Genomic DNA, 57,505 nt, shown 5'->3' with positions numbered 1-57,505 from the left:
CGTTACCCAGCGACTTGGGGCATCCTGATTGTGACAGCCTTGGTTTTTGTGGGAATGTTTCTTATTTTTCAAGGTCAGATGACAACCAGTTGGGCAGTTTATCTGTCAGGTGGCATGTTGGGTGAAGCGGTTAAGCTTGATCCCACTCAACTTTGGCGACTGGTGTCACCGATTTTTGTCCACATTGGCTTTGAACATATCCTGATGAATGGAATCAGTATTTATTTTGCGGGACGAATGGCAGAGCAGATCTTTGGATGGCGTCGGTTTCTTGTCTTGTATCTCTTGGCAGGTGTATTCGGGAATGCTTTGACCTTATTCTTCACGCCAGATGTGGTCTCGGCAGGGGCCTCAACTTCCATTTTTGGGCTCTTTGCAGCCATTGCCATTCTTGGTTACTTCGGTCATAACCGTTATCTGCAGGAGGCAGGGCGGACCTTTACAGTTCTGATTGTGCTCAATCTGATGACCAATATTTTTTCTCCAAATGTCAGTCTTGTTGGGCATCTAGGTGGTGCCCTGGGTGGTGCCATTTTAGCCCTGGCCATCCCAAGTCGGGTAGAACCCAATCTTTTTACCAAACAAAAACGGGGCTTGGCTTGGTTGGCCTACCTCGCAGTCATTGTTGTTATGGTTGGGGTGCCAATTTGGTTAACTTAAAGTTTCCTCGATTTTTTGTCAAGTCGCTTATTGTTTAAGTTTTATCTCAAATGCTAGTATAGACATTTAAATTAATCTTGATGCATCGTTATTTTCGACTTGCCCTACCCAAGTACTGTCTGTTTCTCAAAGCTCTTCATATTGTCTATAGTATTCCTAAAGAGGAAATGGTAGGCAACTTGTGGAGAAAGGGCTAAGATTTCAAGATTGATACCCACTCAAAATCTCAATAGCTAAGGCAGGTTGACGGAGACATAAGAGATTTAGGCAAGGAAACCTAACGACGTCTAGTTTTGATTATGGAAGAGTAGGAATTGTTGAAAATTGTAACTGACTCTATGATGACAAAAAGGAACCCATCTGGATTCCTTTTTGTGTTGATATTTAGTTTTGGCCCCATTCATTTTCTGATTTGAAGGCGTTGGACATCATGCCGAGGATGCTTTCCTTGATGTCAGCTCCTTCGTAGATGACCTTATAGATAGCGGTGGTAATCGGCATGTAGACACCGAGCTCTTGGGCGATTTCATAGGCAACCTTAGTAGTTGAGATACCTTCGATGACCATGCCCATGTTGGCCTCGATATCTTCGAGTTTCTCCCCGCGTCCCAGAGCATCTCCAGCCCGCCAGTTACGGGAGTGGACAGAAGTTCCGGTAACGATGAGGTCGCCGACACCAGATAGACCGCTGTAGGTCAAGGGATTAGCACCCAGTTTAACACCGAGGCGGGTAATTTCAGCCAGGCCACGTGTAATGACAGCAGCTTTAGCGTTGTCGCCGTAGCCAAGTCCGTGGAGGGCTCCAGCACCGACAGCGATGATGTTTTTAAGCGCTCCAGCTGTTTCGACACCGATAACATCTGTGTTGGTGTAGAGGCGGAAGTAGTGGTTGCTGAAGAGGCTTTGAACATAGCTGGCAGCTTCAAGGTCTTTTGAGGCAGCGGTGATCAAGGTGATATCACGTACAATTGTCTCCTCCGCATGACTCGGTCCAGAGACAACAACGATCTCGCTCCGCCATTGTTCCGGAATCTCTTCCTCAAGAATAGTGGACAGGCGTTCATGGGTGCCAGGCTCAAGCCCCTTAGAAGCGTGCATAATAGTGACCTTATGGTCCAATAGCTCAGCGACCTGTTTCGCAACGAGGCGAGTCACCTTGGTTGGGACAACAAAGAGGACGGCCTCAGCATCCTGCAGAGCTTCTGCCAAATCTAGAGTAGCCGTAATTTTTTCGTCAAGGACAATATCCTTGAAATAATGGGTATTGGTGTGATGGGTGTTGAGTTCTTCAATTTGTGCGGGAATATTTCCCCAAAGGACAACCTGATGGCCGTTGTCATTGAGGACCTGGGCAAGAGCAGTTCCCCAAGAACCAGGACCGAGGATGGCAATTTTTTTCTGTGTCATTGATTTCTCCAATTCTGTGTGATAATCCGATAAGAAAAGGGTTTCTTTTCCACCATTATATCATATTTTAAAGAGAGACCTAGTGAAGAACCTTGTGGGTGTCCAAGAAAGTACCTCATTTTACGAATATATAGTATAATGGTTAAAACTAATGAAGAGGATAATAAGATGAGACTACGTGGATTTGAATTGGTATCAACCTATGATAACCAAGAACTCTTGCCAAAACGGGAAACAGCCCATGCGGCTGGCTATGACCTCAAGGCCTGCGAGCGGACAGAAATTGCACCAGGAGAAATCAAGCTGGTTCCGACAGGGGTCAAGGCCTACATGCAATCCAACGAGGTGCTTTACCTCTACGATCGCTCGTCCAATCCCCGTAAAAAGGGCCTGGTTCTCATTAACTCGGTGGGTGTCATCGACGGGGACTACTATGGTAATCCAGGAAATGAAGGACACATTTTTGCTCAGATGAAAAACATCACAGATGAAACGGTTGTTGTAGAGGTTGGGGAGCGGATTGTTCAGGCTGTATTTGCCCCATTCTTACTGGCTGACGGCGATGTGGCGACAGGTCAGCGAACAGGTGGCTTTGGAAGCACAGGAGACTAGTGATGCAAATGATGCCCTTTCAACCTCAGGCTTGTCAAGGCTATCATACAATCTTTCAAAGAGGTATCGGTGGCTTCCTATACTTGGGATTTTTGCCCGATGGCGACAGACTTCTCTGCATTTCCAGTCAGTACCTCTCACTCATTAACTTGCTAACGGGCGAGGTTCGAGAGATTGATGGCGACTATGATGAGGAGTCTCTCTTGGCTTACGGTGAGGGAATGGCACAGACTATTGACATTGTAGGACAGACTAGCGGAGCCTTGCCTTTGACCAATCAAGCAGAGGTAACTGTTTCTGCCTCTATTGACAGAACAGGACCTTATCCGATTTGTTCGATTTTTTGGCAAAAAGCAGAGCAGCCGCCTTACTTGATATTTGAATCTTATCTCCCCTATGTTTATGGCTTTAGCCCGGATGGGAGGTATTATGTTCATGCTGATGACGGTGGCTTAACCGTTTTACGAAAAAAGGAGGAGTCGAGTGGCTAAGAAAAAATCAAACTTCGTCTGCCAGGAGTGTGGCTACAATTCGCCCAAGTACCTGGGACGCTGCCCTAACTGCTCATCCTGGTCTTCCTTTGTTGAGGAAGTTGAAGTGGCGGAGGTCAAAAATGCGCGTGTCAGCCTGACAGGTGAGAAGACCAAGCCCGTCAAACTTAAGGAAGTCACCTCTAGTACGGTGGCTCGTAATAAGACGGACATGGAGGAATTCAACCGTGTTCTCGGTGGCGGTGTCGTGCCTGGGAGCCTGGTCCTTATCGGTGGGGACCCTGGGATTGGGAAGTCAACTCTTCTTTTGCAAGTATCGACCCAGCTTGCTGATAAGGGGACTGTTCTTTACGTCTCGGGGGAAGAATCAGCGGAGCAGATTAAACTGCGCAGTGAGCGCCTTGGCGATATCGATAATGAATTTTATCTCTATGCGGAGACCAATATGCAGAGCATTCGAGCTGAGATTGAAAAGCTCCAGCCGGACTTTCTGATTATTGACTCCATCCAGACCATCATGAGCCCTGAGATTACTAGTGTTCAGGGGTCTGTTTCTCAGGTGCGCGAAGTCACAGCAGAACTCATGCAGATTGCTAAAACCAACAATATTGCAACTTTTATCGTTGGCCACGTGACCAAGGAAGGTCAACTGGCAGGGCCGCGAATGCTGGAACACATGGTGGATACGGTCCTTTATTTTGAAGGGGAGCGCCAGCATACCTTCCGTATCTTACGGGCTGTGAAAAATCGCTTTGGCTCAACCAATGAAATTGGAATTTTTGAGATGCAGTCGGAGGGTCTAGTTGAGGTCCTCAATCCCAGCCAAGTCTTTCTAGAAGAGCGCTTGGATGGGGCAACGGGCTCTGCTATTGTTGTGACCATGGAGGGAACTCGGCCCATCCTTGCTGAAGTGCAGGCCTTGGTAACGCCAACTGTTTTTGGTAATGCCAAACGGACCACAACGGGTCTGGACTTCAATCGGGTCAGCCTCATCATGGCGGTGTTGGAAAAACGTTGCAATCTTCTGTTGCAAAACCAGGATGCCTACCTCAAATCGGCTGGTGGGGTCAGACTGGATGAGCCTGCCATCGATCTTGCGGTTGCGGTGGCTATCACCTCCAGCTACAAGGAAAAACCAACCAATCCCCAGGAATGTTATATCGGGGAGATTGGTCTGACTGGAGAAATTCGTCGAGTCAATCGTATCGAACAACGCATTAACGAAGCTAGCAAGCTCGGCTTCACACGAATCTATGCTCCAAAAAATTCATTGGTGGGACTCAAGTTGCCTCAGACCATTGAGGTTATCGGAGTAACCACCGTAGGTGAAGTTCTTAAAAAAGTATTTGGATAGTAAAAAAAGACGGTCACCGACGACCGCCTTTTTCAATGGATTAGCTTTCTTCAGTTTCCGTAGTTGCTTCGGTCTCCGAAGAGGTTTCTGGATGTTTATCAAAGAAATGTTCCACAGTATCCTTGACCTCTTGAACTTTTTCCTCTACGTTTTCGCCAGCGATGCCACCGTAGACTTCGACAGTATCCTTAGCATCCTGGATTTTTTCTTCCACCGTTTCAGCGGCGATACCACCGTAGACTTCTACGGCATCCTTGGCATCCTGGATTTTTTCTTCCACAGTTTCCGCAGCGATACCCCCATAGACTTCAACGGTGTCTTTAGCATCCTGAAGAGTTTCACCTAGTGTATCTGTAAATTGCTTAGTTTTCTTCTGGATTGAATTGTTCAAGTCGTTGAGCTTATCTGCCCCTGTCTTGATCAGTTTTTTTCGCTCTTCCTCAGAAAGGCTAAGAAAAGCCAGTGTTGCGGCAGTGGTGACTGAAGCTAAACTGATGAGGATAGGTGTGATAACGGGTTTATGTTGCTTAGCCATAGTGGGCCTCCTTTTAAAACGGTTAGGATTAGCTTTTTGATTTGTGACAACTTTTAATATATTCTATATTGCTATCTTAAAACTTTATTTTGTTTTTCTCAACTAAAAAGTTTGAAAACGCATTATTTTTGATGAATAGGGGGATTCTTCTAATAGATTTAAGTTTTTGCTTGCTTTTTAAGCAGATGAGGTTTAAAATAATTGTATCAAAACAATAAAACAAAAAGGAGCTTTGCTATGTCTGATAATCGTATGAAGTACACAATCGACGCCAATATGCAGTTTCCACTGGTGGAAATCGCTCTTGAAGCTGGGGAATCAGCATATATTCAGCCGGGTTCGATGGTCTACCATACACCGAGTGTGACGCTCAATACCAAACTCAACGGTCGCGGGGCTGGTCTGGGCAAATTACTGGGTGCTGTTGGACGGTCTATGGTGTCAGGCGAGTCTATGTTTCTGACCCGAGCAGTATCTAATGCTGATGGTGGGGTGCTGGCCTTGGCACCTTCAGCACCGGGTCAAGTCATTGCACTGGAACTTGGGGACAAGCAGTATCGTCTCAATGATGGTGCCTTTTTGGCTCTGGATGGCTCAGCTCAGTATCGGATGGAACGTCAGTCAGTCGGACGGGCCTTCTTTGGCGGCCAAGGTGGACTCTTTGTTATGACGACGGAAGGTCAGGGAACTCTGCTTGCTAATGCCTTTGGTTCTATTAAGAAAATTGAGCTTAACAATCAAGAAATGACCATTGATAATGCCCACGTGGTCGCTTGGAGCAAGGAATTAAACTACGACATCCATCTGGAAAATGGGTTCTTCCAATCCATTGGAACAGGCGAAGGAGTGGTTAATACCTTCCGTGGCACTGGGGTGGTCTATGTTCAAAGCCTCAATTTACAGACCTTTGCTAGTCAACTGCAAGGCTATATCGTGACTAGCTCTAACTAGGAGAATGATATGAAAAAAACCAACCTCGCTTTATTGGCTGTGGCGCTTTGCCAGCTCTGCCTATTTATTTCGAACAAGTCTCCTGTTTTCGGTGGTTGCGCCCTAATATTTTTAGTTGCGGCCTTTCTTGGTGAAAAATAGCAAAAGAGCACAAGTTAGTGCTCTTTTTATATATCCTACTTAGATTGCTTATAGGTTTCGGGGAGGCTGATGACTGCCAGAATGTAGAAGCAACACATGACACTCCAAAAGATGTGAGCTGCAGCTAGACCAAAGTTGGCAAGGATCATACTCCATAAGAAGGTCAGGATGGTATAAAATCCATAACAAAGCGCCCAGATGATTCCAAACATAAGAGTTGCTTTTTGTGGATACATATCAGGGAGTTCGTGGGGGAGATTGAGAAAGACAGGGTATTGTAAGAAGACAAGGAAGCCTGATAAGAAGAACAATCCATATGACAGAGCTGATGAAATAGGTGCCAGGAATAAGCCTGCAGTCGTGACGATAATTGCTAAGATTCCCATTAGGATTAAGTAAGGGCGGCGTGGACGGTTGATGTTTAATTTGGTCATCAAAAGAGTCGCTATCATGCCTCCACCTGATACGGCAAGTAGCATGTAACCAGAGTTGAAGTCCTTATGGGCTCCAGCCAAGGTTGCTGGTAGGCTAGTCAAGGTCATAACATAGAGGAAGAGAAGAGCCGCAAAACCAGCTGAGAATCGCCAAATAAATGAATCTTTAATAGCCATAGCATAGGAATAATCCTGGTTGGTATTGGCATTGCTTGTTTCAAAATCCTCAGCCTTTAGCATCCAAATCAAGAACATAGCTGCAGAAACAAGTCCGATAAGAGAGAGTGTGATGCGCCAGTCAGCCCGCATCAAATCGGCGAAAAAGAGAAAGGCAACAGCCATGATGAAAGCCCCGATATTATAGGTGGCTGTAATTAGAGAAGATACCAGCAATTTGTGTTTGGGCGCAATAAAGCGTACCACCAAGGGGTTCATGTAAACCATAATCATCGATCCCCCAAGGGCCATAATCATGCGCGCCCCAGTATAGAGCCAAAAATTGGGCATCCAAACGGCAACGAGGGAAAAGAGTAGGAGGGCAAAGGCTAGACTAGATGCTTTTTTAGCACCTAATTTTATGAGGAAGTAGGCGGCTAAAAAGTTGGCAAGAGCTCTAGCAATGGTAATTGTATAGTTGACAACCTGGCTGATTACAGGCGAAACTGGTCCATCAAAGTAGGTGCTGGTAATCTCGGGCCCCAAGTTTGATCCGCCGACCCAACTGGCAGCAAAGGTAATATAGGCTACCACCAAGGTAAAGAACATGAGTAGCCCGGTTTTGGTTGAGATTTCTTTGTTTTTCAAGTGAAAAACCTCCCTTTTAAAAATAGGTCTGATTCTATGAAGTAAGTAGCCAGGACAGGAAGAGGTAGTAATCATCTGCCACAGGCTACCGTTCAAGGGTGACGAGGAAAGTCTGAGTGAAGTTCTAAACTAGATTGAGCGTATCAGGATCAAACGGGAAAGAAGAGTCATACTTGTTGTCGCGTAGTTTGGTCTTCTTAATGTCTGCGATGGTTTGGGTACCAGCCAGTTGCATGACCATCTTGAGTTCGTTGTTGAGGTGCTCAAAGACTTGGCGCACACCATGGCTACCACCGAGGGCAAGGCCGTAAATGGCTGGACGACCGAGCGCTACCAGATCTGCTCCTGAAGCCAGGGCTTTAAAGATGTGTTGGCCGCGACGAACACCAGAGTCAAAGACGATTGGCACACGGCCAGCGACTGCTTCAGCCACTTCCTGGAGGGAGTCAAAGGCAGCAGGTCCACCGTCTAATTGACGGCCGCCGTGGTTGGTTACCCAGATACCAGTAGCACCGGCCTCCATGGAAATTAAGGCGTCTTCTGCAGATTGCGGGCCTTTGACGTAGACTGGGAGGCCAGAGTATTGGGCGATGTACTCGATGTCTTTTGGTGTCAGGGCTTGTTTGGCTGACTTGTAGACGTAGTCCATGGTCTTACCGACCCCTTCAGGCAGGTATTCTTGGACGATTGGCATGTTGACAGGGAAGACAAAGCCGTTACGCTTGTCCACTTCACGGTTGCCGCCAACGGTCGCATCAGCTGTTAGGACGATGGCCTTGTAGCCTTCTGCCTTGACACGGTCCATGATGTTGCGGTTGATGCCATCGTCTTTACTGTAGTAAAATTGGAACCAATGTGGTGTGCCATTGAGGGCTTGGGAAATCTCAGGCAGGTCTGTAGTCGCGTAAGAGCTAGTGGTGTAGATGGTGCCAAACTCACTGACACCCTTTGCAGAAGCGACTTCCGCTTGTTCATTGGCCAATTTGTGGGCGGCCACAGGTGCCATAATGATCGGCGATGTCAGAGTATCGCCGTCAAAGACGACATCCGTCGTCGGATTTTCAACTCCGCGCAAGACCTGCGGAATGATCAGTTTGTGGTTGAAAGAGCGAATGTTTTCACGCAGGGTAAAGGTATCTCCCGCACCGCTAGCAATGTAGCCAAAAGCTCCTTTGGGAATGACAGACTGAGCCATTTTTTCTAAGTCCAGGACATTGACGAAATCGATAGGCCCTTCGGCCGTACTTGTTCTATAAGTCATCTATGTTTCTCCTTTTTTCGCAATGTTGCGTTTTTAATTTTGACGGTTTTATTCTAACATAGATTTCTCGAGTGGGGAGTACTGGAGCTTGTTTTTTGTTTTGCGAAGCCAAGCGTCTGTTTGCCTCCCTATCCAAGTTCCAACAACTTCGTAGGAGATTTCTTTTTGCATAGAAAGAAGGCCTTAATGGTGATAACTTTAGGGGTTGTGAGGTACCACTTACAGCTCCTCAGTGACCACTTACTGAAAATACCTTGTGCTTTCTTGAGGCCTTGGTATAATAGGGGTATCAAAAAGAGAGGTGAAAGGAGGATGCTGATGAAGGTTCGGATCGAGTTGGATGACAATTTTGATGACGTAGAAGTCGTCATTCGAGCTAAGCAGGTTACGGATGAAGTAGCGCAGATTCAACAGGCCCTGTCCCAGTTAAGTCGGCCACAGCTGATTTTTTACAAGGGGACCAGTGAGTACTTCCTGGACCTAGCGGACATTCTCTTTTTTGAAACGGATGGGACCAAGATTTTTGCCCATAGTCGGACCGATGCCTACGAGGTTCGACTCAAACTTTACGAGCTAGAGGACAGCCTGCCACGATATTTCTGCCGTGTCGCCAAGTCGACAATTATCAATGCCAAGAGTATTTATTCTATTGATAAGTCCTTTTCTGGGACTAGCACGGCCTCCTTTTATGAGACCCACAAGCAGGTCCATGTGTCACGACATTACTATCAACTTTTGAAAGAAAAACTACGGGAAACGAGGTAAGAAATATGAAAAAAACATTGATAGGATTGGGATTAATCGCCCTTGCAGGTTATCTGCTCTTTGGTGGTTCGTTTAACTTACCCCACTTAGGTATCTCCCTCTGGTTACTGATTTTCGTGGTTGGATTTGGTCTTGCGACTCTGCAAAACCTCCTACGGAAAGACTGGACCAGCAGCTATGTTTGTGGTGTGATTACCTTTATTCTGCTGAACCATCATTTTGACTGGTTAAAAGTGAGCACTGGTGTCTTCATCTTTGCTGCAGTTTTGGCTGGTGTCGGTCTACAAATTCTTTTTCGCCCCTTAAATTCCACGATAACTATCAAGGGAAAAGGAATTCATGAGTACATTGGCAGTGAGAAGAAATCTTCTGCGAAAAAAGCCAGTGGCGCAGACACTGTCTTTGGGTCCAATACCCGTTACGTTAATGGAGATGTGACGGAGGTTGGTGGTGATGTAGTTTTTGGTAGTTCTATTCTCTACTTTGACAACGCCCATCTGCCCTTGGGGCATGCTACCTTCTCAGGGGATGCTGTCTTTTCCAGTGTCAAACTCTATGTGCCTCGCGATTGGACTGTTGAGTTTACCGGTGATCGGGTCTTTAGTTCGGTCAAATTGGATCCCAGCTATACAGCAGCCACAAACAAGCTCTACGTAACAGGCGACCTGGTCTTTAGCAGCCTAGTGGTTGAATATATTTAAATTTTTTAGAGCAGGAGACTGCTCTAAAAAATTTAAATACATGTGTCTGAAAATTCTGTAAATTAAACAAGGAGAAACCATGAAAAATTTACTTAAGAACAAACTCTTTTTAATCCTTTTTGCCAACGACCTCTTGTCCAACTTTGGGGATGTCCTTTATTATCTGGCTCTCATGTCCTATGTTCTGCAGCTCCCAGATGCGAAAGTAGCCATTGCCCTGGTCAGTGTATCGGAGAGTCTGCCGATTTTGACAGGATTTGTCATGGGCCATGTGGCGGATCGCACACTAGATAAGCTGGGCAAGATTTTTCATACGCTGCTGTTTCGGGTGGGGCTCTATAGCTTGGTCGGCATCGTTATGGGCTTTCAACCCGCCCTTTGGGTAGTCATGGTGGCTGCGGCGATCAACTTTTTCTCTGACTTGGCTGGTCAGTATGAGAACGGACTCTACATTCCTTTAAGTCTGCGGATTGTAGCGGATGAGGATAGGGAGGCTTCGTATTCCTTTAAGCAAGCGGTTGGCTTTGTGACAGCCATCGGCTTTCAGTCTCTTGGTGCGGTCTTCGTATCGGTGATGAGCTACCAGGCGCTAGCTTTTGTCAATGCAGGAACTTTCTTGCTTAGTGCAGGTATTCTTTTTCTGATTAAGTCTCCTATACAAGCGCTGCTATCCGCTAAACCAATCCTCGTTCAAGACAAGCAAGAGGGTGAAAACCTAGCCCGTAACCTCTGGCGGAGCATGAAGGAGGCGGTAGAGGCCTGTTTATCTATTCCTGAATTGCGTCAATCTATTGTCCTTACACCACTTTTAAACGGCTTATTTAACATTTTGTCCATCCTGATTGCGGTAATCATCAGCCAGGATAAGCAGTTTGTCCTTATCAATCCTGCAACGACCTTGGCAGCTATTAGTGTTGCTCAACTTTTAGGCGGCATCCTGGGCAGTGTTTTAGGGATGAATGCTCTAAAATCGGTTTCTATTGGAGCTATCCTTCGCTCAGCAACTCTTTTGGTGCCATTCTTGTTCCTCTGCCTGTATCAACACTGGCTGTATGGCTTGTTCTTCTTGGTCTTTTTAGCCTTGGTTTTAGCTGCTGCGGTCAACCCGAAGATGAATGCCCTCATTCTCAATAGCCTACCGGAAGAAAAGCTGGCGCTGATTTCAGGTGGGATTGGGACCTATTTTCAACTGGGCAGCCTAGTTCTACGTTTGATTGTATCCGGCCTCATCCTTTTCTTGCCTGTTGAAGGCGTTAGTCTGGTCTTCGGACTGGTGGGGGTTTGCATGATAATCTATGCCTATAAAGGGCGTAAGTCAAGCTAGACCCTAGGGGCAAATCGTGCTATAATAGAAACGATTGAAACCAAACAGGAGAAAAGCATGTCTAACGAAATTCGTGTGCGTTACGCACCAAGTCCAACGGGTCTGCTCCACATCGGAAATGCCCGTACAGCCCTCTTTAATTACCTCTATGCCCGTCACCACGGCGGGACTTTCCTCATTCGTATCGAGGATACTGACCGCAAGCGCCACGTCGAAGATGGCGAGCGTAGCCAGTTGGAAAACCTGCGCTGGTTGGGGATTGACTGGGACGAGAGTCCAGAGACCCACGAAAACTACCGCCAGTCTGAGCGTTTGGAACTCTACCAAACCTACATCGACCAACTCTTGGCAGAAGGCAAGGCCTACAAGTCCTACGTGACCGAGGAAGAATTGGCAGCGGAGCGTGAGCGCCAAGAAGCAGCAGGCGAAACCCCGCGCTACATCAACGAGTACTTGGGCATGTCCGAGGATGAAAAAGCAGCCTATATCGCTGAGCGTGAAGCGGCTGGCATCATCCCGACTGTTCGTTTGGCTGTCAATGAAGCTGGCATCTACAAGTGGACCGATATGGTCAAGGGTGACATCGAGTTTGAAGGTGGCAACATCGGTGGTGACTGGGTCATCCAGAAAAAAGATGGCTACCCAACCTACAATTTTGCCGTCGTTATCGATGACCATGACATGCGGATTTCCCACGTCATTCGTGGGGACGACCACATCGCCAACACACCAAAACAGCTCATGGTTTATGAAGCCCTCGGTTGGGAAGCGCCAGCCTTTGGTCACATGACCTTAATCATCAACTCTGAAACCGGGAAAAAACTGTCCAAACGCGACACCAACACCCTGCAATTTATCGAAGACTACCGCAAGAAAGGCTACCTGCCAGAAGCGGTCTTTAACTTTATCGCCCTTTTGGGTTGGAACCCTGGCGGTGAAGAGGAAATCTTCTCTCGTGAGCAGTTGATTGAACTCTTTGATGAAAACCGCCTCAGCAAGTCGCCAGCTGCCTTTGACCAGAAAAAACTGGACTGGATGAGCAACGACTACCTCAAACGTGCGGACCTAGAAACTGTTTTTGCTCTCTGCAAACCCTTCTTGGAAGAAGCAGGTCGGTTGACAGACAAGGCTGAAAAGTTGGTCGAACTCTACAAGCCACAGCTCAAGTCGGCAGACGAAATCGTACCGCTGACCGACCTCTTCTTTGCGGACTTCCCTGAATTGACGGAAGCTGAAAAAGAAGTCATGGCTGGCGAAACCGTTCCAACCGTTCTAGAAGCCTTCAAGGCGAAGTTGGAAGCCCTCTCGGATGATGAGTTTGTCGTGGATAACATCTTCCCACAGATCAAGGCTGTCCAAAAAGAAACTGGCATCAAGGGCAAAAACCTCTTCATGCCAATCCGTATTGCTGTTTCTGGTGAAATGCATGGCCCAGAGTTGCCAGACACAATTTTCCTCCTCGGACGGGAAAAGTCAATCCAACACCTTGAAAATATGTTGGCAAGATTAAATTAATTGACATCAAGAAGACCTCCTTTGGGGGTCTTTTTTTGAATAATTTTGTAAAATCATAAGAAAAATGTAAAAATATACTTGACAAAGGAATAAAAATACAATAAAATGAGTTCATAACTTGTTTTTATACAAAGATAATCAGAAAGAAAAGAGAAAAAAACAATGTCAAAAGAAAAGGTTATTTTAGCATATTCTGGTGGTTTGGACACCTCTGTCGCCATTACCTGGTTGAAAAAGGATTACGATGTTGTGGCCGTTTGTATGGACGTCGGCGAAGGCAAGAATCTGGATTTTATTCATGATAAGGCCTTGACGGTCGGTGCAATCGAATCTTACGTTTTAGATGTTAAGGATGAATTTGCGGAAGAGTTTGTTCTTCCTGCCCTTCAGGCCAATGCCTTCTACGAGCAAAAATACCCACTCGTATCAGCTCTCAGCCGTCCGATTATTTCTAAGAAATTGGTAGAAATCGCCCATAAGGAAGGGGCGACCACCATTGCTCACGGTTGTACAGGGAAAGGGAACGACCAGGTGCGGTTTGAGGTAGCGATTGCAGCACTAGATCCAAGTCTCAAGGTCGTGGCTCCTGTTCGTGAGTGGAAGTGGTCTCGTGAGGAAGAGATCGAATACGCTAAGGCTAATGGTGTTCCTGTGCCTGCTGACCTGGACAATCCTTACTCTGTGGACCAAAACCTCTGGGGGCGTGCCAATGAATGCGGCGTCTTAGAAAATCCATGGAATGAAGCGCCAGAAGAAGCTTTTGGGATTACTTCATCTGTTGAAAATGCACCGGACCAAGCTGAGTATGTAGACATTACCTTTGAGGCTGGGAAACCAATAGCTCTCAATGGCAAAGCTATGAAACTAGCTGACCTCATCCAAGAACTCAACGTCATCGCTGGCAAGCACGGTGTTGGTCGGATTGACCACGTTGAGAACCGTTTGGTGGGAATCAAGTCACGTGAGATTTATGAGTGTCCAGGAGCAATTACCCTCCTAGCAGCCCACAAGGATATCGAGGACTTGACCTTGGTACGTGAGGTATCCCACTTCAAACCAATCCTGGAAAATGAACTGTCAAACCTCATCTACAACGCCATGTGGTTTAACCCAGCAACCCAGGCTATCATCGCCTACATCAAGGAAACACAAAAGGTGGTCAATGGTACAGCCAAGGTCAAACTCTTTAAGGGGTCAGCCAAGGTTGTGGCACGTCAATCACCAAATTCCCTCTATGATGAAAATCTAGCGACCTACACTGCCGCAGATAGCTTTGACCAGGATGCAGCTATCGGTTTCATTAAATTGTGGGGACTGCCAACTCAGGTTAATAGCCAAGTGAACAATAAGTGAACAATAAGTAAGGAACTTTTCAGTCTTGGATTGTGAACTTCAGATAATGGTGGTCAGAGAGCCCCGTCTGAACAGCATGTAGACGTATTTTGTTGGAAAGCCTCCAACAGGATTTTCCAGAGTGGGATTCAGAGAGGTCCTTCGGAACCAAATAAGTTTACCCTGTGAGGTAATTTTGGAAATAGATGCCCAGAGAGGCAAGCTAGGAGAGGTTGGAAATCCGATTTTCAGCCTCTACTTTTTTATCAATGCTCTTTTGAAAATTCAGTATAGATTGTTAGGCTCTCCTATGCTTGTGACAACCTAATCTGACGAACGAGATTTTGATTACCGATAGAAAACAAATGATAAAAGGAACCATTCATAGAAGGAGTGCGGGATGACACAAACGGAAAATCATAAATTATGGGGCGGCCGCTTTGAGGCCAGTCTTGAAGCGTGGGTAGAAGAGTTTGGGGCCTCCATCTCCTTCGACCAAAAGATGGCAGAGTTTGATATCACGGGTTCTTTGGCTCATGTGACCATGTTGGGAGAGACGGGTATTATCAGCTCGGACGAAGCAGACCAGATTAAACAGGGGCTGAAAGAGCTCCTAGTGGACTTCCATGCAGGTAAGTTGGTCTTTGATGTGACCAATGAAGACATTCACATGAACATCGAGAGCCTGCTCACAGCTAAAATCGGTCCAGTTGCTGGTAAGCTCCACACCGCACGCTCCCGGAATGACCAGGTGGCGACTGACATGCACCTCTATCTTAAGGCCAAGTTGAGTGAGGTTCTGGAGAAATTGACGGCCTTGCGGACCTGTCTGGTGACCTTGGCCGATGAGCATGTGGAGACCATCATGCCAGGATACACTCACCTGCAGCATGCCCAGCCCATTTCCTTTGGGCACCACCTTATGGCCTACTACCAAATGTTTACCAGAGACAGCGAACGCTTCGCCTTTAATATCCAGCATACGGATTTGTCGCCACTTGGTGCAGTGGCCCTGGCTGGGACGACCTTTCCTATTGATCGTCAGCTAACATCAGATTTGATGGGCTTTGCGGCACCCTATGTCAATTCGCTGGATGCGGTGTCGGACAGGGATTTCATTTTGGAATTTCTAGCTAATAGTTCCATCCTCATGATGCATATGAGCCGGCTCTGCGAGGAACTGATCAACTGGTGTTCGCATGAGTACCAGTTTGTCTCCCTGTCGGATGCTTACTCAACGGGATCCTCTATTATGCCTCAAAAGAAGAATCCGGACATGGCAGAGCTGATTAGAGGCAAGAGTGGTCGGGTCTACGGCAACTTGGTCGGGTTCTTGACGGTCATGAAATCCCTGCCCTTGGCCTATAACAAGGACCTGCAAGAGGATAAGGAAGGGATGTTTGACACAGTTGAGACCATCCTACCTGCATTAGCGATTCTGACAGGTATGTTGGAAACCATGACGGTGAATACGGCCACCATGGCCCAGTCGACAGAGAAAGACTTCTCTAATGCGACGGAGTTGGCCGATTATTTAGCGGCCAAGGGTCTGCCCTTCCGTGAGGCCCATGAGATTGTTGGCAAGTTGGTTCTAGACTGCACCAAGGTAGGGCATTACCTCCAAGATGTCCCTTTGGAAGTTTACCAGTCCATTTCTCCTCTCATAGAGGCAGATATCTACCAAACCCTCCAGTCCAAGACAGCTGTGGAGCGTCGCAACTCTCTAGGAGGAACCGGATTTGAACAGGTGAAAGTTCAAGTGCAGCAAGCCAAACAAGTCCTGGCATCGGAATGAAACTAAAAGCCAATCTCAATAACATGAGATTTTTGGCTTTTTTTGATTTTATGGTATAATAGATTTAATTTAGAAAGATGGAGTCCAAATGTGAAAAAAAGCTACCGCGTCAAACGAAACACGGACTTTCAGGCGATTTTTGAACAGGGAAAGAGTAAGGCTAATCGTAAATTTGTGGTCTACTACCTTGAGAAAGACCAGCCACACTTTCGAGCAGGGCTCTCTGTTAGTAAGAAATTGGGTAATGCTGTGGTGCGAAATCGAACCAAGCGTAAAATTAGGCATTGTCTACAAGAATTTTCAGCCCATCTCGCTCAGAATGTGGATATGGTCATCATCGCTCGTAAGGGAGTTGAGGACTTGGATTATCAAGATGTACAGAACAATCTCCGCCATGTACTTAAACTCGCAAACATATATCAGGAAGGTTTCACCAGTGAACAAAAAGATTAAACTTACAGGACTTGCAGGGGCTGCCCTCTTGCTTTTATCTGCCTGTGGTCGCAGTGACATTACAAGTCAATCGTCAGGCTTGTGGGAGCAGATTGTCTATTTCTTTGCCCAAATGATTAAAGCGCTCTCCTTTGGGGGGCTCGTAGGCGTTGGGATTGTCCTCTTTACCATCTTGATTCGCTTGGTTATGTTGCCTCTTTACAATCAACAAATCAAGTCCAGTCGGGAGATGCAGGAAATTCAACCAAAATTAAGGGAAATCCAGCTCAAGTATCCTGGCAAGGATACAGAGAGTAGGATGCTGATGGCAGAGGAGCAACAGGCTCTCTATAAGGAACATAACATCAATCCTTATGCTTCGCTTTGGCCGCTTTTCATCCAGATGCCAATCCTGATGGCCCTTTATCAGGCTTTGACTCGTGTTGAGTTCTTGCGTGTTGGGAAGTTTCTTTGGATGGACTTGGGAAGCCCTGACCCCTACTATATCTTGCCGATTTTAGCAGCAGTCTTTACCTTCCTCTCGTCTTGGTTGACCAATAAATCTGCCAAGGAATCAAATACCATGCTGACGACTATGACCTTTGTTATGCCAGCTATGATTCTGTTGATTGCGCTTAACATGGCTAGCGGGGTCGCCCTTTACTGGACAGTCTCTAATGCCTTTCAGGTTGCTCAAATTATGATTTTTAACAATCCTTTTAAATTGATAGAAGAGCGTCAACGCATCGTTCAAGAAGAGAAAGAAAAAGCTGCCCGTAAACGTCGTGCCATGAAGAAAGCACAACGTAAAAAATAGTATAATCGTTTTATCGTTAATCTGATTTTGAAAAGAAAATAAGAGTTACTAAACTCGTAAATTAAGGAGTACAATCATGGTTTTATTCGCAGGAAAAACTGTTGAAGAGGCTATTGAAAAAGGATTAAAGGAGCTCAACATTCCACGGATGAAGGCACACATTAAGGTAGTGTCTCGCGAGAAAAAAGGCTTCCTTGGTTTTGGAAAAAAACCAGCCCAAGTGGATATTGAAGCGATAAATGATGCAACAGTCCACAAGGCCGATCAAAAGGCTGTTAAGGGTGTTCCCGATTATGTTAATAAGCAAAATGACCCTGTAACAACTCGGAGCCAGGACACTGTCGAACTTGGAAAGGTGACAAGCCTGATCAAGAAGATGGAAGAACGTGGTGAGACAGTTGAGCCTGAGGTCAAGGAACAGATTCTTGAAAACAAAAAGACTCCGCGCTCTATTTTAGAAGAGACTGGTATTCTTTCCATTTTTGATGAACTTAAAGCCATTGAGGAAGATGACAAGGCTGATGACATTTTAGCTGAGGCTGAAACCAGTCAGTCTCCGGTTAAGAATGAGAAAATCTTAGCTTTCCCAGGAGCTAAACGTCAGGCTGAAGTACCTGCCTCTTCAACTGAGGAAGAAGAGGCAGAAACAGCTGAAGAAACTCTTGTTGAAGTAGCCGAAGAAGACGCTCTCAAAGTTACTGAGGAAATCCAAGAAGAGCCTGAAACTCAGGTTTCTACTTCTGATGAGCAATCAGCCCAAGATGATTCATTTGAGGCCTTTATCGCGAATGAATTCCCACACACCCAAGAAGAAGTTGAGTTTAGCAAGGACATCGAAAAGGCTGCCCAGGATGTTGCAGACTACGTCGATAAGATTATCTATGAGATGGACCTTGAGGCCCAGATTCATGTCAGTCATAACCGTCGTCAAATCAACCTGCAGATTGAAACTCAGGAGCCAGGGCGCGTGATTGGCTACCATGGTAAGGTTCTCAAATCCTTGCAGTTGCTGGCTCAGAACTACTTACATGATCAATACACCCGAAATTTTTCTGTCTCCCTTAACGTTCATGATTACATGGAACATCGGACAGAAATTTTGGAAGAATTTGCCCACAAGATTGCTAACCGCGTGCTAGAGTCTGGTCGAGACTACCTCATGGATCCAATGAGCAATGCAGAGCGTAAAATCATCCATAAAACCATCTCTAAAATCTCAGGCGTTGAAAGCTACTCCGAGGGAGATGACCCTAACCGCTACGTTGTCGTTGTAGCTCGTAAGGATTATTAAGACTCTTCCAAAATCGAAACTATAGGGCGTTAGCTTTCCTGACTAACTCTTTTATGTCAGCGTCAACCTGCCTTGTCTCATTCTGATTTTGATTGAGTATATAAGAAATGAAGAGGCTGGGCTCAAGTCCAGCCTTGCTTTCTAGAGTTCGTTTTAACATTCTAACGCAGTGGTTGAATGGCTATTCGTTTGCGTTTTACGCTCCGAATTAAGCCTATTCAACTGGCGGGGGTGGGAAGACGAACTCTTTTTTTACCTTTAGGAGTTTTTCCCACTCCCTTTTCTATTTTATCAACCGCTTAGCAGGCAAATCTAGCCTCTTAGCGAAAATCGTGTTACAAGCTCTGTTGTTTTTGTTATGATAAAAGCAAGCTAAGACGTCTAGCGAAAACTATTGCAAAGAAAGGAATTTTTATGAAATGGGTATTTAAGGAAGTTGACAATCTAGAGAATTTGGAAATCGAACTCCGCAAGTCTGTCTATGATAAGGAAGTGGCAGATTTGGTGGCTTATTTGGAGAATTTTCAGCGTTTGACACCTGAGGTGCTCCCTGTCAAATCAGGAGACCAGATTCAGTTGATAAAGGTCGCAGATTTGGCCCTAATCGATGTGGCGGAAAACTACCTTGTTCTGACGGGGGCCTTCGGGCAGGTTCGGACTAGGTTACGTCTCTATCAGCTTATGGACAAGCTGGCCAATCCGGATTTTGTCCAAGTGTCTAAGCAGACTGTGGTCAATATCAATCATTTGGACTACCTAGAAGCCAGCTTTTCTGGCAACATGACCGCCTTTTTAAAGGGCAAACACAAGACGACCGTCAGTCGTCGCTACCTTAAACAGTTAGAAGCCCGTCTAGGGTTATAGGAGACAATCATGAAAAAGTATGTAGATTATTGGATGTATGGAGTAGGCATTGGGATGGTTTGGTATCTCTTTAGCCTCTTGGTTTGGAACATAGCAGGGCAGTCCTCGCAACAAATTCTGGTGACCGTCATCGTGTCTGGTTTTATGGGGCTATCAGCTCGTATTTATGAGAGTGATGGAAGACCACCTTTATATAAATCTATCGTTCACTTTATAGCGATTTTAATTCTAGTCGTTATCATGACCAGCCTAAATGGTTGGATTGCATGGACAAATCTGTCAGTCCTAGGGATATTTCTTGTCCAGTTTTTGGTGATTTACTTAGTGATTTGGACTAGTATTTATCTGATTGAAAAACATAAAATCAAACGCATCAATGAAAATTTGAGAAAAACAAGAAGATAACCTTGACAGGCTCTGCCATTTAAGATAGAATAGTCTAGTATGTTTAGTAATTGATATCACATTAGCCGGCTAAACGAATACAAAATCTATGAGGAGGTATTCACTGTGAAACGTACTTATCAACCAAGTAAAATTCGTCGTCAACGCAAACACGGATTCCGTCACCGCATGTCTACTAAAAATGGACGTCGCGTGTTGGCTGCCCGTCGTCGTAAAGGACGCAAAGTCTTGTCTGCTTAATGACACCAAACCTCTGACAGAAACTCGAGTCTGTCGGAGGTTTTTGTTTGTCTCGGTTTGTGGTAAAATAAAAACATGAAATTAGAAATCTTTGACACTCATACCCACCTTAACGTGCCCGCTTTTGATGGACGTGTGGCAGACGAATTAGTATTGGCAAAAGAGCTGGGCGTAACCACCCACAACGTGGTCGGTTTTGACCAGTCGACCATCGAACGAGCCATTGAGCTGGCGGATACTCACCCTGAGATTTACCTGACACTGGGCTGGCACCCGACAGAGGCTGGTTCTTACGATGCGGAGACGGAAAGCTACCTGCGTGAGGTCCTCAAGCACCCCAAGGTCATCGCTCTGGGCGAGATTGGCCTGGATTATTACTGGATGGAGGATCCCAAGGACGTTCAAGAGGAGGTCTTCCGCCGTCAGATTCAGCTCTCTAAGGAGTTGGACCTGCCCTTTGCCGTCCATACCCGTGATGCGCTGGAAGATACGCTGGCCATCATCGAAAGCGAAGGTGTTGGACCACGTGGTGGCATCATGCACTCTTTTTCAGGGCCTTTGGACATGGCAGAGCGGTTCATCGAGCTGGGGATGATGATTTCTTTATCAGGAGTGGTCACCTTTAAGAAGTCTATCGAGCTGCACGAAGTCGCAAAAAAAATCCCTCTTGATAAGTTGCTTGTCGAAACAGACGCCCCCTACCTAGCCCCAGTGCCTAAACGTGGCAAAGAAAACAAGACGGCCTATACCAGATACGTTGTGGACTATATCGCAGAGCTCAGAGGGCTGACTAGCGAAGAGGTCGCACGCATCACGACAGAAAATGCGAAGAGGTTTTTCAAACTTGACTGATAAAATCACAATCCAAGAAGTCCTTGTTGTTGAAGGAAAGGACGACACGGCAAACCTTCGCCGTTTTTACGAGGTTGATACTTACGAGACCAGAGGCTCTGCCATTTCAGAAGAGGATTTGGAGCGCATTGAGACGCTCCATGAATTACGGGGGGTGATTGTCTTTACAGACCCAGACTACAATGGCGAGCGCATTCGCAAAATCATCAGTTCTGCTATTCCCACCGTCAAACACGCCTTTCTCAACCGTGACGAGGCAGCCCCACGCTCAAAAACCCAGGGACGGTCTTTGGGGGTTGAGCACGCCAGTTTTGAGGACTTGGAAAAGGCGCTGGCTGGGGTACGTGGGTGCTATGATGAGGAGGACCATTTTGACATCACGCAGGCAGACCTGATTCGGCTGGGGCTCCTGATGGGAACCGATAGCCGACAGCGCAGGGAGTACCTCGGTCAGAGCTTACGCATCGGTTACACCAATGGCAAACAGCTCCTCAAACGCCTGAGATTGTTTGGTGTGACCTTGAAAGAGGTGGAGGAGTGTATGGCAATCTATCGCTAATAGGATTTGTACAAGATTTTGACGACTTTTTTTCTTTATCTATAATGAATCAAACAGGAGAAATTAGTATGGAAGCTGTTGCTTATTCTCATTTTCGTAATCATCTCAGGAATTACATGAAAAAGGTCAATGATGAGTTTGAGCCTCTCATTGTGGTCAATAAAAACCCTAATGAGACCGTTTATGTCTTGTCGGTCAAAGATCGTTAGTTGTAGAGTGCCCTTGAAAGGGTGGAGGAGTTTGTTAAAAAATTCGAATAAGAATAATGAAGATATAAATTATCGGAGATAGAGTAATGGACTATAAATCTAAAAAAGATTTGGGAATTATTGATAATGATACTGTTGCAATCAGTAAAATAAAAGGAATTTCAATACATAATTTTCGGAATATAAAAAATCAAGAATTTAAATTATCTGATAATATTACACTTGTATCTGGTCGAAATGGGACAATGAAGTCGACAGTTATGGGATTGGTGGCGCATCCATATAATACATTGTCTACTGATGTTTTTGGTAAGAATCTAAAAACTCAGTTAAGCCAAGTGTTTAAGCTGTCGGAAAACACCGATATAGAAAAATATAAATATAATCTTAATTTAGAAATTATTCATGATGATAATAAACAACTACTTAGCGAACCTGTTAAAGTATATCCTGGTAAAAAATCTGGAAAATATGATAGGCATCGTGTGGTTGTTAGTGGTAGTCAGAGAGGTGATGGGAATTTTACACTTCCTTCAACTTATATTAATTTAAAAAGATTATTCCCATTAGTAGAAACAGATGTATCAAATAATAACTCAGTCAGTTACTCAAAAGATGAAAAGAATTTTATCTCTCGGTTTTTTGAGAAGGTACTGCTAAAAGAATCATTTTCAGAGTTTGAAACGTTCGATGCCAGTACAACGGGTACAGTTCTAAAACAATCAATAGGACCGAAAAATGCTAATTATGATATCGATTCTATTTCGTCAGGGGAAGATAATCTTGGGACAATAGTAAATATTTTGGTTTCTTATATGCGTTTATATGACGAGAAAATTAACCGTGGACAGAACAAAAGATTGACTGGTTTGATATCAATTGATGAGTTTGAAGCAAGCTTGCATCCGATTTCTCAGTTAAATTTGTTTAATTTCTTACTTGAATGGTCTCAGAAGTACAATGTACAGCTGATAATAAATACTCATTCATTATTTTTGATTGATGAAGTGCTGAAAATGACTCCAGAGATTAAAAAAAATAAGATAGCTGTTAATTTTATTACGTCAGCTTTTAGTGAAAATTTAGAGATCTGGCATAATCCATCGTATAAAATGGCTAAGAGAGAGCTGACATTAGCAGATGATGAGGAAAAAATTAGTTTTACACAAGTAAAAATACTTTGCGAAGATGACGTAGCGGTAGCTTTGATTAAATCAATTATAGGTCAAAAATTAGCTAAGAGATGTAAATTTCAAGCGAATTTATCTCCCTCAAAAGACGGTAATAGTTGGCCTTTTTTGGAAAAGTTAGCAACAGAGGCAACAGCTTTATTACAAGACTCTATGTCTATGATTATCTTTGACGGAGATGTCAATGAACAAAAATTAAAAAATAAAAATTTCGATAAAATATTGAAAATTCCTACAATCAATGACTCAAATTTTGCATTTGAAAAAGAATTGGCCAATTACATTTTAAAGAAAAAAACAGATGATAATTTTTTTCAATTAGTAGGAAAAACTAAAGAGCAATTCAAACAATCGTTTGTAAGAAATGGGATTAGTTTGGCTGAACCAGAGAAAAGTGATATGAAGTGTTATAAAAAATGGTATGACTCATTGGATGGTCATGCTATTAGGAAATATAGAACTCAGTTAATAAAAGAAAATAAAGCAATATTTGATGACTTTAAATTGGAGTTTTTGAAAAAAATGAATATGATATTCAAAGAGAATGGTTTTCCAATGATTGAAGAGATTTGAGGTGAAACATGAAAACCCTTACGCCGTTGAGGTACCCTGGAGGAAAAACACAGATTTATGAATATATTAAAGAATTAGTGGAAGTGAATCAATGTAGAACCTATATAGAACCGTATATGGGAGGAGCAGGGGTTGCTCTGAAATTACTTATTAATGGTGATGTTGATAAGATCATGGTTAATGATTTCGATAAATCTATATATGCATTTTGGTATTCTGTAATAAACTATACAGACGAATTAATAGATATGATTGAGCAGACTCCTATTACGATAATTGAATGGGAAAAACAGAGAGAAATTCAAAATCAAAGAGAAGCAATAGATGATTTATTGAAATTAGGATTCTCCACTCTATTTTTAAATAGGACTAACCGTTCAGGTATTTTAAAAGCTGGTGTTATAGGTGGTAAAAAGCAATCAGGATTTTATAAATTGGATTGTAGATTTAATAAAATATCATTGATAGAAAAAATAAAAGTAATTTCCAGTTATAAATCACAAATTAAATTATATAATATGGATGCAGTGGAATTTATTAAATCATCGATTTCTAGAACAAAGGCTTCTCTAACATTTTTTGATCCACCTTATTATGTAAAAGGTTCAGCTCTATATACTAATTTTTATTCTCATCAAAATCATGTAGAGTTGAAAGATACCATAAAATTACATATGGAAAATAAAAAATGGATTCTTACTTATGATTTGTGTCCAGAGATAGCAGAATTATACTCGGATTTTGATAGTATAGAGTATGCTCTTAATTATTCGGTTGCCAACAAATCAAAAGGGACGGAATATATGTTTTTCTCGAAAAATGTTAATAAAGGAACAGTGAGAGAGCTATTGAACATGCAAGATTTGATAGAAAGAGATAAAGTCTATGCGTATCGCAGATAAAAACGTTACCCGCGCTATTTTGGAGCGTCACGGATTTACCTTTAAGAAGTCTTTCGGTCAGAACTTTTTGACCGACACCAATATTTTGAGCAAGATTGTGGCCACGGCTGAGATTGACAAAACTGTCAATGTCATCGAAATTGGACCAGGTATCGGGGCATTGACCGAGTTTTTAGCAGAGCGTGCCGCCGAGGTCATGGCCTTTGAGATCGATGACCGCTTGATTCCCATTTTGGCGGACACGCTTAGTCCGTTCGACAACGTTCAGGTGGTCAACCAGGACATCCTGACCGTCGACTTGGCCAGCTACATCGGCCGCTTCAAGAACCCTGACCTGCCCATCAAGGTGGTGGCCAACCTGCCTTATTACATCACCACGCCCATCCTCATGCACCTTTTGGAGAGCAAGATTCCCTTCGCTGAGTTCGTCGTCATGATGCAAAAGGAGGTCGCTGACCGCATTTCAGCCGATCCCAACACCAAGGCTTACGGTAGCCTCTCCATCGCAGTCCAGTATTACATGACCGCAAAGGTCGCTTTCATCGTGCCTCGGACTGTCTTTGTCCCTGCGCCAAACGTGGACAGCGCCATTCTCAAAATGGTTCGCCGCGAGGAGCCTTTGGTGAGCGTTCGTGACGAGGATTTCTTCTTCCGTATCGCCAAGGCCTGCTTTGTCCACCGTAGAAAGACTTTGTGGAACAACCTGACCAACCATTTTGGCAAGTCCGAGATGGTCAAGGACCAGCTGACGCAGGCCTTGGAAATGGCAGAGCTGGCACCAAATGTCCGTGGCGAAGCCCTGACCCTAGCGGACTTTGCTAGATTAGCGGATAGCCTGCAAGAAGCAGGATTATAGATTTGACCAACTGTCCTTTTTAAGGGCAGTTTTTTGCTCTGCTATTGTCCTGAAAAAGAAAAAAACAGACCCAAAGGTCTGTTAGTATGCGGAGGAAGGGATTTGAACCCTCACACCCGTACGGGCACATGCGCCTGAAGCATGCGTGTCTGCCGTTCCACCACCTCCGCAGAACTATTACCTATTTTACTATATTTTTTTGGAAAGTCAAGAATCTCTTTTTCAATTATGATAAAATAGGGGGTAAAGAATTGTTTGGAATGGGGATTCGCATGCTAAAGATTTTTGTCTTGGAAGATGACTATATTCAGCAAGGTCGGCTAGAGCAACACCTTCAGGCTATTTTTAGGGAACGCCATCTGCCGAGTCATTCTATTGAAGTCTTTGCACAACCCGACCGTTTGCTGGCGTCAAGGACAGAGAAGGGGAGCCATGTCCTCTATTTTCTAGATATTGAGATTAAGGATGAGCCTGAGCGTGGTTTTGAAGTGGCGATGGAGATTCGCGACCAGGATCCGCATGCCCATATTGTCTTTGTGACGACCCACTCAGAGTTTATGCCGATTACCTTTCGCTATAAAATCGCAGCGCTGGACTTCATCGACAAGGGCTTGGATGAAGGAAAATTCGGCCAGAGCCTTGCTACCTGTGTGGATTATGTCCTCGGCCATCAAAAGAATAATCGGACGACGGAAACCTTTCTGCTTGAGACTGGGCAGGCTCAAGTTCAGGTGGATTTTGCGGACATCCTATACTTTGAGACGGCACCTATCAGCCACAAAATTGTCCTCCATACCAAATACGACCGTCTAGAATTTTACGGAAAACTGAGCGATGTGATTAAGGCTGACTCCCGTCTCTTTCAATGCCATCGATCTTTTGTCGTCAATCCAGCTGCCATCCGGCGAATCGATAAGTCAGAGCATCTGATTTACTTTGAAAATGGTGATGTCTGTGACATCTCACGGCGGTTTTATCGTTCTCTCATGGATAAAATGAGGTCCTCTCAGACAGACGAGGGAGACTTATCATGAGTGGATTAGGTTTCTCCTTTAATAACATGGTTGGTCTTTTGGTGTCCAGTCTGGTTATTCTGTGGATTTATCGACGCGTGACAGGTGTCAAAATTTCTTGGAAGCAAGGTCTTGTTTTTCCAGTACTGCTCATGAGCTACCAGTTGTTGGTGGCCGGTAGTGGTTTTCTGGGCCATAGGCACCCGCTCTATTTGTTTCTTTTGAGTTTAACCCCCATAATTGCGCCAATCTGTTTAATCGGTTTGTCTTGGCGTTGGGATGGTCAGATCAGTAAGACCTTGCATATTTTTTATGGTTTTTACCCTGTGGTCATTGTCAGTCTGGTCTTTCGTTTTTTCTTTTCCTATATTTTTCCTTTTGTAGAATTGCGGAGCGATTGGGCAAGCGGGCAGTTTTACCTGGTTGCCTTGGTTTATCTCTTGATTCTACCCCTGCATGAGGTATTGGTTAGGTCTGTCCTCCTAGATTTTGTTAACCTGCGAAAAATTTTGGGTTATGAAGCCCTGCGTCGCTGGCTCATCTTTATCAATGTGACCATGATGCTCTATTGTATAACCTTGACGCCAGCAGTGGACTGGATTAGTCCCTTTACAGGTGGAGAGCACCGTCGGATTTTAATCCCTATTTATCTGATGGTCTTTGTTCTGCTCTTAATCTACATCAACCGAGAGCTGAATCGGTCCTTGGAACAGGCCTTGGATGCCCAAAAGGAGCAGCAGTTGCAGGACATGGCTGCCTACAGTGACCATATCGAGTCCCTCTATCAGGAGATTAGTTCCTTCCGCCATGATTATGCTAACATCCTCATCAGCCTAAAACTGGCCATTGAGGAAGGTGATATGGAGACGGTTCGTCAGGTCTACGATGGCGTTTTGGCTAAGACCGAACAAAAGTTCCAGCAAGGTCACTACGATCTCAGTCGCCTGATTAACCTTGAGGATGATGCCATTAAGTCTATCCTGTCTGCTAAACTTTTGGAGGCCCAGAATGCTGGCCTAACAGTTGATTTGGAAATCGGTGAAAAAATTGGGCGCCCCAACATGGATTTGTTGGACTTCATTACCGTTTTGTCGATTTTTCTAGACAATGCCATCCAAGAAGCCAGCCAGACCGAGAATGGCCGCTTGACGGTTGCCTATTTTCAAAGTCAGAAGAGCAAGGTCCTCATTGTGGAAAATTCGACGCGACAAGCCTCTGTCAATATTCGTCAGATTTTCCAGCCAGGTTTTTCAACCAAGGGAACCAATCGTGGGATTGGCCTGCCCAATGTTCGGGCTATCGTCGATGCCGATCGTCGTGTGACGCTGCAGACCAGTAGCCGCTACCACAAGCTCCGCCATGTCTTGGAAGTAAGGGAGTGAGAAGGCCTAGAAAATGGCATATTTTAGCTCTGAAAGAGAAAAAGGAGAGGGCCGTGACTTTTGTCCGCCCTCTTTTTCTGCTATAATAAGGGTATTATCAGCTTCAAAGGAGTTCTTTTGCAAGGAAAAATTATCAAATCACTGGCGGGCTTTTACTACGTGGAGAGTGACGGCCAGATTTATCAGACCCGTGCTCGGGGAAATTTTCGTAAAAAAGGCCAGACACCCTATGTGGGGGACTGGGTTGAGTTTTCGGCAGAGGAAAATTCAGAAGGTTATATCCTTTCCATAGCAGAGCGGAAAAATAGCCTCGTGCGTCCACCGATCGTTAACATTGACCAGGCTGTGGTCATCATGTCAGCCAAGGAACCTGATTTCAACCCCAACCTCTTAGATCGCTTCTTAGTGCTCTTGGAGCACAAGGGCATCAAGCCCATCATTTATATTTCCAAGATGGATTTGTTGGACAATCCAGAGGAGATGGCAGAGATTTTTAAACGGTATGACGAGATTGGCTACTGGATTGTTGAGACACCGGATCAACTCTTGCCTCTATTGACAGGTAAAATCACCGTCTTCATGGGCCAAACAGGTGTTGGTAAGTCAACCCTGCTCAATAAAATTGCACCCGAATTAGCCTTGGAGACAGGAGAAATCTCTGATAGTCTCGGTCGCGGCCGCCATACGACGCGGGCGGTAACGCTCTTTGATGTTAACGGAGGTTGGATTGCGGATACGCCAGGTTTTTCATCTCTGGATTATGAGGTGACGACTGCCGAGGACCTTAATGTGGCCTTCATCGACCTTTATTATGTCAGTCGCTCCTGCAAGTTTCGCTCCTGTACCCATACTCATGAGCCAGGTTGTGCGGTTAAGCCGGCAGTTGAGTCCGGTGAAATTTGGCAAAGTCGTTACGATAATTACCTTCAGTTACTCAGCGAAATTGAGAACCGTCGTGAAACCTATAAGAAAACTGCCAAGAAAAACGGCTAGTCCGTTTTGTATTGTTTAACACGCTTAATAGCTCTGCTATTTTCAGCCCCTATAAACACAAAAGTAGAAAGAAGAACCATCATGACCAACTATAAGATTGCCCCATCGATTCTAGCTGCGGATTATGCTAACTTTGCTAGTGAGCTCAAGCGCATTGAAGAAACCGACGCAGAGTATGTTCATATTGATATCATGGACGGTCAATTCGTGCCCAATATCAGCTTTGGTGCTGATGTCGTAGCCAGCATGCGCAAGCACAGCAAACTTGTTTTTGATGTTCACCTTATGGTGGTTAATCCTGAACGCTACGTTGAGGCCTATGCCCAAGCCGGTGCGGACATCATGACCATCCACACAGAGAGCACCCTTCACATCCACGGAGCTCTTCAAAAGATCAAGGCCGCTGGCATGAAGGCTGGTGTCGTGATCAATCCTGGCACACCTGTTGAAGCTCTTTTCCCAGTTCTTGACCTGGTGGACCAAGTCTTGATTATGACGGTTAATCCAGGTTTCGGGGGACAAGCATTCATCCCAGAAACCATGACAAAGGTTGCGCGCGTTGCCCAAGAACGTCAAGAGCGTGGTCTCAGCTTTGATATTGAGGTTGATGGCGGTATCGATAACACGACCATCGGTCAGGCCAAGGTAGCAGGTGCCAACGTCTTCGTGGCGGGTTCCTACGTCTTCAAGGGCGACCTGGTTGAGCGCGTGGCAACCCTTCGTGAGGCCCTTAATGACTAAGATTGCTATGGTGGCGGGCGCTGCCGTCAGAGCCTTGCCCAAGACCTACGATAGCTATATTGGGGTTGATCGTGGCTGCCTCTATCTCATCAAGCAGGGGCTCCCCCTTGATTTGGCGGTTGGCGATTTTGACTCAGTTTCAGCTTCGGAGTTGGCGCTGATTAGGGACCATAGCAGAGCAGTCGTGCAGGCCAAGCCAGAAAAGGATGATACGGATTTAGAGTTGGCGCTTAAGGCAGTCTTTGCCCAGAATCCACAAGCAAGCGTCCATGTTTATGGAGCCTTGGGTGGTCGTCTTGATCATGAAATGTCCTCAATCTTTCTGCCTAGTCATCCAGACCTGACTGCCCACATGCAGCAAATTAGCCTGCTTAATGTCCAAAATCAGCTCAGCTATTTTCCTGCCGGGGAGCATCGGGTTGAGCCATTTCCAGGCATGACTTACCTCTCTTTTATGGTAGAGGGATCAGGTCGGTTACGAATTTCTGGTGCTAAATACGAATTAACAGATAGCAACTATTTTCAACGAAAAATCTATTCCAGCAATGAATTTCTGGACCAACCTGTGATATTCAGTTTGGACCAGGGTTATGTCATTGTCATTCAATCAAAGGATTAACCATGACCTTATTTTTACTTGTGCTGGTCATCCTTAGTCTAGCGGTGTCAATCCTCCTTTATCTCAAATTGGACCGGCTCAAGGAAGACTTGGCCCAGGACCAGGAAGACTATGCGGATAATTTATCTGAGCAGCTTACCTATCAACTCGATGCTGTCAATAAGGATCAGCAACTGAGACTGGCTCAGGAACTCAATCGACTCCAGCAGGACATGATGATTCAGCTAACGGATGTTCGGGAGGTCCTTCACCAGACTCTGTCGGATAATCGAGAAACCAGTGACCAACGCTTGGCTCACATGCAAAGCCAGCTCAGCCATTCCCTAGAAAAAATCCAAGAATCCAATGAAAAACGCATGGAAGACATGCGTCTGACCGTCGAGGAAAAACTGGACCAGACCCTCCATACCCGCCTGCAAACCTCCTTTGAGACGGTGTCCAAGCAGCTGGAGTCGGTCAATCAAGGTCTGGGCGAAATGCGCCATGTGGCCAAGGATGTCGGGACTCTCAACAAGGTTCTTTCTAACACCAAGACACGTGGAATTTTAGGCGAACTACAACTCGGCCAAATTATCGAGGATATCATGACGCCTCAGCAGTATGAGCGTGAATTTGCGACCGTGCCGGGCTCAAGTGAACGGGTTGAGTATGCCATTAAATTACCTGGTGCCAGTCAAGAAGAAGCGGTTTACCTCCCAATCGACTCCAAGTTTCCCTTGGAAGATTATTACCGCTTGGAAGATGCCTATGAAGCTGGTGATAAGGAACTTATAGATGCCTATCGTAAGGCTTTGCTGGCTAGTATCAAGCGCTTTGCGAAAGATATTCAGAAGAAGTACCTTAAACCACCTGCAACGACCAATTTTGGGATTTTATTCTTACCGACGGAAGGTCTCTACTCAGAAGTCGTCCGTCAGGCTGCCTTCTTTGACAGTTTACGGCGGGAGGAAAATATTGTGGTTGCTGGACCAACGACTCTGTCAGCCCTGCTTAATTCATTGTCTGTCGGCTTTAAGACCCTCAATATTCAGCAGAACGCAGATGACATCAGCAAGGTCCTAGGAAATGTCAAGACAGAATTTGAGAAATACCAAGGTCTCTTGCTCAAAGCTCAAAAACAACTGAATACAGCTAATTCTACATTGGATAGCCTGGTCAATACAAGAACCAAGGCTATTATCAGGGCTTTGGACAAGGCTGAAAATTATCAGGGGAATGAGAAGCTGCTAGAGTTGACCTTTGACGAAGACCTAGATGGTTCCTAATACTGAGGTTGAAACAAGACGTCAAAAGGCTACTACCTAACACTTTGATGTCTACTTCGACTGGTCTCGTCTATTGAGAACTTAAGTTAATAAATATAGGAAAAAAGGAAAAGGAGACCAATTGTGAAAATCAATCAGATGAAGAAGGACGAGCTCTTTGAGGGATTTTACCTTATCAAGGCAGCAGAAGTCAGAAAAACCAGGGCTGGCAAGGATTTTATTGCTATGACCTTCCAAGATGATACGGGTGAAATTCAAGGGAACCTTTGGGATGCTCAAGCCCATAATATTGAAACCTTTGTGGCAGGTAAGGTTGTTCACATGAAGGGGCGTCGTGAGGTCTATAACGGAACTCCACAGGTTAACCAGATAGTCCTTCGTCTGCCAAATGACAGCGAGTCCAAGGACCCTAAAGATTTCCGTCCCAAATCACCTGTTGATGCGGATGAAAACCGTGAGTATCTGGAACAAATGATGTTCAAGATTGAAAATGCGACTTGGCAGCGAATCGTTCGCAATCTCTATGGAAAATTTGGCAAGGAATTTTATTCTTACCCGGCCGCTAAGACCAACCACCATGCCTTTGAAGCGGGGCTTTCCTATCATACAGCTACCATGGTTCGATTGGCGGATGCAATCGGTAGTGTTTATCCTGAGCTCGACAAGAGTTTGCTTTATGCAGGAATTATGCTCCATGACCTGGCCAAGGTTCTGGAATTGACAGGGTATGAAAATACTGAGTACACCGTACGTGGCAATCTCATTGGTCACATTGCTCTCATCAACGAAGAGATTACTAAGGCTATTTTAGAATTGGGAATCGCAGATGACCGTGAAGACGTGACGGTGCTCCGCCATGTTATCCTTAGTCATCATGGACAGCTGGAGTACGGAAGTCCGGTTCGACCTCGTATCATGGAAGCAGAAATTCTTCATATGATTGACAATATTGACGCAGAAATGATGATGATGATGACGGCTCTAAGTCGTGTTAGTCCCGGGGAGATGACCAATCGAATCTTCGCCATGGATAATCGGGCCTTCTATAAACCGAACTATAACAAATAAAAGAAAAACGAGCATTTTTCGAGTAAAAATGTTCGTTTTTTATGCATCGTATGCTATAATGAATACAATATACTTAGCATTTGATGAAAAAATGGGCACATAAGGCTCCTTAGTTTAGGTTTCATCGAATGACAAAAGAGAAAATGGTGAAACACATGAAACTAAGACGTAGCGAGCGTATGGTAGTCATTTCAAACTACCTTCTTAATAATCCCTATACCTTGACCGGTTTGAATACTTTTGCTGAGAAGTATGAAGCAGCAAAATCTTCTATTTCTGAAGACATTGCCATCATTAAAAAGGCCTTTGAAGAGAGCTCTATCGGTCATATTGAAACTGTTACTGGTGCCAGCGGTGGGGTTATTTTTACACCGACGATTTCTAAGGACGAAGCACGGACGATTGCAGAGGAACTTTGTGACCGTCTGTCTGAAAGTGACCGTATCTTGCCAGGAGGTTATATCTACCTCTCAGACCTCTTGAGTACGCCATCTATTTTGAATAATGTTGGTCGCATTATTGCCAATGTTTTCCAAGGTGAAAAGATTGATGCCGTAATGACGGTAGCGACTAAGGGGGTGCCACTTGCCAATGCGGTGGCCAACGTTCTCAACGTTCCTTTTGTCATTGTTCGTCGTGACCTGAAGATTACGGAAGGGTCTACGGTCTCTGTCAACTATGCGTCAGGTTCTAGCGACCGTATTGAGAAGATGTTTCTTTCTAAGCGCAGCCTCAAGCCAAACAGTCGCGTGCTGATTGTCGATGACTTCCTTAAAGGTGGAGGGACTATCAATGGTATGGCCAGTCTTCTAACTGAATTCGATTCAACCTTGGTGGGTGTTGCTGTCTTCGCGGATAATACCCAGGCAGAACGTGATGATAAATTCGCCTACAAATCCCTCCTCAACGTCTCTGAAATTGATGTTAAAAACAATAAAGTTACCGTTGAAGTGGGTAATATTTTCCAGGATTAAGGAGGATTGGAGCGCTACCTAGACTAGCGCTCTTTTTCTGTAGAAATAAGAAATAAAATCCTCAGCAAACTATTTGACACTCTATCCTATCCATGATACTATAGTAGACGGTACTTTTTACTTTTGGTCTCTCAAAAGTGTACAGAGACGTGCTGACAAATGTTGCAAAAGTACACCCGGATAAAGGCTGTCACCAAGCGCTTTATCAACCAAAAATAAAAAAACACAGGAGTATGTAGATGCCTACAATTAACCAATTGGTACGTAAACCACGCCAATCTAAAGTAGAAAAATCTAAGTCACCAGCCCTCAACGTTGGTTACAACAGCCGTAAAAAAGTTCAAACAAACGTTTCTTCTCCACAAAAACGTGGTGTTGCAACGCGTGTTGGAACAATGACGCCTAAAAAACCTAACTCAGCCCTTCGTAAATTCGCTCGTGTACGTTTGAGTAACCTTATCGAAGTTACTGCCTACATCCCAGGTATCGGCCACAACTTGCAAGAACACAGTGTTGTGCTTATCCGTGGTGGACGTGTAAAAGACCTTCCAGGGGTACGTTACCATATCGTCCGTGGTGCACTTGATACTGCAGGTGTAGCTGATCGTAAACAAGGCCGTTCTAAATACGGTGCTAAACGTCCTAAAGGATAAGAAGGGAGATAGGATAAATGAGTCGTAAAAATCAAGCGCCTAAGCGCGAAGTATTACCAGATCCATTGTACAACTCTAAGCTTGTAACACGTCTTATCAACCGTGTTATGCTTGATGGTAAACGTGGTACTGCAGCATCTATCGTCTACGGAGCTTTTGAGCAAATCAAAGAAGCTACTGGCAACGATGCAAATGAAGTATTTGAATCAGCAATGGAAAACATCATGCCTGTACTTGAAGTACGTGCACGTCGTGTCGGTGGTTCTAACTACCAAGTTCCAGTTGAAGTTCGTCCAGAGCGTCGTACAACACTTGGTCTCCGTTGGTTGGTAAACGCATCACGTGCGCGTGGTGAACACACAATGGTTGACCGTTTGGCTAAAGAAATCATGGATGCAGCAAACAACACAGGTGCATCTGTTAAGAAACGTGAAGACACACACAAAATGGCTGAGGCCAACCGTGCCTTCGCACACTTCCGTTGGTAGGGAGAAAGGCAGAAATGCTTTGCATTTCCTTGTCTTTCCTCCGTACAGTTGCTTAGATGGGTGGCGAATTGCTTAGCAACGATGTCAGCTATCACCCGACTACTGCGCCTCTCTAGGCTTGCAGAGCGGATACATCTAAATGTATAAAAACCTTCAGGGCCAGGGATACCTCCCTAGCCCTGAAAGGCTATTAAAAAACAAAAAATTATAGGAGAAACAGACCTCATGGCACGCGAATTTTCACTGGAAAAAACTCGTAACATCGGTATCATGGCTCACGTCGATGCCGGTAAAACAACAACAACTGAGCGTATCCTTTACTACACTGGTAAAATTCACAAAATCGGTGAGACTCACGAAGGTGCGTCACAAATGGACTGGATGGAGCAAGAACAAGAACGTGGTATCACGATCACATCTGCTGCGACAACAGCTCAATGGAAAGACACTCGTGTTAACATCATCGATACCCCAGGACACGTGGACTTCACAATCGAAGTACAACGTTCACTCCGCGTACTTGACGGTGCGGTAACTGTATTGGACTCACAATCAGGTGTTGAACCACAGACAGAAACTGTTTGGCGTCAAGCAACTGAATACGGTGTTCCACGTATCGTATTCTCAAACAAAATGGACAAAATCGGTGCGGACTTCCTTTACTCAGTAAGCACCCTTCATGACCGTCTTCAAGCTAACGCTCACCCAATCCAATTGCCAATCGGTTCAGAAGATGACTTCCGTGGTATCATTGACTTGGTTAAGATGAAAGCTGAAATCTACACCAACGACCTTGGTACAGATATCTTGGAAGAAGATATTCCAGCTGACCTCCTTGATATGGCTCAAGAATGGCGTGAAAAATTGGTTGAAGCAGTAGCTGAAACTGATGAAGAGCTCATGATGAAATACCTCGAAGGTGAAGAAATCACTGAAGAAGAGCTTAAAGCTGGTATCCGTAAAGCGACTATCAACGTTGAATTCTTCCCAGTTCTTTGTGGTTCTGCCTTCAAGAACAAGGGTGTTCAGTTGATGCTTGATGCGGTTCTTGACTACTTGCCAAGCCCACTTGATATCCCTGCAATCAAAGGTATCAACCCAGAAACAGATGCTGAAGAAACTCGTCCTGCTTCTGATGAAGAGCCATTTGCGGCCCTTGCCTTCAAGATCATGACTGACCCATTCGTAGGTCGTTTGACATTCTTCCGTGTGTACTCTGGTGTCTTGAACTCAGGTTCTTACGTTATGAACACGTCTAAAGGTAAACGTGAGCGTATCGGACGTATCCTTCAAATGCACGCGAACAGCCGTAACGAAATCGAAACTGTTTACTCAGGTGATATCGCTGCTGCCGTTGGTTTGAAAGATACAACAACTGGTGACTCATTGACAGACGAAAAAGCGAAAATCATCCTTGAGTCTATCAACGTACCAGAACCAGTTATCCAATTGATGGTTGAGCCTAAGTCTAAAGCTGACCAAGATAAGATGGGTATTGCCCTTCAAAAATTGGCAGAAGAAGATCCAACCTTCCGTGTTGAAACTAACCCTGAAACTGGTGAAACAGTTATCGCTGGTATGGGTGAGCTCCACTTGGATGTCCTTGTTGACCGTATGCGTCGTGAATTCAAGGTTGAAGCCAACGTAGGTGCTCCTCAAGTATCTTACCGTGAAACATTCCGTGCTTCTACACAAGCTCGTGGATTCTTCAAACGCCAATCTGGTGGTAAAGGGCAATTCGGTGACGTTTGGATTGAATTTACACCAAACGAAGAAGGTAAAGGATTCGAGTTCGAGAACGCTATCGTCGGTGGTGTGGTTCCTCGTGAATTTATCCCAGCCGTTGAAAAAGGTCTTCAAGAATCTATGGCTAACGGTGTCCTTGCAGGCTACCCAATGGTTGACATTAAAGCTAAGCTTTACGATGGTTCATACCATGATGTCGACTCATCTGAAACTGCCTTCAAGGTTGCAGCATCTCTTGCCCTTAAAGAAGCTGCTAAATCAGCACAACCTGCTATCCTTGAGCCAATGATGCTCGTTACAATCACTGTTCCTGAAGAAAACCTCGGGGACGTTATGGGTCACGTAACAGCTCGTCGTGGACGTGTTGACGGTATGGAAGCTCACGGTAACAGCCAAATCGTTCGTGCTTATGTACCACTTGCTGAAATGTTCGGTTATGCAACAACACTTCGTTCTGCATCACAAGGACGTGGTACCTTCATGATGGTATTTGACCACTACGAAGATGTGCCTAAATCAGTTCAAGAAGAAATCATCAAGAAAAACCGTGGTGAATAATAGATAAAAAGGTTAGGGATATTCCCTGACCTTTTTATAATTTTTATTGAGTGTAATGAGATTTAAAGAAAAAAGAACAGGTGTTCTAAATGAGTAGCAACTGAGAAAAAAATAAAAATCCTTAATATTAAAAGATCTCTAAAGTGTTTTACAGTTTTTGAAAACGCTGGGATTTTTTCACAGGAAGCGAGCAAAACTAATAAAATCATTTGCAATTTTTGGTGATATATTATATAATAAAAATGTTGAAAGATGTCTTGTATCATAACAAGTTAATCTTTTCACATTAGTCTAAAGGCATAGCCTTTAAATAAAAAACACGATTTTCATAAGGAGGAAATCACTAATGGTAGTTAAAGTTGGTATTAACGGTTTCGGTCGTATCGGACGTCTTGCATTCCGTCGTATCCAAAACGTAGAAGGTGTTGAAGTTACTCGTATCAATGACCTTACAGATCCTAACATGCTTGCTCACTTGTTGAAATACGACTCAACTCAAGGTCGTTTCGACGGTACTGTTGAAGTAAAAGAAGGTGGATTCGAAGTTAACGGTAAATTCGTTAAAGTTTCTGCTGAAAGCAACCCAGCTAACATCGATTGGGCAACTGACGGTGTTGATATCGTTCTTGAAGCTACTGGTTTCTTCGCTTCTAAAGAAAAAGCTGAGCAACACATCCATGCAAATGGTGCTAAAAAAGTTGTTATCACAGCTCCTGGTGGAAATGACGTGAAAACTGTTGTATTCAACACAAACCACGACATCCTTGATGGTACTGAAACAGTTATCTCAGGTGCTTCATGTACAACTAACTGTTTGGCTCCTATGGCTAAAGCTCTTCAAGACAACTTCGGTGTTGTTGAAGGTTTGATGACAACTATCCACGCTTACACTGGTGACCAAATGATCCTTGACGGACCACACCGTGGTGGTGACCTTCGTCGTGCACGCGCTGGTGCTGCAAACATCGTTCCTAACTCAACTGGTGCTGCTAAAGCTATCGGTCTTGTTATCCCTGAATTGAACGGTAAACTTGACGGTGCTGCACAACGTGTTCCAGTTCCAACTGGATCAGTAACTGAATTGGTTACAGTTCTTGAAAAATCAGTAACTGCTGAAGAAGTAAACGCTGCAATGAAAGCTGCTGCAAACGATTCATTTGGTTACACAGAAGACCAAATCGTTTCTTCTGATATCGTAGGTATCTCTTACGGTTCATTGTTTGACGGAACTCAAACAAAAGTTCTTGACGTTGACGGAAAACAATTGGTTAAAACTGTTGCATGGTATGACAACGAAATGTCATACACTGCTCAATTGGTTCGTACACTTGAGTACTTTGCAAAAATTGCAAAATAATTGTAATTGAGGTCTAGACCTCGTAAACGACTAGAGTAATCTAGTCTTTTTTTGCCGTTTTTATTGACTAACTCTCCCTTATTTAGTATCATTCTAAATAAAGGAGGTTGCTATGACATCTCAATTCTCGGAACGATTAAATATTTTACGGGCGGGCGTTCTCGGGGCTAATGATGGTATTGTCTCAGTTGCTGGTGTTGTGATTGGGGTAGCTTCAGCGACGAATGATACCTGGGTTATTTTCCTGTCAGGGATATCGGCTATATTAGCGGGTGCTTTTTCCATGGCTGGTGGAGAATATGTTTCGGTATCAACACAGAAGGATACGGAAATTGCTGCAACGGAGAGAGAACGTCGACTATATGAGACAGATCCGAAGGTAGCCAAACAGTCTCTTTATGACCATTATCTTGCTAAGGGAGAGTGTTCAACTGCTGCTGAGGTCATGACAAATCGAGCTTTTGCCAAAAATCCTGTGAAATTTTTAGTAGAAGAAAAATATAATTTGGAATATGAGTCATTTACCAATCCTTGGAAGGCAGCAATTTCAAGTTTCTTGGCTTTTTCTATTGGTGCTTTATTTCCAATGCTGGCTGTCATGGTTGCTCCAGAAAATCTTCGGATTCCTCTGACAATGTTCCTGGTTGTGGTCTCACTATTTCTAACAGGCTATAGCAGTGCTAAACTTGGGAATGCCCCTACTTGGCCAGCTATTCGGCGTAATATTGGAATGGGGCTTTTGACCATGCTAGCAACTTTTGTGATAGGCCATGTTTTAGGGGCAGGATATATTGGTGGTTAGTAGTGGGAAATAGCAGAGCAAGTCACTTCTAAATAGGGTTATGAATCGATACCAGTATGAGAAAATACGAAAAGTTATTTCGGGTGTTCAAATCATGTGATAAAGCTTTGCTATGATTTAAAAATTCCTGAAAATCTATAGGCTTTTTAGGAAAACGAAAGAAAATGTGATATAATTATCTTGTATTAAAAATTTTAAGGAGACCAGAAATGGCTAAATTAACTGTTAAAGACGTTGATGTTAAAGGCAAAAAAGTTCTCGTTCGTGTGGACTTCAACGTGCCTTTGAAAGACGGCGTTATCACAAACGACAACCGTATCACAGCGGCTCTTCCAACCATCAAGTATATCCTTGAAAACGGCGGCCGTGCCATCCTCTTCTCTCACCTTGGTCGTGTCAAAGAAGAAGCTGACAAAGACGGCAAATCATTGGCACCAGTAGCGAAAGCTCTCGGTGAAAAATTGGGTCAAGACGTTATCTTCCCTGGCAGCACTCGCGGTGAAGAACTGGAAGCAGCTATCAATGCTTTAGAAGATGGTCAAGTCCTCTTGGTCGAAAACACTCGTTTTGAAGATGTTGAAGGCAAGAAAGAATCTAAAAACGATGCAGAACTCGGTGCTTACTGGGCATCACTTGGTGACGGCATCTTCGTTAACGATGCCTTCGGTACAGCTCACCGTGCTCACGCTTCAAACGTTGGCATCTCAGCAAACGTTGACAAGGCTGTAGCTGGTTTCCTTTTGGAAAACGAAATTGCCTATATCCAAGAAGCAGTTGAAACACCTGAACGTCCATTCGTAGCGATTCTTGGTGGTTCAAAAGTATCTGACAAGATCGGTGTGATTGAAAACTTGCTCGAAAAAGCAGACAAAGTCCTCATCGGTGGTGGTATGACCTACACCTTCTACAAGGCACAAGGTATCGAAATCGGTAACTCTCTTGTGGAAGAAGACAAACTTGATGTGGCAAAAGCCCTTCTTGAAAAAGCTAACGGCAAATTGATCTTGCCAGTAGACTCAAAAGAAGCTAACGCTTTTGCAGGTTACGATGTGGTTCGTGACACAGAAGGTGAAGCTGTTTCTGAAGGTTTCCTTGGTCTTGACATCGGTCCAAAATCAATCGCTAAATTCGAAGCAGAACTTGAAGGTGCGAAAACCGTTGTTTGGAACGGTCCTATGGGTGTCTTTGAAAACCCTGACTTCCAGGCTGGAACAATCGGTGTGATGGATGCTATCGTTAAACAACCAGGCGTGAAATCAATCATCGGTGGTGGTGACTCAGCAGCAGCTGCCATCAACCTTGGCCGTGCAGATAAATTCTCATGGATCTCTACAGGTGGTGGAGCATCAATGGAACTTCTCGAAGGTAAAGTTCTTCCAGGCTTGTCAGCATTGACAGAAAAGTAATTGCTAAGATAGTAGCGACGAAAAGAGTTGGGTAACCAACTCTTTTTATGTTGTTGTCAGAGACAATTTTTTTCTTTCATGTTACAATGGAGTTATGTTTAAAAAATATCGCTTTGATCCAAAAAAATTTAAATTGGGCATGCGGACACTCAAATCAGGGATTGCTGTCTTTTTAGTCATTCTCTTGTTTAGCCTATTGGGCTGGCAAGGAACCAATATTGCAGCCCTGACAGCAGTTTTCAGTTTGAGGGAAGACTTTGATAAAAGTGTTCATTTTGGAGCGTCACGCATCTTGGGGAACTCGATTGGTGGACTCTATGCCATTGCCTATTTCTTTTTATATGATTTATTTGGCCGTAGTCTGTGGATTACCTTGCTAGTTGTACCGATTTGCGCTATGTTGACAATCATGACTAATGTGGCGGTTAATAATCAGGCTGGTATTATCGGGGCTGTGTCAGCCATGCTCATTATTTCCCTATCTATTCCTTATGGGGATTCTATTGAATATGCGGTTGCGCGTGTCTTTGAGACCTTTATTGGTGTTTTTATTGCTATCATTGTCAATAGTGATATGAATTTTTTGCTCCGCTATTTTAAAAACAAAGAAAAAAATCAAAAAGATGTGTAAGAATTTATGACATTATTTCTTGACACGCTTTTTTTTTTAGGTTACAATGTAATGGTATGGAAGGAGGTTTGTCATGCAAGGAAAAGAATTTAGACGCTCAATGGCGGTTTTCCCAATTGGGTCGGTTATGAAATTGACGGATTTAACGGCACGGCAGATTCGTTACTATGAAGATCAGGGGTTAATTAAGCCTGATCGTAATGAAGGTAACCGTCGCATGTATTCGTTAAATGACATGGATCGCCTGTTGGAAATCCGAGATTATCTGGATGCTGGTCTCAATATGGCAGCCATCCGTAAACAGTATTCTAGTCAGAAACTTCTTAAGCCTATTACGGATGCAGATTTAGCACCCTTTAAGAAGGCTGACCTGGATGATCCAGACGACTTTGCTAATCCATTGCCATATAATATGGGAATACCACGTTTTTAAATCGAAATTTAACACTACCCTCTAGGGCTACAATCTTAAGGAGAACCAATTATGCCTATTACAGCAGCTGATATTCGTCGCGAAGTGAAAGAAAAGAATGTCACATTCTTGCGTTTGATGTTTAGCGATATCATGGGAACCATGAAAAACGTTGAAATTCCAGCTACTGATGAACAACTGGATAAGGTCTTGTCTAACAAGGTCATGTTTGATGGATCCTCTATCGAAGGATTTGTACGGATCAATGAGTCTGATATGTATCTCTATCCAGACCTAGATACATGGATTATTTTCCCATGGGGAGACGAAAATGGTGCTGTGGCTGGTTTGATTTGTGATATTTACACAGCCAAGGGTGAACCATTTGCGGGAGACCCTCGTGGTAATCTGAAAAAAGCCCTCAAGCACATGGAAGAAGTAGGCTATACTTCCTTCAACCTTGGTCCAGAACCAGAATTCTTCCTTTTTAAGATGGATGAAAATGGGGAACCAACACTTGAAGTGAATGATAAGGGTGGTTATTTTGACCTTGCGCCAACTGACTTGGCGGACAATACTCGCCGTGAGATTGTTAACGTCTTGACTCAAATGGGCTTTGAAGTGGAAGCGTCTCACCATGAGTGTGCCGTTGGACAACATGAAATTGACTTCAAGTATTCTGACGTTCTTAAGGCTTGTGACAATATCCAACTCTTCAAGTTAGTTGTTAAAACTATTGCACGTAAACACAACATGTATGCAACCTTTATGGCGAAACCTAAGTATGGTATCGCTGGCTCAGGGATGCACTGTAACATGTCACTCTTCAATCAGAACGGGAATGCCTTCTATGATCCAGAGGATCCACGTGGTATGGAACTCTCTCAAGATGCCTACTATTTCCTTGGTGGTTTGATGAAGCATGCTTATAGCTATACAGCTATTACCAATCCAACCGTTAACTCTTACAAGCGTTTGGTTCCAGGTTATGAAGCGCCTGTCTACATTGCTTGGGCTGGACAAAACCGTTCTCCATTGATTCGCGTACCTGCAAGCCGTGGTATGGGAACTCGTTTGGAATTGCGTTCAGTAGACCCAATGGCTAACCCTTACTTGACTATGGCAGTATTGCTTGAAGCAGGTCTTGATGGTATTGTGAATAAGATTGACGCTCCAGCGCCAGTTGAAGCTAACATCTATTCGATGTCATCTGAGCAACGCCGTAAAGCAGGGATCATCGATTTGCCATCTACTCTTCATAACGCCCTCAAAGCCTTGAAAGAGTCAGAAGTGGTGCGTGAAGCACTCGGTGAGCATATCTACACGAACTTCTACCGTGCGAAGCGTATTGAATGGCAGAGCTATGCGTCCTTTGTTTCTCAATGGGAATTGGATAACTATCTCCACTTGTATTAATCATCAGTTGATAATGGACCTCTACCTGGGGTCCATTTTTTGTTCAAAGGAGCAAGAAGCCTAAAATCAGGCTTAAACGAACCCTTCCCGCAAAGACATTCTAAAGCCTCTGTCATATTTTTAAAGGCCTTAACATTGATCTGACATATTTCTCCAGTAGAATAAGAGGGTCTTTAAAAGAAAGGAAGAAAAAATGAAATTCAATAAAACAATGCTTATGACCACTAGTATGGCAGGATTAACAGGACTTGCCCTTCTTTCAACTCAATCTGCCAGTGCAGATGAGTGGGGTTACGCTCCAGACTTTAATGCTTATGGCTTTGAACAATCAACGCCGTTCTACTATGGTCAAGATTATAGTGCCAACTATAATTACAGCTATGGAGATACGAAGACTGAGACAGCGTCAACTTCGACCTCAACGACAACTACTAGCTCAAATGTAACAGTATCCTCTGATTCTACCAACCTCTATCCTGTAGGGCAGTGTACATGGGGTGTTAAATCACTGGCAACATGGGCCTCTAATTACTGGGGAAATGCCAATGATTGGGCAGCTAATGCAGCAGCAGATGGCTTTACGGTTGGAACAACACCTGCAGTTGGTGCCATTATTGTCTGGTCTGATGGAGGCTACGGTCATGTCGGTTATGTCACGGATGTAGCCAGCGATGGAACAATTCAGATTCTAGAGTCTAATTATAATGGTAATATGTCTATTGCTAACTACCGTGGTTACTTTGATCCAAATAATTCTTGGACACCTGGGGTTGTATCCTATATCTATGCACCCGCCTCTTGATGAGAGACTAGAATGACATTAAGTTTATCCGATTGGAATGGAAAATTGCCAATCTAAAATTTCCTCAAAATCATAATAAATCAGTCAGGTTGACGTAGGTATAAGAGAGTTAGGCAAAAAAACTGAATGATGTATGGTTTAAATTTTAACTCAGTATAACTTTGATTTGAGGAGAATATGAATGCTTGCTACGGCCTAAGACAACCGTGGCAAGACGCAAAAACACCAGCTTTCAAGAGAAGGCTGGTGTTTTTGGTTTAGTCGTTATCTGGCGTGAGTACCATTGGAATGATGATTGGTTCACGCTCTGTTTTTTCGTATAGGAAGGGTCTCAGGGCATTGACAATAGCTCCGTTAAGAGTTTGAACACTAGCATCCTTGTTTTTCAGTGCAATACGAATGGCATTGAAGAGGAGGCGTTGGCTCTCACGGATAAGGTCGCCAGATTCACGCATGTAGATGAAACCTCGACTGAGGATGTCCGGACCAGCCAGAATCATCTTGGAATTGAAATCGACAGTAGCGATAGCGAGGACCACACCGTCTTCTGACAAATCGCGACGATCGCGGAGGACAGCTGCTCCGATATCGCCGATACCATTTCCATCGACGTAGATGTCTTGGGCATTGAATTTTCCAGAGATGCGGGCGCTGTTAGCCGTCAATGCCAGGACATCACCATTTTCCATGATGAAGATATTTTTCTTTGGCACACCGGTATCCACAGCGAGCCCGGCATGGACTTTCTGCATCCGGTATTCTCCGTGGACTGGCATGAAGTATTTTGGTTTCATGAGGCGGAGCATGAGTTTTTGTTCTTGCTGACCACCGTGTCCAGAAGTATGGATGTTGTTAACCTTGCCATGGATGACATCAACGCCAGCCTCTTGGATGGTATTGATAAGTTTGTTGACGCTGGTCGTGTTTCCAGGGATTGGACTAGAAGAGAAGATGACAGTGTCACCTGGCTGTAATTGCACGTGACGATGGTTCCCGTTGGCAATGCGAGCTAAGGCTGCCATGGACTCACCCTGGCTACCTGTACAGAGGATGAGAATTTCACTGGCGTGGTAGTTCTTGATGTCGTTAGGTTCAATGAAGGTGCCTTTTGGTGCTTTGATATAGCCTAACTCAATTCCGTTGACAATGGCTTTTTCCATTGAGCGACCAAAGACAGCAACCTTACGGCCGGTCTTAACAGCAGCTTCAATGGCCTGCTGGAGACGGAAGATGTTAGAGGCAAAGGAACCGAAGATAATCCGTCCATGGATGCCTTCGATGATGCGCATGATGGACTGACCGACAACCTTTTCAGAATTGGTGAAGGTTGGTACCTCGGCATTGGTTGAGTCAGAGAGGAGGCAGAGTACGCCTTCTTCCCCAAGTGCCGCCATGCGGTGGAGGTCGGCTGGTTCACCAACAGGGGTAAAGTCAAACTTGAAGTCACCTGTACAGACGACACGTCCTTGAGGGGTGTGAATGACAATTCCCAAGGGTTCTGGGATGGAGTGGGTTGTCCGGAAGAAGGTTACGGACAAGTTCTTGAAGGTCAACTCGGTGTTGTGGTTGATCTCATAGAGTTTGGCATCACGTAGGAGACCGTGTTCTTCCAGTTTTCCACGGATAAGAGCAAGGGCCAGTGGTCCAGCATAGATAGGAACATTTGCCTGCTTGAGAAGGAAGGGAATTCCACCGATATGGTCTTCGTGACCGTGAGTGATAACTAGACCCTTGACACGATTGAGGTTTTCAACGATGTAGGAGTAGTCAGGGATAACGTAGTCAATCCCGAGGAGATCATCCTCTGGGAACTTAATTCCGGCATCGACGATGATAATCTCGTCTTGGTACTCGATACCGTAGGTATTTTTCCCGATTTCACCGAGACCGCCGATGGCGTATACCCCAACCTCGTCTTTCTTTAGATTGATGTTTGACATATTAGAACTCCGTTAAGCTGAAGGCACCGGTTTCTTTTTCGTATTCCAAGTGCTTGTCTGAGAGAAGTTCGATGAATTCGATGTTGTAGGCAGTATTTTTTTCGACCAATTCGCGGGCCAAGATACGGCCTTGACGTTCTTCAGTTGCGTCAATATCTAGGTAAAGAGACTTGGTTTGTTCACGTTTTGGGTTAGTGTCTTTAGTTTCTTGGTAATAAACTTTATAAATCATTGGGTTTCCTTTCGTTTTTTCAAGGTTGAGACCATGTAAAATGAGCCAGAATGGTATCATTCTATGCTCTGCTATTCAATTGAAAAAATAGAGTAATGGATTGACCTTGAGCGTTGCAATTATAAAAATTATACCACAAAACAGGGGCTGAGTAAAAGTATAAGTTGGGTGGTCGCGTTTTCATGTCGGAAGAATATCTGCTTTTATGATAAAATGGGAGGAGACGGTCGGCCGATAAGCTTGGTTGACCTTAGAACAGAAAGAAGAGTCAGTATGAATATTTTATCCTTTGATACCTCGAGTCAGGCCTTAACGGTTGCTATTCTTCGGGATGAGCAGGTTTTGGCAGATCTGACCCTCAATATTAAGAAAAACCACAGCATTAGCCTTATGCCCAGTATCGATTTTTTGATGGGGCAGTTGGGGATGGACCCTCAAGATTTGGACCGTATTGTAGTAGCGCAAGGACCGGGTTCCTATACAGGTCTGCGAGTTGCAGTTGCGACCGCAAAGACCCTGGCCTATAGCCTTAATATCAGCCTGGTCGGGGTGTCTAGCCTTCAGGCCATTGCCCTGAATGTGGCTTTCGATGGCTTGGTCGTTCCCCTCATGGATGCCCGTCGGAATAATGCCTATGTCGGTTTTTATGAAGATGGCAGAGCAGTCCAGCCTGATCGTCATGACTCGCTTGACGCCATCCTAGTAGCTTGTCAGGACCGAGCTAAGTTAGCCTTTGTCGGTGAGGTCAGCAATTTCCGTGACCAGATTTTAGAGGCCTTCCCACAGGCGCTGGTGCAGGAGGTTCTCCCTTCAGCTGTTGCGATGGGCAGACTGGGTCTCCAAGAAGAGCCTCATGAGGTGCACAGCTTTGTCCCAGAGTATCTGAAGAAGGTAGAAGCTGAGGAAAATTGGCTCAAGACCCATGAAGAGGGTTCGTCCGACTATATCAAGAGGGTTTAAGGAAATGAAAACGACGGAACAAGCACAGGTGGTCCATCAGATTTTGCAAGCGACCTATGGCCAATCGCCCTGGAATTTGGACCAAATCCAGGCAGACATGGAACAGGAAAGCACGCATTACTACTTTGTCCAACACGGAGGGCAGGTGGTCGGCTTTCTTTCGCTCCAAGATATGGTTGGGGAGAGTGAGCTGACCAATATCGCCATAATGCCTGAATTTCAGGGAATGGGCCTGGCCCACCAACTTATGAAGCAACTCATCAGCAATCCTCAGCCCATATTTTTAGAGGTGAGGGAAGGTAACACCAAGGCCCAGCAACTCTATCGAGCCTACGGTTTTAAAGAAGTCGGCCGTCGCAAGGCCTACTACCACAACCCAACCGAAGATGCCCTGCTTATGAAACGGGAGGGGAGGTAACAAGGATGGCTCAAGTCCACTATTTTAAAAAAAACTTCAGTGACTGTAACTCCGAGTAGGCTTGGGCAAAACTCTTTAATAACTAAGACGACTCAGATGACCATACAGAGTCTCCTTAAGCATCTCTCACTGTAGAGGTGCTTTTTATTCTTATTTTTTATAAAAATTAGACCAAAAAAAATTTAGGGTTAGATTTATTATAAATGTAAGATTCGGGATTATGTTAAAGTCGTTGAATATAGCCTAAAAAAGGCAAGTTAAAGGCCTACTTAATATAAAAATCGGATTAGACCAATGTTTTTAAGGTATTTTAATATATTGACAAAAATAATATGTCAAGGTAAGATAAAAGAGTAAAGAAAACGTTTACACTGTCGTGCATTGCTTAATTGGAGAAAGGATTTTAAGATGAAAAAGTTTTTTAAGTTTATGGCATTGGCTCTTTTAGGGTTGGTTTTGGTGGCCTGCGGTAAATCAGGTGAATCAGATGGCTCTGGTAAAACCTATCAAGTAGGGGTTGCGATTTATCAGTTCAACGATAACTTTATGACACTTTATCGTAAGGAATTGGAATCTTACTTTACAAAATTGGGTGAAGAAACAGGTAATAAATATGTTTTGGATATCCAAGACGGTAAGCAAGACCAAGCGACTCAAACAGAGCAAATCAACAACTTTATCGCTCAAGGTAAAGATGTTATCTTGGCTAACCTGGTTGACCCAACTGCGGCTGGATCAATCATCTCTTCTGCTCAAGCAGCTGATATTCCGGTTGTTTTGATCAACCGCGAACCAGAAGTTTCTGAAATGGAAATCTGGACTGGTAAAACTGCTTATGTTGGTGCAGATGCGACTCAATCTGGTACTTATCAAGGGGAAATGATTGCTGCAACCGACACTAAAGGAGATATCAATGGTGACGGTACCGTTAACTACATTACCCTCTTTGGTGACCCAGCTAACGTAGATGCTCAACAACGGACAGCGTACTCTGTTAAAGCTTTGACAGATGCAGGTATTAAAAACGAAGCGCTCGCTGAACCTTACCTTGCAAACTGGGACACTGCAAAAGGTCAAGAAATGACAGCATCAGCTTTGGAACAATTTGGTACTAAATTGGAAGTTGTCTTCGCTAACAACGACGGTATGGCTGTCGGTGCGGTTACCGCTATCGAATCTGCTGGCCGTAAGGTTGGTAAGGATATCTTGGTAGTTGGTGTTGATGCGATTCCAGATGCTATGGAACTCTTGAAAAACGGTAAATTAACAGGTACTGTTTTGAACGATCACTACAACCAATCTCACACTGCTGCTAACGTTGCTGTTGAATTGATGGAAGGCAAAGAAGTTCAACCTTACTACTGGATCGACTACGTGAAAGTCACTAAGGAAGGCGATGCAGAATTGAAAGATGCAGAAGCTAAGACTGAAACCATCAAAGAAGTTAAAGAACGCTACGCAGCACGCAAATAATCACGTAACACCTAAGTAACCACGATAGCAAACGATGATGTGTTCTCACGATCTACCAACAAAGTCTCGTCAGATTGTTGTGGCAGCATCGTGAGAACATTTTTTGTAAAAGGAAGGAGGCTTTGAAATGCCAGAAACGGAATATATTTTAGAGATGCGTGATATCGTCAAAACATTTCCTGGTGTCAAGGCTTTGGATAATGTGACCCTCAAGGTTCGGCCTGGAACGGTTCATGCCTTGATGGGAGAAAATGGGGCTGGGAAATCCACCCTCATGAAGTGTTTGTTTGGGATTTATCACAAGGATGGTGGAACCATTATTTTTGATGGCCAGGAAGTTGATTTTAAAGATTCCAAGGAAGCCATCGACGGTGGCGTTTCTATGATTCACCAAGAATTGCAGCCGATTCGCATGATGACAATTGCTGAAAACGTCTTTTTAGGCAATTATCCCTTGGGGAAATTTAACCTAGTTGATCATGGTAAGATGAATGCGGAGACAAGTGAACTCCTTAAGGAAGTGGGATTGTCCATCAGTCCTAAGACTCTCCTCAATGACTTGACCGTATCTCAGATGCAGTCAGTTGAGATTGCCAAGGCTATTTCCCATAAGGCTAAGGTTGTAATCATGGATGAGCCGACGTCTTCCCTGACCAGTTCAGAGGTAGAGAAACTCTTTGAAATTATTCGTCAGCTCAAGGCTAAGAATATTGGGATTATCTATATTTCCCACAAAATGGATGAAATTTTGCGAATTTCAGATGATATTACCATCATGCGTGATGGTCAATATGTCGGGACTTGGCCAGCTTCTGAGATGACAACAGCCTCCATTATTCATAATATGGTTGGGCGGGAATTGACCAGTCTCTTCCCTGAAAAAACTAATGTCGTTACGGACGAAGTTGTCTTACGTGTCGAGAACATGACTTCACCTAACCATCTGTCCTTTAAACAGGCCAGCTTTGACCTCCATAAGGGAGAAATCTTGGGTATCGGTGGTTTGGTTGGAGCCCAGCGGACGGAGTTGATGGAAGCCCTTTATGGCATGCGAGGCCTAGATGATGGAAAGATTTACATCAAGGGCAAGGAAGTCAAGATTAAAAATCCTGAGCAGGCCATTGCCAATAAGATTGCTTTGGTAACGGAAGACCGTCGCTATAATGGGATTTTTGGGGTTCTGTCCATCACGGATAATGCCTCTATCGCAGCTCTCAAGCAGTATGTTGGTGGTTTCGGTCTTTTGAATGAGAAGCGGATGAACGATGTCGTGGATAGCAATGTTCAGCGCCTGCGGGTTAAGACACCAAGCAATAAAACCCCTATCGGAAGTCTATCCGGTGGGAACCAGCAGAAGGTTATTTTAGCCAGATGGCTGGCAGGAAATCCAGATGTGCTCATCTTGGATGAACCGACCCGGGGTATCGATGTTGGTGCCAAGTATGAAATTTACCAAATCATCAATGACCTGGCTAAGGAAGGCAAGTCCATCATCATGATTACTTCAGAAATGTCTGAACTTTTGGGCGTGTCTGACCGTATCATGGTCATGTGTGAAGGACGAGTCTCTGGTTTCTTGGACCGGACCGAAGCGACTCAAGAGTCTGTCATGACCTTGGCGACTCGCTTTATGACAGAGAATGTGGAGGAATAAAAGATGTCTACTCAATCATCTACTGCACCATCTAAGCAGTTTAATTTAGGGGATTTTTTAACTAGAAATTCCATGTATATTGTTGTTATTGCTATGATTTTGTACACTGGTTTGACCCAGGACAACTTCTTTACAGTCGGGAATGCTGGGAATATCATGGCCAATACTTCTGTGCGTTTTATCATTGCCTTGGGGATTTCAGGATGTTTGATTACCAGGGGGACAGACTTGGCAGCTGGGCGTATCGTAGGTCTGACAGCCATCATCACCGCAACCCTGGTTCAAAAGCCGGATTTCGTGGATAAATTCTTCCCTAATTTGCCAGATCTGCCGATTGTACTTGTCTTGCTGATTGCGATGGCAGCAGGTGCAACACTTGGTATGATTAGCGGTTCTATCATTGCCTTTCTCAATGTGCCACCTTTCTTGGCCACGCTAGGTATGCAGATTATTACCTACGGTCTGGTCTTGATTTATTCACAAAGTAAACCAATCGGAACCTTCAAGTCTGAGTTTGTTCAGCTGGGACAAGGGAAACTCTTTGGGGTGATTCCTTATATTGCCATCATCGCGACCATCATGGGTGTCTTCATGTGGGTTCTCTATAATAAAACTCGCTACGGCAAGTACATGTATGCCATCGGTGGTAATGAGAACGCCGCGGAAGTTTCAGGGGTTAATGTTCGCTTGGCTAAGTTAAAAATCTATATCTTGGCTGGTCTTTTCTATGGTCTAGCTGGTTTCCTCCTCTCTGCAAAAACAGGTTCTGCTGGTGCCGGTGCTGGTATGGGTTATGAATTGGATGCCATTGCGTCTGCCACTATCGGTGGGGTTTCTACCGCAGGTGGTCAAGGAACCATTCCAGGAATCCTCCTTGGGGTCTTCGTCTTTGAACTGCTCAAGGTCTGCTTGACTTATCTGGGTGTTACTCCAGATATGACCAACGTTATCCAAGGTATCGTTATCATCGTAGCCGTGGCTCTTGACATTCGTAAGACTATGGTGAAACGTTAAGATGTTTCTCTTAGAACTCTTTAATCTCAAGTAGCGTTGTAGCTTTATCTTGTCTAAGTTAGCCAGACTCGCCTATTGGGATTTTGAGTGGATATAATAAAAAACTGAAGTGCCGGGTGCTTCAGTTTTTTGGTCTATTTTAGTGGGAGTTTGGGGGAGTGAAATTTTACTTGTAGGATTTTATCGTGTTTTGAAGAAGAGGTCGATGTCTTCTTGACGGATACCAATCATGGGATCAATGGTGTTGATGTTTTGACTGGTCAGGCGGTAGTCTTGTGGATTGAGGTTTTCCTCTCCGTCTGGAAAGAGAAGGAGTTGCTCGGTCAAGTCATCGCTCTGTTGACTACCTTTTTCCTGGGTTGGGTAGGTCACGGAGGTGTGAGTTGATAAGCCCTCTGCTAGGCTGAGAGGCTTGTTTTTTTGCTCTGGTAGTGTTTGCTTGGGCTTGTCTTGTTCCTCTTGGAAATCGGGTGTTTCTGACTCAGTAACCTTAGGGCTTTCCGTCACTGGCTGACTTGGTTCACTGATTTCTGGGGCATCAGGATGGAAACGCTGAATAAGATAGGTCTTGCGCCGAGTTCCTGTATTTTTGATGGCGTAGTCAAAGGCTTGGAGTTCTCCTAGCATGACCAGCTTGCTCTTAGAACGGGTGATGGCCGTGTAGATGAGGTTGCGTTGTAGCATGCGCCCGCTTTGGCGCGTGATTGGCAGGATAACAACCGGGAACTCACTTCCCTGGGACTTGTGAATACTCATGGCGTAGGCCAAGGTAATCTTGAGCCAGTCGTTGCGGGGGTAGTTGACCTCGGTCCCATCAAAGGAGAGGACAATTTCATCCTGCTTGCTGTCGCTGTACTTGGCAGGTATGAGCTCAGTGATGTAGCCGATATCCCCGTTAAAGACATTTTGCTCGGCGTCGTTGACCAGGTGGAGGACCTTGTCTCTCAGACGGAACTTGGTCTCGTTGAAGAGGAATTCTTGTTGGCCATCAGCTGGGTTGAGCAGGTCCTGCATGAGGGTGTTGAGAGTATTGATACCTGCCTGACCACGGTACATGGGCGCCAAGATTTGAATATCTTCTTTAGCGATACCTGATTTAATGGCAGAGCTGACAATTTTGATGACCATGTCCGGGATGAACTGGGCCTGGGCTTCGAAGTAGGAGCGGTCAGCTTTTTTGCTGGTCAAATCAGCAGGGGTCTGGCCTTGTCGGATGTGACTGGCCAGGGTCACGATGGTAGAGTCATCCGACTGTCTAAAGATTTTGGTGAGGGAAACTTGTGGAAGCTCTGCTATGTGCAACAAATCCGCCAAAACTTGACCAGGACCTACCGACGGCAGCTGGTCGCTGTCACCGACGATGATGACCTGGGTGTTGGAGGAGATGGAGCTAAAGAGTTGGTGGGCCAGCCAGGTGTCTACCATGGAGAACTCGTCGATGATGATGAGGTCACAGTCTAGGTAGTCGTCCATGGCTTGGTAGTCATTGTCACCATTCAGGCCTAGATGCCGATGGATAGTGGCCGCAGGCAGCTTGGTCAGTTCACTCATCCGGCGGGCTGCTCGACCAGTTGGAGCTGCCAGGAGAATTGGGAGGTTACCCTTGTTCAAATCGATGTTATGGAGGCGGGCGTAGGTCTCGATAAATCCATTGATAACAGTGGTTTTCCCAGTTCCAGGTCCCCCTGTCAGGATGAAGACCTTACTGTTGATAGCGGTCTCGATGGCCTGTTCCTGGACCTGATCATAGTGGATTCCCAATTCCTCTTGAATTTGAGAGAGGTGGGACTGAATTTCTTCTTTAGAGATTGGCTCGCCCAATTGGGTATCGAGGATGCGTGTCAGGTGCTTTTTAATGCCTTGTTCAGCGTAAAAGAGGGAGTTATCAAAGATTTTGGTGTCAATATTTTGGAGTTTTTGGTCGGCCAGGAGTTGAGTGAGCTCGTAGGCAACGGCCTCTTCTGAGACAGTCTCAGGTCGGGCATCCTCCAGCAGAGTGATGGCCTTTTCCAGCAGATCTCTGGCCTCGATGTAGGTGTCGCCTTCTTCGATGCAGGCTTCCAGAATACTGTGGAGAATAGCTGCGCGGTAGCGGTTGGAAGAGTCGCTGGCGATCCCCAATTTTTCAGCTAGATTATCGGCAATCTTAAAACCGATTCCCTTGATTTCTTCGACCAGACAGTAGGGGTTGTCTTCGATAACGGTCAGGGTCTCATCCTTGTAAACCTCGTAGAGTTGGAGGGCCATGCGACCGGTCAGACCGAGTTCGGCCAGCTTGGAGATGATTTGCTCGGTACCGTAGTTAATCTTTAATTTGGTCAAAAAGGCCTCACGATTGACCTTGGACAGGCCAGAAATAGTAGCCAGTTTACTAGGATCAGCTAGAATTTTATCAATGGGATTATCTCCGTAGAGCTCGACAATTTTTTCAGCAGTTTTTTTCCCGATCCCCTTGAAATGGTCGCTGGAAAAATACTTGACCAGACCGGAAGCTGTTGGCTTGGCGCGTTCGTAGCGCGTGACCTTAAGTTGTTCCCCGTAGCGCGGATGCTGGGTTAGCTCACCCCAAAATGTGTAGTTTTCCCCCTCAATAACGTCAGCGATGGTACCCGTCACAATGATTTCAAAGTCATTAAAGTCACAATCGGTGTCCTCGATTTCAAGGAGAATGATTTTATAAAAATTACTGGCATTCTCAAAAATGACACGTTCGATGGTGCCGGAAAAAAAGACTTCCATAGCCTGACCTTTCAGTTTTTCTTGTCTCCTATTATAGCGCAATTTGGGCTGGGGGTAAAATAGCGGAGCTGGTGAAGTGACTGTGTGAAACTGGATAGGAGGTAGAGACTTGGATAAATTGGAGTCATTCAAAATCTCATAAGATTAGGTAGTAAGATTAGTAAAAATCAAACTCACTCAGAATCTCACAAGATGAAGCAGGTTGACGTAGATAGAAAGCCATACTCTTCCCAAATCAAAACTATAGGTCGTTTGGTTTCCTTGCCTAATTCTCTTATGCCTGCGTCAACCTGCCTTGTCTCCTTTGATTTTAAGTGAGTATTAGGCAAGAATACCTAGTGACGTATGGTTTTGAGCGAATATTAGTTGCCTGACTGGACATCAAAAAAAGAGACTGGTTGCCCAATCTCTGCTCTGCTATTTATCATGAATCGTTCCGAAATCAGCTAGTGGCCAAAAGCGGAATTTAACTTCGCCGATGATATCGTCAGCAGCAAAGGTTCCAACGGCACGGCTGTCCTGGGAAACGATACGGTCATCACCGAGGAGGAAGTACTGGCCTTCAGGCACGGTAATGGAGAAGGAAGTGTTGCCCTGGGTGTCTGTCGTAAAGGCGTTGGCTGACATGGCCAGCTCTTGGAAAAGTTTGTTGTAGGAGTATGTCGCCTGAAGCTTGTCCTTGGCAAAGGCTGCCTTGTAGGTGTTGAGGTAGGTCTCTTCAACCACTTCACCGTTGACCGTTAAAACATCGTTATCGTAGGAAATGGTATCTCCAGGCATGCCGATGACGCGCTTGACGATTTTCTTGTCATCTTCTTGGGCCACGACGATATCAAAACGGTCAATTTTTGCGACCTTAACGACAAAGAGGCGTTCGCCGTCTGCCAGGGTCGGATCCATGGAGTGGCCATCAACCTTAACATTGACCCAAACGAAAATGTAGGAGAGGATAAAGAGGGACATAAAGAGGAGGAAGAGTCCCCATTCTTTGATAAAATTTTTCATAGTAGTTGGGGCGAGGGCCCCTTTCCTTTCTAGTTTCTGTCTATTTTAACAGATTTTGAGCTTTAATGGTATTTTTAAAGTGCAATTTTGCAACATGGGCTAGGCCTGGCATGCCATGCTTGGCTAGGATACGACTGGCAACCTGGTCAGACTTGCTGCCGGCCCCGCTAGGTAGGGTAAAGCCAATTTCCTGACCAAGTTTGTCCAGATTTTCCAGGAACATTTTCCGAGCGATGATGGATGAAACAGCGACAGCCAGGTATTTCCCTTCAGCTTTTTCTTCAAGCGTTAGGGGATTGGTGACTTGGTTGCGTTCGTTTCGGACGTATTTCTGATAGTTGGACGGGCTGGTAAAGGCATCGATGACAATCTTTTCAGGTTGCACCCCGTCGCTAAGCAGGAGGAAAATGGCCTGATTATGGAGAGCAACCTTGACTGAGACCGCATTGTGGCGGAGCCCATCCCCAACGACTTCATTATATTTACTCGGGGACAATAGCAGAGCCCGGTGAGGGATTTTCTCTTCTAAGATTGGTGCGATTTGTAGAATCTTCTGGTCTGTCAGTGTTTTAGAATCTCCAACACCTAGCTGACGCAGCAGGGTATGGTCTTTCGGTCTGACGAAACTAGCCACGACTGCCAATCCCCCAAAATAAGACCCATTCCCCACCTCATCTGTGCCGATTAGAGGCAGGTTTTGTCCTGACGAAGTAGTTGAAGTAGCATCTTCAGCCTGGTAACCAAATTCCTGTGCCAGTTGCTCAGCCTGATTACCCTGAAAAACAATCTTACCAGAGGTATAAATCGATAGGCTGATGCCATCTTTCTTAGCCGCAAAGCTGATATAGGGATTCTTGCTTGGGACCTGCCAAGGGGCAAGTTTAGAGGTGAGAGCGGTAGTCGTCCCCTCACCCATTTTCATGACGATTGTAGACATAGGGATATTGTAACATAAAAGGTGATAAATAGGCTAAGAATTTTGGTTCTAGCTTTACCAAATCAAATAAATATCATTAGAATGACTTATCGAAAGGGGAGCTGGATCCATGTCAATCAGCCAAGTCTGTTGAAAGTTTGAGGAAATGTTCGAAGTTTTGGTGATAAAGAAAATTTCTCTTGTTAGAGAAGATTGGATGAGATTCCTAACGGCGATTTGGCTTGGTTGGAAGAGTACTGTGAAACACTCTGTTCAGTGGTTTGGTTTTACGAACGGGCAGTTTTGCGGTATAATAGGCTAAGAGGTGACACTATGAAAGAAAAAAATCGTTATAAATTCGTTTTTGGCGACAAGCCTTTAACCCTTACGACAGATAAAGATAATCTCTTCATGGAAGAGGTCGAGCGTTTAGCGCGTGAAAAGTATGATGCTATCAAGGCAAAATTGCCCCAAGCTGATAATGAGACGGTGGCTATCCTTATGGCTATTAATTCTCTTACGGTGCAGTTGAGCCGGGAAATTGAACTGGGGAAAAAAGGTGTTGAGGGAGTTGTCGGTCAGATGACAAACAAAGACCGCCAAACTGATCACTCAGGAGACGAGGAGTTCCAAGATGATTAATCTTCTCATTATCATTGCTGTAGTCTGGAATTTTTATATCGGTTATACGCGAGGTATCATCCTTCAAGCTTTTTATTCGGTGAGCTTGATTGTTTCAGGCATTATTGCTGGCATGTATTATCAAAAAATAGCAAAGCTGATTACCCTTTGGGTACCCTATTCTAATCCTGTTGAAGGGGCTAAGGTGAACTTCTTCACATCTGTAGACATCTTTCAATTAGGCAAGGTTTATTATAAGGGAGTAGCCTTTGTTGCTATTTTTGTTGCAGTTTATTTAATATGTCGTCTTATCGGGATTTTTTTGCATTTTGCTCCGATTTCTTATTTTGAAAATTGGGTGACTAATACGATTAGTGGTGGATTAGCGAGCTTGACTACCCTTGTTTTTTCAAGTCTAGGTTTGTCCGTACTCGCAACTATTCCTATGGATGTTATTCAAAATCACCTTGCAGCTTCAAGCTTTGCTAAGTTGCTGATTAATCATTTTCCAATCCTGACCGCAGTTCTTCAAAAATTGTGGGTGGGGTAATAGACATTGCTATGATAAGTGGAATGCCGTGAGCAAAATTTTAAAAATACAGTTAAAAAGAGGCTGGGCATAAAGTCCAACCTCGCTACCTAGAGTCTGTTCTAACATTTTAACGTAGTGGTTGGGAGCCTTTCTGCTGGCTTTGCCAGCTTAGAAAGTCCCCTGCACAGTTCATTAGGTGCTTTAGCACCAATGAGCCACTGCTGAATGAGCTCTAATAGGCTGATGTTGTTAGCTTTTAGAACCTTAACGAATGACGCAAACCTAGTTTGCGTTTTTTTCAACCTCAAACAGTCCACCAGACTGTTGCTCACTTTCGATTTTTTAGGCTCGCACCTTTGACAGTCTCTCCCCAGACTGTCAAAGCCATGCGATGGTGGGACTT

At 44.6% G+C, this 57,505-nt stretch carries 57 protein-coding genes, 1 tRNA gene and 1 pseudogene (1 of these 59 cut by a window edge); 49 read left to right on the top strand and 10 right to left on the bottom strand.

Going from position 1 to position 57,505, the window contains the following annotated elements:
• Positions 1-660: the 3' portion of a rhomboid family intramembrane serine protease gene (locus tag ACFORF_RS01655; protein ID WP_380424764.1), read on the top strand. It extends 21 nt beyond the left edge of the window; only the last 660 of its 681 coding nucleotides appear in the window; the start codon falls outside the window, past its left edge; its stop codon occupies positions 658-660.
• Between the two features lie 384 nt (positions 661-1,044).
• Here ACFORF_RS01655 and ACFORF_RS01650 read toward each other — a convergent pair whose 3' ends face one another.
• On the bottom strand, positions 1,045-2,067 hold the full coding sequence (locus ACFORF_RS01650; RefSeq protein ID WP_380424761.1) for an NAD(P)H-dependent glycerol-3-phosphate dehydrogenase: 1,023 nt from the start codon (positions 2,065-2,067) through the stop codon (positions 1,045-1,047).
• 168 nt (positions 2,068-2,235) lie between these two features.
• Between ACFORF_RS01650 and ACFORF_RS01645 the strand changes: the two genes are divergently transcribed.
• From ACFORF_RS01645 to radA, 3 genes are read left to right on the top strand one after another with little or no spacing between them, the layout of a single operon-like run.
• Positions 2,236-2,679 (top strand): dUTP diphosphatase, encoded by a 444-nt coding sequence (locus ACFORF_RS01645; protein ID WP_380424759.1) that lies wholly within the window; start codon positions 2,236-2,238, stop codon positions 2,677-2,679.
• A 2-nt stretch (positions 2,680-2,681) separates the two neighbouring features.
• Positions 2,682-3,170: a hypothetical protein gene (locus tag ACFORF_RS01640; protein WP_380424756.1), complete on the top strand. Its 489-nt coding sequence runs from the start codon at positions 2,682-2,684 to the stop codon at positions 3,168-3,170.
• Complete coding sequence (gene radA / locus ACFORF_RS01635) at positions 3,163-4,524, top strand: DNA repair protein RadA (protein ID WP_380424754.1); 1,362 nt, start codon at positions 3,163-3,165, stop codon at positions 4,522-4,524. Before ACFORF_RS01640 ends, radA begins: the two co-directional genes overlap by 8 nt.
• Positions 4,525-4,564: 40 nt before the next feature.
• Here the strand turns inward: radA and ACFORF_RS01630 are convergent, their stop codons facing one another.
• Positions 4,565-5,059, bottom strand: a complete 495-nt coding sequence (locus ACFORF_RS01630; RefSeq protein WP_380424752.1) for a hypothetical protein — start codon at positions 5,057-5,059, stop codon at positions 4,565-4,567.
• A gap of 237 nt (positions 5,060-5,296) precedes the next feature.
• Between ACFORF_RS01630 and ACFORF_RS01625 the strand changes: the two genes are divergently transcribed.
• Together ACFORF_RS01625 and ACFORF_RS01620 are read left to right on the top strand one after the other, a co-directional pair.
• Complete coding sequence (locus tag ACFORF_RS01625) at positions 5,297-6,010, top strand: TIGR00266 family protein (protein WP_380424750.1); 714 nt, start codon at positions 5,297-5,299, stop codon at positions 6,008-6,010.
• 9 nt (positions 6,011-6,019) lie between these two features.
• Positions 6,020-6,151, top strand: coding sequence for a hypothetical protein (locus ACFORF_RS01620; RefSeq protein WP_380424748.1), 132 nt, complete (start codon positions 6,020-6,022; stop codon positions 6,149-6,151).
• Positions 6,152-6,186: 35 nt separating this feature from the next.
• Here the strand turns inward: ACFORF_RS01620 and ACFORF_RS01615 are convergent, their stop codons facing one another.
• Together ACFORF_RS01615 and lctO are read right to left on the bottom strand one after the other, a co-directional pair.
• Positions 6,187-7,389, bottom strand: a complete 1,203-nt coding sequence (locus tag ACFORF_RS01615) for an MFS transporter (RefSeq protein WP_380424745.1) — start codon at positions 7,387-7,389, stop codon at positions 6,187-6,189.
• A 124-nt stretch (positions 7,390-7,513) separates the two neighbouring features.
• Entirely contained in the window at positions 7,514-8,650 is a 1,137-nt protein-coding gene (gene lctO, locus ACFORF_RS01610) for an L-lactate oxidase (RefSeq protein ID WP_380424742.1), read from the bottom strand.
• A gap of 318 nt (positions 8,651-8,968) precedes the next feature.
• Between lctO and ACFORF_RS01605 the strand changes: the two genes are divergently transcribed.
• The 18 genes and pseudogenes from ACFORF_RS01605 (at position 8,969) to rsmA (ending at position 25,272) form a co-directional block, all read left to right on the top strand.
• A complete protein-coding gene (locus tag ACFORF_RS01605) occupies positions 8,969-9,415 on the top strand; it encodes a LytTR family DNA-binding domain-containing protein (protein WP_380424740.1) in 447 nt (148 codons plus the stop codon).
• Positions 9,416-9,420: 5 nt separating this feature from the next.
• Positions 9,421-10,116: a hypothetical protein gene (locus ACFORF_RS01600; RefSeq protein WP_380424737.1), complete on the top strand. Its 696-nt coding sequence runs from the start codon at positions 9,421-9,423 to the stop codon at positions 10,114-10,116.
• Between the two features lie 79 nt (positions 10,117-10,195).
• Positions 10,196-11,440 carry an MFS transporter gene (locus ACFORF_RS01595; protein WP_380424734.1) on the top strand — a complete coding sequence of 415 codons (1,245 nt, stop codon included), beginning with the start codon at positions 10,196-10,198 and terminating at the stop codon, positions 11,438-11,440.
• Between the two features lie 57 nt (positions 11,441-11,497).
• Positions 11,498-12,955: a glutamate--tRNA ligase gene (gene gltX / locus ACFORF_RS01590; RefSeq protein WP_380424731.1), complete on the top strand. Its 1,458-nt coding sequence runs from the start codon at positions 11,498-11,500 to the stop codon at positions 12,953-12,955.
• Positions 12,956-13,117: 162 nt separating this feature from the next.
• Positions 13,118-14,308: an argininosuccinate synthase gene (locus ACFORF_RS01585; RefSeq protein ID WP_380424730.1), complete on the top strand. Its 1,191-nt coding sequence runs from the start codon at positions 13,118-13,120 to the stop codon at positions 14,306-14,308.
• A gap of 379 nt (positions 14,309-14,687) precedes the next feature.
• Entirely contained in the window at positions 14,688-16,082 is a 1,395-nt protein-coding gene (gene argH, locus ACFORF_RS01580; RefSeq protein ID WP_380424728.1) for an argininosuccinate lyase, read from the top strand.
• A gap of 90 nt (positions 16,083-16,172) precedes the next feature.
• Positions 16,173-16,535, top strand: a complete 363-nt coding sequence (gene rnpA / locus ACFORF_RS01575) for a ribonuclease P protein component (RefSeq protein ID WP_380424725.1) — start codon at positions 16,173-16,175, stop codon at positions 16,533-16,535.
• Positions 16,477-17,331, top strand: a complete 855-nt coding sequence (locus tag ACFORF_RS01570) for a YidC/Oxa1 family membrane protein insertase (protein WP_380424723.1) — start codon at positions 16,477-16,479, stop codon at positions 17,329-17,331. Before rnpA ends, ACFORF_RS01570 begins: the two co-directional genes overlap by 59 nt.
• 76 nt (positions 17,332-17,407) lie before the next feature.
• Entirely contained in the window at positions 17,408-18,622 is a 1,215-nt protein-coding gene (jag, locus tag ACFORF_RS01565) for an RNA-binding cell elongation regulator Jag/EloR (protein WP_380424721.1), read from the top strand.
• A gap of 414 nt (positions 18,623-19,036) precedes the next feature.
• Entirely contained in the window at positions 19,037-19,486 is a 450-nt protein-coding gene (locus ACFORF_RS01560) for a LytTR family DNA-binding domain-containing protein (protein WP_380424719.1), read from the top strand.
• Between the two features lie 9 nt (positions 19,487-19,495).
• Positions 19,496-19,891 (top strand): DUF3021 domain-containing protein, encoded by a 396-nt coding sequence (locus ACFORF_RS01555; RefSeq protein WP_380424717.1) that lies wholly within the window; start codon positions 19,496-19,498, stop codon positions 19,889-19,891.
• A gap of 105 nt (positions 19,892-19,996) precedes the next feature.
• Positions 19,997-20,131 carry a 50S ribosomal protein L34 gene (gene rpmH, locus ACFORF_RS01550; protein ID WP_002885866.1) on the top strand — a complete coding sequence of 45 codons (135 nt, stop codon included), beginning with the start codon at positions 19,997-19,999 and terminating at the stop codon, positions 20,129-20,131.
• A 75-nt stretch (positions 20,132-20,206) separates the two neighbouring features.
• On the top strand, positions 20,207-20,983 hold the full coding sequence (locus ACFORF_RS01545; protein ID WP_380424714.1) for a TatD family hydrolase: 777 nt from the start codon (positions 20,207-20,209) through the stop codon (positions 20,981-20,983).
• Entirely contained in the window at positions 20,955-21,542 is a 588-nt protein-coding gene (rnmV, locus tag ACFORF_RS01540; protein WP_380424712.1) for a ribonuclease M5, read from the top strand. The genes ACFORF_RS01545 and rnmV overlap by 29 nt, the downstream gene beginning before the upstream one ends.
• 68 nt (positions 21,543-21,610) lie before the next feature.
• A pseudogene (locus ACFORF_RS01535) lies at positions 21,611-21,736 on the top strand (type II toxin-antitoxin system prevent-host-death family antitoxin); the annotation flags it as partial.
• A 101-nt stretch (positions 21,737-21,837) separates the two neighbouring features.
• Entirely contained in the window at positions 21,838-23,514 is a 1,677-nt protein-coding gene (locus ACFORF_RS01530; RefSeq protein WP_380424710.1) for an AAA family ATPase, read from the top strand.
• An 8-nt stretch (positions 23,515-23,522) separates the two neighbouring features.
• Positions 23,523-24,416, top strand: a complete 894-nt coding sequence (locus ACFORF_RS01525; RefSeq protein WP_380424707.1) for a DNA adenine methylase — start codon at positions 23,523-23,525, stop codon at positions 24,414-24,416.
• The gene (gene rsmA, locus ACFORF_RS01520; RefSeq protein ID WP_380424704.1) at positions 24,400-25,272 is read left to right on the top strand and encodes a 16S rRNA (adenine(1518)-N(6)/adenine(1519)-N(6))-dimethyltransferase RsmA; all 873 of its coding nucleotides are present in this window, start codon (positions 24,400-24,402) and stop codon (positions 25,270-25,272) included. The genes ACFORF_RS01525 and rsmA overlap by 17 nt, the downstream gene beginning before the upstream one ends.
• 87 nt (positions 25,273-25,359) lie before the next feature.
• On the opposite strand, the gene ACFORF_RS01515 is transcribed toward rsmA, so the two are convergent.
• Positions 25,360-25,442, bottom strand: a tRNA-Leu gene (locus tag ACFORF_RS01515).
• 102 nt (positions 25,443-25,544) lie between these two features.
• Between ACFORF_RS01515 and ACFORF_RS01510 the strand changes: the two genes are divergently transcribed.
• The 18 genes from ACFORF_RS01510 (at position 25,545) to ACFORF_RS01425 (ending at position 43,598) form a co-directional block, all read left to right on the top strand.
• Entirely contained in the window at positions 25,545-26,306 is a 762-nt protein-coding gene (locus ACFORF_RS01510; protein ID WP_380424702.1) for a response regulator transcription factor, read from the top strand.
• Positions 26,303-27,667: a sensor histidine kinase gene (locus ACFORF_RS01505; RefSeq protein WP_380424700.1), complete on the top strand. Its 1,365-nt coding sequence runs from the start codon at positions 26,303-26,305 to the stop codon at positions 27,665-27,667. Before ACFORF_RS01510 ends, ACFORF_RS01505 begins: the two co-directional genes overlap by 4 nt.
• A 117-nt stretch (positions 27,668-27,784) precedes the next feature.
• Positions 27,785-28,660, top strand: coding sequence for a ribosome small subunit-dependent GTPase A (rsgA, locus tag ACFORF_RS01500; protein WP_380424697.1), 876 nt, complete (start codon positions 27,785-27,787; stop codon positions 28,658-28,660).
• An 81-nt stretch (positions 28,661-28,741) separates the two neighbouring features.
• On the top strand, positions 28,742-29,401 hold the full coding sequence (rpe, locus tag ACFORF_RS01495; protein ID WP_380424694.1) for a ribulose-phosphate 3-epimerase: 660 nt from the start codon (positions 28,742-28,744) through the stop codon (positions 29,399-29,401).
• Entirely contained in the window at positions 29,394-30,020 is a 627-nt protein-coding gene (locus ACFORF_RS01490) for a thiamine diphosphokinase (protein ID WP_380424692.1), read from the top strand. The genes rpe and ACFORF_RS01490 overlap by 8 nt, the downstream gene beginning before the upstream one ends.
• A gap of 2 nt (positions 30,021-30,022) precedes the next feature.
• Positions 30,023-31,285, top strand: a complete 1,263-nt coding sequence (locus tag ACFORF_RS01485; RefSeq protein ID WP_380424689.1) for a DNA recombination protein RmuC — start codon at positions 30,023-30,025, stop codon at positions 31,283-31,285.
• A 123-nt stretch (positions 31,286-31,408) separates the two neighbouring features.
• Positions 31,409-32,353, top strand: coding sequence for a 3'-5' exoribonuclease YhaM family protein (locus tag ACFORF_RS01480; RefSeq protein WP_380424686.1), 945 nt, complete (start codon positions 31,409-31,411; stop codon positions 32,351-32,353).
• Between the two features lie 155 nt (positions 32,354-32,508).
• Positions 32,509-33,327 (top strand): pur operon repressor, encoded by an 819-nt coding sequence (gene purR, locus ACFORF_RS01475; RefSeq protein WP_380424684.1) that lies wholly within the window; start codon positions 32,509-32,511, stop codon positions 33,325-33,327.
• Positions 33,328-33,566: 239 nt separating this feature from the next.
• Complete coding sequence (gene rpsL, locus ACFORF_RS01470) at positions 33,567-33,980, top strand: 30S ribosomal protein S12 (RefSeq protein WP_380424681.1); 414 nt, start codon at positions 33,567-33,569, stop codon at positions 33,978-33,980.
• Positions 33,981-33,997: 17 nt separating this feature from the next.
• On the top strand, positions 33,998-34,468 hold the full coding sequence (gene rpsG / locus ACFORF_RS01465) for a 30S ribosomal protein S7 (protein ID WP_380424679.1): 471 nt from the start codon (positions 33,998-34,000) through the stop codon (positions 34,466-34,468).
• 225 nt (positions 34,469-34,693) lie between these two features.
• A complete protein-coding gene (gene fusA, locus ACFORF_RS01460; RefSeq protein WP_380424677.1) occupies positions 34,694-36,772 on the top strand; it encodes an elongation factor G in 2,079 nt (692 codons plus the stop codon).
• 346 nt (positions 36,773-37,118) lie between these two features.
• The gene (gap, locus tag ACFORF_RS01455) at positions 37,119-38,129 is read left to right on the top strand and encodes a type I glyceraldehyde-3-phosphate dehydrogenase (RefSeq protein WP_380424674.1); all 1,011 of its coding nucleotides are present in this window, start codon (positions 37,119-37,121) and stop codon (positions 38,127-38,129) included.
• A gap of 112 nt (positions 38,130-38,241) precedes the next feature.
• Positions 38,242-38,931 (top strand): VIT1/CCC1 transporter family protein, encoded by a 690-nt coding sequence (locus tag ACFORF_RS01450; RefSeq protein WP_380424672.1) that lies wholly within the window; start codon positions 38,242-38,244, stop codon positions 38,929-38,931.
• A 209-nt stretch (positions 38,932-39,140) separates the two neighbouring features.
• Entirely contained in the window at positions 39,141-40,337 is a 1,197-nt protein-coding gene (locus tag ACFORF_RS01445) for a phosphoglycerate kinase (protein WP_380424670.1), read from the top strand.
• A 94-nt stretch (positions 40,338-40,431) separates the two neighbouring features.
• Positions 40,432-40,968, top strand: coding sequence for an FUSC family protein (locus ACFORF_RS01440; protein WP_380424668.1), 537 nt, complete (start codon positions 40,432-40,434; stop codon positions 40,966-40,968).
• A 73-nt stretch (positions 40,969-41,041) separates the two neighbouring features.
• On the top strand, positions 41,042-41,401 hold the full coding sequence (locus tag ACFORF_RS01435) for a MerR family transcriptional regulator (protein ID WP_380424666.1): 360 nt from the start codon (positions 41,042-41,044) through the stop codon (positions 41,399-41,401).
• Positions 41,402-41,452: 51 nt separating this feature from the next.
• Complete coding sequence (glnA, locus tag ACFORF_RS01430; RefSeq protein WP_380424663.1) at positions 41,453-42,796, top strand: type I glutamate--ammonia ligase; 1,344 nt, start codon at positions 41,453-41,455, stop codon at positions 42,794-42,796.
• A gap of 193 nt (positions 42,797-42,989) precedes the next feature.
• Positions 42,990-43,598 carry a CHAP domain-containing protein gene (locus ACFORF_RS01425; RefSeq protein ID WP_380424661.1) on the top strand — a complete coding sequence of 203 codons (609 nt, stop codon included), beginning with the start codon at positions 42,990-42,992 and terminating at the stop codon, positions 43,596-43,598.
• Positions 43,599-43,855: 257 nt separating this feature from the next.
• Here ACFORF_RS01425 and rnjA read toward each other — a convergent pair whose 3' ends face one another.
• Both rnjA and ACFORF_RS01415 read right to left on the bottom strand, forming a co-directional pair.
• Positions 43,856-45,538, bottom strand: coding sequence for a ribonuclease J1 (gene rnjA / locus ACFORF_RS01420; protein ID WP_380424660.1), 1,683 nt, complete (start codon positions 45,536-45,538; stop codon positions 43,856-43,858).
• A 1-nt stretch (position 45,539) separates the two neighbouring features.
• Positions 45,540-45,770 carry a DNA-directed RNA polymerase subunit epsilon gene (locus ACFORF_RS01415; protein WP_380424658.1) on the bottom strand — a complete coding sequence of 77 codons (231 nt, stop codon included), beginning with the start codon at positions 45,768-45,770 and terminating at the stop codon, positions 45,540-45,542.
• Positions 45,771-46,043: 273 nt separating this feature from the next.
• Here ACFORF_RS01415 and tsaB point away from each other — a divergent pair, with 273 nt between their 5' ends.
• From tsaB to ACFORF_RS01390, 5 genes are all read left to right on the top strand, one after another.
• Positions 46,044-46,730, top strand: a complete 687-nt coding sequence (gene tsaB / locus ACFORF_RS01410; RefSeq protein WP_380424655.1) for a tRNA (adenosine(37)-N6)-threonylcarbamoyltransferase complex dimerization subunit type 1 TsaB — start codon at positions 46,044-46,046, stop codon at positions 46,728-46,730.
• A 4-nt stretch (positions 46,731-46,734) separates the two neighbouring features.
• Positions 46,735-47,148: a ribosomal protein S18-alanine N-acetyltransferase gene (gene rimI / locus ACFORF_RS01405; protein WP_380424652.1), complete on the top strand. Its 414-nt coding sequence runs from the start codon at positions 46,735-46,737 to the stop codon at positions 47,146-47,148.
• Between the two features lie 408 nt (positions 47,149-47,556).
• Positions 47,557-48,621, top strand: coding sequence for a galactose ABC transporter substrate-binding protein (locus ACFORF_RS01400; protein ID WP_380424649.1), 1,065 nt, complete (start codon positions 47,557-47,559; stop codon positions 48,619-48,621).
• 127 nt (positions 48,622-48,748) lie between these two features.
• A complete protein-coding gene (locus tag ACFORF_RS01395) occupies positions 48,749-50,275 on the top strand; it encodes a sugar ABC transporter ATP-binding protein (protein ID WP_380424646.1) in 1,527 nt (508 codons plus the stop codon).
• A 3-nt stretch (positions 50,276-50,278) separates the two neighbouring features.
• Positions 50,279-51,289 (top strand): ABC transporter permease subunit, encoded by a 1,011-nt coding sequence (locus ACFORF_RS01390; protein ID WP_380424644.1) that lies wholly within the window; start codon positions 50,279-50,281, stop codon positions 51,287-51,289.
• A 180-nt stretch (positions 51,290-51,469) separates the two neighbouring features.
• On the opposite strand, the gene recD2 is transcribed toward ACFORF_RS01390, so the two are convergent.
• From recD2 to rnhC, 3 genes are all read right to left on the bottom strand, one after another.
• The gene (recD2, locus tag ACFORF_RS01385) at positions 51,470-54,028 is read right to left on the bottom strand and encodes an SF1B family DNA helicase RecD2 (protein WP_380424642.1); all 2,559 of its coding nucleotides are present in this window, start codon (positions 54,026-54,028) and stop codon (positions 51,470-51,472) included.
• Positions 54,029-54,445: 417 nt separating this feature from the next.
• On the bottom strand, positions 54,446-55,033 hold the full coding sequence (gene lepB / locus ACFORF_RS01380; RefSeq protein ID WP_380424639.1) for a signal peptidase I: 588 nt from the start codon (positions 55,031-55,033) through the stop codon (positions 54,446-54,448).
• A gap of 40 nt (positions 55,034-55,073) precedes the next feature.
• Complete coding sequence (gene rnhC / locus ACFORF_RS01375; protein WP_380424636.1) at positions 55,074-55,970, bottom strand: ribonuclease HIII; 897 nt, start codon at positions 55,968-55,970, stop codon at positions 55,074-55,076.
• Between the two features lie 312 nt (positions 55,971-56,282).
• Between rnhC and ACFORF_RS01370 the strand changes: the two genes are divergently transcribed.
• Together ACFORF_RS01370 and ACFORF_RS01365 are read left to right on the top strand one after the other, a co-directional pair.
• A complete protein-coding gene (locus ACFORF_RS01370; RefSeq protein WP_380424634.1) occupies positions 56,283-56,591 on the top strand; it encodes a hypothetical protein in 309 nt (102 codons plus the stop codon).
• Positions 56,584-57,120: a CvpA family protein gene (locus tag ACFORF_RS01365; RefSeq protein ID WP_380424632.1), complete on the top strand. Its 537-nt coding sequence runs from the start codon at positions 56,584-56,586 to the stop codon at positions 57,118-57,120. The genes ACFORF_RS01370 and ACFORF_RS01365 overlap by 8 nt, the downstream gene beginning before the upstream one ends.
• Positions 57,121-57,505 lie beyond the last annotated feature (385 nt).

The organism is Streptococcus caprae (assembly GCF_042649745.1).
GTDB classification, from domain to species: domain Bacteria; phylum Bacillota; class Bacilli; order Lactobacillales; family Streptococcaceae; genus Streptococcus; species Streptococcus caprae.
Note: the sequence above shows the minus strand (reverse complement) of the source record. Positions and strands in the feature narration are given on the sequence as shown.

Coding starts and splice junctions, on each gene's coding strand:
- rimI (WP_380424652.1), top strand. CDS start 46,735: ATGAAAACGACGGAACAAGCACAGGTGGTCCATCAGATTTTGCAAGCG.
- lepB (WP_380424639.1), bottom strand. CDS start 55,033: ATGAAAAATTTTATCAAAGAATGGGGACTCTTCCTCCTCTTTATGTCC.
- ACFORF_RS01490 (WP_380424692.1), top strand. CDS start 29,394: ATGACTAAGATTGCTATGGTGGCGGGCGCTGCCGTCAGAGCCTTGCCC.
- argH (WP_380424728.1), top strand. CDS start 14,688: ATGACACAAACGGAAAATCATAAATTATGGGGCGGCCGCTTTGAGGCC.
- ACFORF_RS01440 (WP_380424668.1), top strand. CDS start 40,432: ATGTTTAAAAAATATCGCTTTGATCCAAAAAAATTTAAATTGGGCATG.
- tsaB (WP_380424655.1), top strand. CDS start 46,044: ATGAATATTTTATCCTTTGATACCTCGAGTCAGGCCTTAACGGTTGCT.
- glnA (WP_380424663.1), top strand. CDS start 41,453: ATGCCTATTACAGCAGCTGATATTCGTCGCGAAGTGAAAGAAAAGAAT.
- ACFORF_RS01630 (WP_380424752.1), bottom strand. CDS start 5,059: ATGGCTAAGCAACATAAACCCGTTATCACACCTATCCTCATCAGTTTA.
- rpsL (WP_380424681.1), top strand. CDS start 33,567: ATGCCTACAATTAACCAATTGGTACGTAAACCACGCCAATCTAAAGTA.
- jag (WP_380424721.1), top strand. CDS start 17,408: ATGGTTTTATTCGCAGGAAAAACTGTTGAAGAGGCTATTGAAAAAGGA.
- ACFORF_RS01365 (WP_380424632.1), top strand. CDS start 56,584: ATGATTAATCTTCTCATTATCATTGCTGTAGTCTGGAATTTTTATATC.
- rnhC (WP_380424636.1), bottom strand. CDS start 55,970: ATGTCTACAATCGTCATGAAAATGGGTGAGGGGACGACTACCGCTCTC.
- ACFORF_RS01415 (WP_380424658.1), bottom strand. CDS start 45,770: ATGATTTATAAAGTTTATTACCAAGAAACTAAAGACACTAACCCAAAA.
- ACFORF_RS01645 (WP_380424759.1), top strand. CDS start 2,236: ATGAGACTACGTGGATTTGAATTGGTATCAACCTATGATAACCAAGAA.
- ACFORF_RS01485 (WP_380424689.1), top strand. CDS start 30,023: ATGACCTTATTTTTACTTGTGCTGGTCATCCTTAGTCTAGCGGTGTCA.
- ACFORF_RS01545 (WP_380424714.1), top strand. CDS start 20,207: ATGAAATTAGAAATCTTTGACACTCATACCCACCTTAACGTGCCCGCT.
- ACFORF_RS01425 (WP_380424661.1), top strand. CDS start 42,990: ATGAAATTCAATAAAACAATGCTTATGACCACTAGTATGGCAGGATTA.
- lctO (WP_380424742.1), bottom strand. CDS start 8,650: ATGACTTATAGAACAAGTACGGCCGAAGGGCCTATCGATTTCGTCAAT.
- ACFORF_RS01585 (WP_380424730.1), top strand. CDS start 13,118: ATGTCAAAAGAAAAGGTTATTTTAGCATATTCTGGTGGTTTGGACACC.
- ACFORF_RS01595 (WP_380424734.1), top strand. CDS start 10,196: ATGAAAAATTTACTTAAGAACAAACTCTTTTTAATCCTTTTTGCCAAC.
- ACFORF_RS01560 (WP_380424719.1), top strand. CDS start 19,037: ATGAAATGGGTATTTAAGGAAGTTGACAATCTAGAGAATTTGGAAATC.
- ACFORF_RS01445 (WP_380424670.1), top strand. CDS start 39,141: ATGGCTAAATTAACTGTTAAAGACGTTGATGTTAAAGGCAAAAAAGTT.
- gltX (WP_380424731.1), top strand. CDS start 11,498: ATGTCTAACGAAATTCGTGTGCGTTACGCACCAAGTCCAACGGGTCTG.
- ACFORF_RS01570 (WP_380424723.1), top strand. CDS start 16,477: ATGTACTTAAACTCGCAAACATATATCAGGAAGGTTTCACCAGTGAAC.
- recD2 (WP_380424642.1), bottom strand. CDS start 54,028: ATGGAAGTCTTTTTTTCCGGCACCATCGAACGTGTCATTTTTGAGAAT.
- ACFORF_RS01435 (WP_380424666.1), top strand. CDS start 41,042: ATGCAAGGAAAAGAATTTAGACGCTCAATGGCGGTTTTCCCAATTGGG.
- ACFORF_RS01395 (WP_380424646.1), top strand. CDS start 48,749: ATGCCAGAAACGGAATATATTTTAGAGATGCGTGATATCGTCAAAACA.
- rsmA (WP_380424704.1), top strand. CDS start 24,400: ATGCGTATCGCAGATAAAAACGTTACCCGCGCTATTTTGGAGCGTCAC.
- ACFORF_RS01650 (WP_380424761.1), bottom strand. CDS start 2,067: ATGACACAGAAAAAAATTGCCATCCTCGGTCCTGGTTCTTGGGGAACT.
- ACFORF_RS01505 (WP_380424700.1), top strand. CDS start 26,303: ATGAGTGGATTAGGTTTCTCCTTTAATAACATGGTTGGTCTTTTGGTG.
- ACFORF_RS01400 (WP_380424649.1), top strand. CDS start 47,557: ATGAAAAAGTTTTTTAAGTTTATGGCATTGGCTCTTTTAGGGTTGGTT.
- rnmV (WP_380424712.1), top strand. CDS start 20,955: ATGCGAAGAGGTTTTTCAAACTTGACTGATAAAATCACAATCCAAGAA.
- ACFORF_RS01640 (WP_380424756.1), top strand. CDS start 2,682: ATGCAAATGATGCCCTTTCAACCTCAGGCTTGTCAAGGCTATCATACA.
- gap (WP_380424674.1), top strand. CDS start 37,119: ATGGTAGTTAAAGTTGGTATTAACGGTTTCGGTCGTATCGGACGTCTT.
- ACFORF_RS01620 (WP_380424748.1), top strand. CDS start 6,020: ATGAAAAAAACCAACCTCGCTTTATTGGCTGTGGCGCTTTGCCAGCTC.
- ACFORF_RS01450 (WP_380424672.1), top strand. CDS start 38,242: ATGACATCTCAATTCTCGGAACGATTAAATATTTTACGGGCGGGCGTT.
- ACFORF_RS01510 (WP_380424702.1), top strand. CDS start 25,545: ATGCTAAAGATTTTTGTCTTGGAAGATGACTATATTCAGCAAGGTCGG.
- ACFORF_RS01390 (WP_380424644.1), top strand. CDS start 50,279: ATGTCTACTCAATCATCTACTGCACCATCTAAGCAGTTTAATTTAGGG.
- rpsG (WP_380424679.1), top strand. CDS start 33,998: ATGAGTCGTAAAAATCAAGCGCCTAAGCGCGAAGTATTACCAGATCCA.
- ACFORF_RS01555 (WP_380424717.1), top strand. CDS start 19,496: ATGAAAAAGTATGTAGATTATTGGATGTATGGAGTAGGCATTGGGATG.
- rnjA (WP_380424660.1), bottom strand. CDS start 45,538: ATGTCAAACATCAATCTAAAGAAAGACGAGGTTGGGGTATACGCCATC.
- ACFORF_RS01600 (WP_380424737.1), top strand. CDS start 9,421: ATGAAAAAAACATTGATAGGATTGGGATTAATCGCCCTTGCAGGTTAT.
- ACFORF_RS01625 (WP_380424750.1), top strand. CDS start 5,297: ATGTCTGATAATCGTATGAAGTACACAATCGACGCCAATATGCAGTTT.
- fusA (WP_380424677.1), top strand. CDS start 34,694: ATGGCACGCGAATTTTCACTGGAAAAAACTCGTAACATCGGTATCATG.
- ACFORF_RS01530 (WP_380424710.1), top strand. CDS start 21,838: ATGGACTATAAATCTAAAAAAGATTTGGGAATTATTGATAATGATACT.
- ACFORF_RS01605 (WP_380424740.1), top strand. CDS start 8,969: ATGAAGGTTCGGATCGAGTTGGATGACAATTTTGATGACGTAGAAGTC.
- ACFORF_RS01370 (WP_380424634.1), top strand. CDS start 56,283: ATGAAAGAAAAAAATCGTTATAAATTCGTTTTTGGCGACAAGCCTTTA.
- purR (WP_380424684.1), top strand. CDS start 32,509: ATGAAACTAAGACGTAGCGAGCGTATGGTAGTCATTTCAAACTACCTT.
- ACFORF_RS01525 (WP_380424707.1), top strand. CDS start 23,523: ATGAAAACCCTTACGCCGTTGAGGTACCCTGGAGGAAAAACACAGATT.
- rpe (WP_380424694.1), top strand. CDS start 28,742: ATGACCAACTATAAGATTGCCCCATCGATTCTAGCTGCGGATTATGCT.